Below are 57,671 nucleotides of genomic sequence, written 5' to 3' on the forward strand. Positions count from 1 at the left end.
AAAAACCGCCCCAGAAGGCGGTCGCTGAAGTTAAACCAGCAGTATATAGAAGTGTGGTGGACGGTCACTTCTACATTCTTTTTATGAGGGAGTTTTATTGGTTTTACTAAAATCTTCAGATTTAAAATAATTGATAATCATGTCTGCATGCTCTTCTTTTTGAGGAGCTACAGATACAGGAAATGCATCTTTTGACATCTTAAAACCTGGTGGAAGAAATTGCGAAATTGGTGGCAATTTAGGTTTTCCACCTTCCGTAATTCGTTCAATAAAACCAGCTAACCATAGAAGATACTCTCCTTCATTTGCAAATTTTGGCATGACACTCAAGTCAATTTGAACTTTGCATTCACTTAAAGGTTTGGTTAAGTTCTCTTCAAAATCTATATAGTTGAACTTGAGCTTAAAGTCAGTTCCCTTGATCGCTTTTCGAATCTGACTAATTAAACAGTTAAGATTCTGAGTAATGTCATCAGTGAATAAGCTATCTTTTTTAATATTTTTATAAACCTTTTCGGCTACAGCTAAATACTTTGGCATTAACCTCTCTCCGTACTATTGTTATAAAGTGCTGATCTAAAAATCTTTTATGACTTTGATTATGCTCAAAGAAGTGTAAGCAAAGGTAATCTTATAGGTGTGGTTTGTAAGTAATTAGCATCTTGTGTAAAGATAGCCTAAAAAACACCTAAAAAAATTATGGTTTTGATAACTCATCCACAAAATGAATGGTTGAATAGAGATAATTAGAAACATTTACTTTCATATTATTTTATACCAATTGGTAAAATTAATATATTTTCATCTGTTTATCACGTCGCATCAAACCCAAAACAGATCTACGCACTCTTATTTCTTCCTCAGAAAAAGGCAAGTGTTCTGTGAGTTCGTGAATTGATAGTGAATTATTTTCTATCAAGAAACAGTCTTGCTCTGTTGTCCAGTTAGAAGTGGTTGATTCAATTTGCTTTAGATAACGTTTCATATTTCCTAGCAGACTTGTTTGCAATCTCAATATGCCTGTCTTTAAGACGAGCTTATCCCTTAGATTTTGTGGTGATCTTAAGGCTGAACGCGATTATAGCAGTCTGTAGATTAGATGTTCAGTATAGCCTCTAATAAAAAAAGCCCACACACTGTGGGCTTCCTACTCATTATTTTGCGGCATTCACCCCAACAATAAACTGACTACAATTAGAGCCTTCAGATGCGTTACCTAATTGCTTTTCAGAGAATTTGAATTTGGATGCAACAGACTCATAATCCTTTTTAAGGCTTTGGCCTGTTAGCTCACCTAGCTCTTTCACTTGTTCTGGCTTCAAGATGCCATGTTCAACAGCTTGATTTACCATGACACAGGCTGTAGTCATCGCGTCATAACGTGCAGCAGTTTTAGAGTAACCTAGAGCACCTATTACTCCACCAACAATTAAGCCAATAATTACCGCTAAAGTTACGTGCATTTTATTCATTTTTTAAATACCTAAAAATCTAACCATAAAGAGGAGCACTTCAAAAGGTTGTGCTCAAGTTCAGTTAGGATAAATGTATTTATCTGATATCAAAAGTTAGAATCTATCAGATTTATTGATAGATAAAGAGATTTCTAAATCATCAAGGTAAAAAAGCATTTGTTAGGAATACAAATCCGACAGAGAAAAAAGCATTATCCTGATGAGAGATTTGATTGCCATAACTTGCATCTAACTGAACAAAGTCTTTATAGACCATGTATCGAAAACCTGTTTGGTAAAAGGAGTCGTTTCGGTCATTACCATATACTTCGGCAGTGAGCGTTAATGGATGAGTAAGTTGTGTTTCGGTTCCAATTCCCCACGTGGTCTGGTTTTTATGTGTGGTATTTTCACGTAACCAGCCAAGGTTGGCATGGATTAAAAATTTATCATCGAAAGTAGAAATACTTAATGGAACATTGACCGTCCAATCTTTCTTAGATGAATCTTTAGTATTTATTTGTGTGCCAAAAGAAAAACCAACTCCCCAATCATTGGTTTCTAAAGGCTTTAATAAGGTTTTACCTTGTAAGGTTGTATAGCTGACGTGCTCAGTATCATCGTTTACTCTTCCCAGCCCTACAGCAAATTCAAAATTACCACCAAAATTACAGGCAGGCATTGCCCAATATTCTTTGTTGTCAGGATTATGCTGCATCCATGTTTCGAGTTGACAGGTTTTTGGAGAAACAAGAGCTGCATCGTCAACAACCATAGGTCGTCCACTATGGCTAGCGTTAGATAAAGCCAATAAACAGAAACCTGAAATAAGTGAGCGTTTCTTTAAAGTAAATACCACTGGCATCACTCCCATAAGTTATGGAGCATATGCTAGTACTGCAACCCGTCATGAATAAATCATAGGTTAATAATAGAAATGAAAAGATGGAAATAAAAAACCTCTTCTTGCATCCACAAAAAGAGGTCTGTCAGGACTTCAGTGGATACTTAGACTATTACCGATCGACTACTGTCACTCGAGCAAGTACTCACATTGAAGCTCCTAAAAATTAGTTGGGCGGATTCTAAAATTACCTTTGTTAAATATCAAGTTAAAATTTCGTGACAATCTAAGCTATAGAAAACTGCTTATTTTTGCTCGGTAAGATGCTGAGTTACCGCATTAAAAAATAAACTTTTTTCATTATCAAGTTCAGCAGATGGCATTGCAGTTTCCCATGTACTCCACTGCATCATAACAATCTTGTCTTTAGGGTTAATGGCTAACATCTGTCCAAAAATACCCAGTCCCCAAAAAGTTTCATCAGAATTTTGTGTGCTTAATGGCGAACCTTTTTTAGCATGTGAATTCCACCATTGAAAACCATATATTCCTTTTGGGTAGTTTTCTGAGACAGAGCCTTTCGCTTGATTCCATTTGGTCGCTTGGGCTGTCCAACCATCGGGTAACATCTTGTCGCCATTAGAAACACGTCCTTCATTCAATATAAATTGTCCAAAACGCGCATAATCACGTAACGTTGCATTAAACCCATGTCCACCCATGTCAACTTGATTACGGGTATAAGATTGCCAAACACCTTCTCGCTCCATACCTACCCGTTTCCAGACGTTATTTTCTAGATATTTCGCAATATTCTGATGCGTTGCTGCTTCTAACACTTTACCCACCAGATATGCCCCACCTGTGCTATATGACCATACCGTTCCCGGTTCATATTTCGCTTTCAGGTTTTTCACATTTTTATAGACACAAGCATCTGGATTATTAGCTGCCTCACAATAGGTCATTTTTGCAAAATCTGAATTTGGATCTTTATAGTTTTCATTCCACTCAACACCCGAAGTGTGCTGCAAAAGCTGTTTTAAGGATACTTTTTCCCAAGCAGTTCCTTTCAAATCTGGTAAGTATTGAATGATTGGATCATCTACTGATTTGATTTTACCTTGTTGAATAGCAACTCCAATTAATGTTGCTACAATAGACTTTGCCACTGAACGAGAAGTCCATAAAGTCGTTTCATTGTTCCCTTGTCCGTAATACTCATAAGCAATTTTGCCATCTTTTAATACAATCAGACCTGCAACACTTTGATTTTTTAAGTAGTCATTTAAATTATAATTTTTACCATCTACTGAGTAATGGATATCTTTATTTTTAATACTGTTCTTTAGTTTTGGGAGTGCAAGCACGTTTTTCTTATCAGGATGAAAAACACTGCCATCATAACTACGGAATGTATTTCGAAAGCCCACCACCCTTTGCTGTTGCGTCCATGTCAACATATCATGTGGGTCAGGTAATTTTTTATCCACGGTCGTTGGACAGTCCTTTAGTTCCAATTGCTGACAGCTATATTCAGCACAAGCGACACTACTGACGAATAGACCAGTGAACAGTAGGCTCATTTTTGTAATCTTCATCTTTTTTTCCCTTAGTAGAGCTTAATTTGAGTGACTAAACCAACAATCACATTGCTATTGAAGGCTTTTCCTGTAGAGCGGTAGTAGTTATCTGGATTCCAGATGTATTGTACGAATGGGCTTAGAGTCAGGCGTTTGTAATTAATATCGGTATCTAAAGAAAGAAAAGAGGTTGTTTTATTATTATTGCCATTAATTTTTTCTGTCATTAAAACATAATCATTATTGAGTTGAGACTGACCGAATTTCACGCCTAAATGATTTTTACCTTGATTGATTTTGTAGCTTAATCCAAGCTCCCAATAATTTTTATAAGGCTGGTTTTTCTCATCAATATATGAGTAAGCACCAAATACAGTTGGAATATTCTGATTATTAAAATCATGATTAAATCTAAAATTGAAACCATCTGTACCATCATATTTTTCTTGAGTATATGCATTACGATATTCAGAATTATTATAGAAATATAATAGCTCTGCTTTACTATTTTTATCTTTATATCCCACACCATATACTTGGGTGTAACCTAGTTGATGATGAAAGGAAAAATCTAATCCTTTTTTCTTATAGACATAATCATCTGTGTTGACCTCAAAAACCCCTGCATGCATATAGATATGGTCTGATAAATTATATTTGGCATAACCACCCCAATACGCATAGTTAGTCGGCAATGAACCCATTGCCCCTTTGATCGGGTCAGTACACAACAGGATATTTTGACAATTGTTATAGAGGAAATATCGTCTTAGATTGGTACGCCCAACGGAAGTATAGAGTTTCTTATCATTCCAATACTTATCCCAAGTCAGTAAACTGAGTTGGGATGAAGCTAAATCATTGGCAGCAATTGCTCCACCAACATAACTTCCTACTCCGCCAAACCAATTGTTTGAGGTATTTAGCTGTGCATCATCATTTAAACCATTAAACACATATTGTGCTTTTAAAACCCCAAAATCCTGACTTTCATTCGCTAATTTAATTTCAGTATTTAAAAACAAACCTGCTGAATTAGTAAAATTGTCATCTACATTACTTTCTTGGCTATACATCGCTAAATCAATAAAATTAGCTGTGAACTTAAAATTATCTTTTAGGTTCACTTCTGCATTTGCACTCATAGTATATAAAAGCACGAGTGTACCTATACATCCTTGTTTAGATATATACATAGAATCCTTTCCTTTAAATATAATTAATCACTTTCCAAGTTTTATATTTTTATAATTAAAAACTTGGTATAACGATTATTTCTAGCTCAATATAATATTTATTAACTCTGATAGTTTTTGAATCTCCTTCACCACAAATTAATAAATTATATTTAATAAATATCGATAATTTTGGGCTTGCTGATTTATTTCAGTCCCATTTGATAAATCTGATTTCAACATATTTATATTGGCTCGACTTGTGTGCTAATGACATCAATTTTGTCTAAAAATGACATATAACCCTTAAACACTTAGGCTATTAAATAATCAAAAAAAATTACCCAAACCCCAACAAAAAATACTCAAGTAACCGCTCTCTTTCATCTGGTTTGTTGGGATCTAAAAGCTGAACCATTGCTCCATCAATCACAAACAAAAACATGTGTGCATCTTGCTTTGAAGTATTTTCATTCGTTGTTAAAAGCAGTTTATAGGTTTCATTAATAAACCAGTTTCGATAGTCAACTACAGTCTGATAGGCCTTTGGGTGTGTTTTCGCAATTTCAAAAATAGCTTTAAACGGCAAATGATAAAGCCCTTCTAAGTCGGCATGTAAAAAGTAAAGCTTGCGCAATTTTTCAACTAAGGTTAATTCTTTTTGAACATTAATAATGGAAAGCACCTCGTGTTTAAGGCCATCTGTTTGAAAGGTTAAGCTCATTTGAATTAGCCTTTCTTTTGAGTGAAAGTAATTATAAAAAGTCGCTTTGGGGATTTTCGCCGACTCAATAATTCGGTCTACCCCGACATTGTGAAAGCCGTATTTATTAAAAAGATAGCGGGAAGTGTGCAGTACGCTTAAAGCACGAAATGGGAGATCTGAATGTGGCATATTTTTACCGTTATAAAAAATTATTGTTGTATATAAATGAGATATAAAAACCGCTGCCGTTTTGGGGAGAAAAAAAGGCATAGCAAAGCCGTAAAGACTGTGCTTGGCACATCTCAAGTTTTATTGTTGATTAAGTTTTTGGTCGTGACGAATTAAAGCCTGAAAAGCTTATGGCTATCAAACTGCTTTAAATGTTTAAGTTGTATCGTTATAGCTTTTGGCAAAGGCTGCCAAAAATTTATCAATGTGCATGGGCCAACTCCTTTTTATTGGGAGTTCTGCCAAAACATTAAAATTATGGTGGCAGAACGGAAGTGGGTTGACAGACTGGTAGGACTCCAGCACACCCGAAGGTGTCCCACTCCCGCCCTACCGCTACGGGAGGGAACGAGGTGTGCACATAAGACTATCCCTCAGAAAGGAATAAGTCTGATGCGGTCCTATGTGGTCTGTCAAAACCACCTGGCAATGTAGGCCAGCAGGCAAAGAATAGTGCCCAACCCTTTTGCAGTCAAGCACACGAAATGACAATCGTATTAAAATAGATCATTAAAAAGTAAGGATAAATAATTAAAATTTATTGTTAAATTGGGGTTTATAAAACGTCTATCAATCAAAGTTCTATCGATATTTTAAAAGATCCAACTTGCAAAAAATCATCTATGATAATATTTTAGAGTAATTACTCTAAAATGAGATTTACTAATGAAAACTATAAGAATTGGTTCATATCACTGGATGCAAACTACAAATGGTCAGCTCAATTTCAAAGAGAAAATTAAGTTAATTCAAAAAATTATGCTGCCAAGTATTATGGCCTCTATAAAAATAAATTACTTTCGGTTCAAAACTTCCGATGATTTTGATATCGATCAGATCGTAATACCAGATACTCAAATGGTTAAAGTCGCGCTTGATGAACTAGAAGCTAAAGCAAATATATCTATCTACAATCATTCATGGCGGACCTATTTCTGGGGAGCTGCCTTAGGCAATATACAAAATCAGCAATATGACCATGAATCACTTTTAATAGCCTCACTTTTTCATGATATTGGCTTAACTGAGCAACATATTCATAGTAAAGGTTGTAACTGTTTTACCTATGAGAGTGCTAAACAATTTGAGCTAAAGGCTAAAGAACATAGCTTTGATGAGAAGAAAAGTGAAGTTATTAGAGATGCTATCTGCTTACATATGAACGGCTATATAGATCATTCTGACCCAGCAGAAATTACTCTATTACAGCAAGGCGCATCCTGTGATGTGATTAGTGATGGTCTATATAGACTCCCCCTATCTTTTAGAAATGAAATTTTAGAAAAATATCCTAGAAAACAATTTAATAAAGAATTTATTGAGCTTATTGCTTTAGAGAGAAAAAGTGTTCCAAATTCACGGACAGGTTTATTATCTGAACTTGGTTTACCACTCATGATTAAGTCAAATTTATATGAAGAGTAATTTTCTATTAGAACTATTAATCGTAAAAAAATTTCAAAAAACTTCGCTTGAAATTTCAATTCACTAAACACTCACAACATATTGCTCTAGATTTTTTAATGCAAAATGAATCACCTGAGAAAGCTCTTCTTGAGAATATCCATCTCTTGCCTGAACAGATAAACCATGGAGAACAAGCGCGTAATATTGCCCTAAGGTTTTAGGGTCTGCATCTGCGACCAATTCACCATCTGATTTTGCCTGAACAAATCGTTCGACTAGACTTTGGCCTCGTGCAATACGCTGTGCTTTCATCCATTCCAAAACAGCTTGGTTTTCTTCACCTAGCACACTCGCTGCTGACACCACCATGCACCCATAGGAATGGTTGGTTTGCGTGTAAAGCGCTAGTGCATCTTGAAATAATTGGTTGATTGCATCCTTAATATTTTTTTGCTTTAAAGCATTTAGCGCGAAATTACCTTCGTTCTTTTCATAGTGATTTACAGCCTCTCTAAACAAGGCCTCTTTTGAGCCAAACGCTTTATAAATTCGAGCTGAGGCAATCCCCAAAACTTCAACTAAATCTGACATGGATGTGCCTTCATAGCCGTGAAGCCAGAAGAAATCTCTCGCTTTTACGAGGGCTTCTTCTCGATCAAACTCTCTTGGTCTGCCAGCCATAATGACCCTTTATCAAACTTAGTACGTGTTTTCATTATTATTCGAAAAAAATATTTTCACAAATAAATCAATGAGATTTATTCAAAATAGTCCTGTTTTGTTTTGATTTTCAAATAAAAAGTTGTTTTTCTCAAAAATTAAGCCTATTGTTTGTCGATCGACAACTAATTAGGTTTTATTATGAAAACCATCAAAGGCCCAAGTATTCATCTTGCTCAATTTAGTGATGATGTTTTCCCTTTTAACCGTCTAGAAGATATTGCTGCTTGGGTAGCAAACCAAGGCTTTGAAGCGGTACAACTTCCTGCTTGGGATAAGCGTTTATTTGATGTCAATTTGGCAGCAGAAAGCCAAGATTATTGCGATGAAATATTAGGTACTTTAAGCAATCATGGCTTAAAAATTAGTGAGTTAACGACTCATATTTTTGGGCAGCTAATGGCTGTGCATCCTGCTTATGACTCAATGTGCGATAACTTCGCCCCCTCTCATTTGCATGGCAATTCAGCAGCTAGAACCGAGTGGGCAAAACAACAAATGCTCGCCTCAATTCAGGCAGCTGCCCGCTTAGGTCTTAAAGAGATGGGGACATTTTCAGGCTCGCTAGCATGGCCTTATGTATTTCCATTTCCACAAAGACCATCAGGACTCATCGAAACGGCGTTTGATGAATTAGCGCGTCGATGGCTTCCTATTTTGAATGCTTGTGATGAACAAGACGTCAACCTTTGCTACGAAATTCACCCTGGTGAAGATTTGCATGACGGCATTACATTTGAAATGTTTTTAGAGCGGACTCGCAACCACCCACGTTGCCATATTCTTTTTGACCCAAGCCATTTTGTTTTACAGCAACTGAACTATCTGGAATATCTCAATATCTATAAAGATTTCATTCGCATGTTTCATGTTAAAGATGCCGAATTTAATCCAACAGGCCGCCAAGGAATGTATAGCGGCTATCAAAGCTGGGGAAATCGAGCGGGTCGATTCCGTTCTACGGGTGATGGTCAAGTTGACTTTAAAGCAATTTTTTCAAAGTTAGCGCATTACGACTACGAAGGCTGGGCAACATTAGAGTGGGAATGCTGCCTCAAAAATAAGGATGATGGCGCACGCGAAGGTGCCGAGTTTATTAAGCAAAATATTATTCATGTCACCGATAAAGTGTTTGATGACTTTGCTGCTGCCCCTGTGAATCAGACTCAAATTAATCAGTTATTAGGTATTTAAGGAATCGTAAGAGAACTCAAAATGAAAACTCAATTATTCAATGAAAACTCACATAACGAATTCCATCATCATTACACTCACATCGAAAGTAAAAAATTACACTACGTCACCTTAGGGGAAGGTACAGCTGTATTACTTATTCCGGGTTGGCCACAAACATGGTACGCGTGGCACAAAGTCATGGTTGAACTGGCGAAACAGGGTTATCAAGCAATCGCTGTTGATTTACCCGGAACCGGAAATTCAGCTCCACTGGATGGAAGTTACGATACGGGGCGTATTGCTAAAATTTTATCAATGCTCATGACTGAACTTGAATATCCAACTTATTCGGTTGTTGGTCATGATATTGGGATGTGGGTTGCATATGCGCTTGCATCTGACTTTCCTAAATCAGTCACTCGTCTTGCGGTAACAGAAGCAGTGATTCCCGGTTTAGCGCCCGCACCACCTATTTTTGTTGAGTCGAGTGAAAATATCTTTCTTTGGCATTTCATGTTTAACCAAACCCTAGATTTACCCGAAGCTTTAATCACAGGCCGTGAAGATACTTATTTAAACTATATGTTTGATAAATGGTCGTGGCACAAAGATAAAGTGGCGATTGAAACTTATATTGAAGCCTATAAAATTCCGGGTCGATTAACGGCGGGTTTTAATTATTATCGGTCTATTCCAGAGACCATTCGTCAAAATAAAATTAGAGAAACTAAAAGCTTAGACATGCCAGTTTTAGCAATAGGTGCTGAACATGCCACAGACAATGCACCTTATGAAACCATGAAGAAAGTTTCACCGCATTTAACAAGTGCGATTGTAAAAGACTGCGGTCATTTCATTATGGAAGAACAGTCAGAAACATTTAGTTCTCTCATTTTAGATTTTTTACAGCAGGAAAAAAGCCATGCCTCTACTTGCTGAAATTGAAAACTGGCTTAAGTCCAAACCAAGTACACAAGAAGTAAACTCGTTGCAAGAGCTAAGGGAACAAGTAAATAAAGACATTATTGATCAGCAAGGCATTCATCATGATGCAAGCTATCAGCAAAGTTTTCATGTTGCTGTTTCAGATGATATGGAAATTGAGGTTCGTGTTTATGTTCCCTATTCACTCGAAAACGCTGAGCAACGGCCCGCTTTAGTTTTTGCTCATGGTGGAGGCTGGTGTCTGGGAAGTTTAGACGCATGGGACCGCTCGTGTCGGTTATTAGCAGAATCCACTCAACTGGTTGTGTTTTCTGTGGACTATCGATTGGCTCCAGAGTTTAAGTTTCCCACGCCTTTAAATGATTTTTTTACGGCATTACGCTATATCCATGAAAATGCTTCACTGTTTGGAATTGACCGAAACCGTATTGCTGTAGGTGGAGATAGTGCGGGCGCAAACATAGCTGCCGCCTCATGTCTCATAGCAAGACAACACCCAGAAATTAAGGTGAGCCATCAACTTCTTTTCTACCCTGCTTTAGATGCAACAATGAGTAGCAAGTCTTATAGCCAATACGCCGAAGGTTATGGTTTGGAGTCATCCACAATGGTTTATTGCTGGGATCAATATGTGCCGCATGAAAGTGAAAAACAGAATGAACTTGTAAGCCCGTTACTCGCTCAGTCTTTAGAAGGACTACCGGATGCGACCATTTTTATTTGTGAATATGATCCCGTTCGCGATGATGGTGAAAGATATGCTCAAAAACTGTGGGATGCTGGTATTCAGGTGAACTTTCATTTGTTGGAAGGAATGATTCACGGCGCGATTCACATGCTGACCATTAGCCCAGAGAAAGTAAAATCTATCTATAGCAAAATTCGTATGTAGATAGGTTTATTTCCATCATTTAAGCATTTCGGTTAGTCGGACCACTCTTTAAAATTGTTTAATTAAACATTTGGAGTGGCCCAACTTACTTTTAACTATGGATATGGGTTATCCAAGTTCTGCTTATGACACCGTAAACTTAACGCTATTATTTTGATAAATTGGCGTAATATCTTTGCCATTAAGTGTCACTTTTTTATAGGTGCCTTGGACTTTTTTAGCAGATAACACCGTATAAGTTCCCGCCGCTAAATTGTCTTTTGTGACGAGCTGCAATGTTCCATTTAAAGTAAGCGTATTTGCCACCTGAACTGCTGGAAGTACATTCGATTTAAACGTGATATTGAAGGTGGTTCCTGCAAGCTGAGTTAAATTACCCGCAATAGTAACTGTTTTAGCTGAGTTGGTTTTTAATAGGCTATTTTCATGCATATAAATATCGCCTTGACCTGCACCATGCTCAGACAATATTTCTAAACCACCCTGTTTTAAATCAATTCCGCCAGTAAACGAGTTATTTCCTGTCAGTGCTAAAGTTCCTGTACCTGATTTGGTCAGTTTCCCAGCACCCGTAATATCATTACTCCATTGATCATATTGATTAAAGCCACCTAAACTCGCATCCATGGTCAGATTAACATCACCATCAAAACTGCCATAACCTGCGCCCGCTCTAAATAGGTTTAAACGCCCATAGCCCTCAACGTCATCCATGACTGGATAACCCGAAGCAAGTGCAGTCGATTTCAAAACCACACGCCGCTGATCGGCTGATAAATAAGGAAGTCGGGTTTCCAATAAAACCTCTGCACCTTTAGGCACCGTTGCTATTTTTGTTTTATCGCCAATTTGGTTAAAACCATAGGTCATCCAGTGATTCACCTGCTGTTTTAACTTTTCAAGATCGGCAAAACGGTCATTCGCGTCATAAGGTGTTTTCGCCAAGCTATAAAATGATTCAAACGTTGAGCTATTGGTCTCTTTCATGAGCTGTGTTTGAGCTTGTAAATAAGCTTCTTTTCGTTGCTCTACAGTCATAGCATTTAAGTTGGCAACATCTGCGGCAATCGACTGAAGACGTCCGCCAATCACGTCCATCGCTGAATGCATGCCCGCAATAATACGTGAATTACCAAGGTCCATACCGCGAGCAACGAGTTCCTGATAACGCTGAGGCACTAAATAAGCCATCGCAATTGCATTTCGACCAGCTTCGGCGGTGTGCCCACTTGGGAAACCGCCGTCAGTTGCAGGTGTACTACTTTTAGCAGATTCTAAACTAGGTACAACAATGACTTCAGAACTCCAGCGCCACGGACGAGCATATTTATAAAAACGCTTTGCTGATTCTGTCGATGAGTTATTCCCCATCGCTTGAACAAACTCAACCACTTTTCCAAAGTTGGCATTGCCATCGACCGTGGTTAGTCCACTATTATTGCCTTTGTCATCGTATTTTACTTGTGCAGCATCGGCTGGCACTGAATTAATTGTGGTGGTCTGCCCCGTGAGTTTTCTCCACGGATCGGTTAATGCTCCCATCCCTGTCGTTACGCTATAACTTTTTCCGCGTCTATCATCTAAATAGGCCCGAATAGCTTCTTCGTCTGTACGTTTATGCGTGGTTTGAATTGAATAATTAATGTTGTAGTTCAATACATCTACATTCTTTTTTGTACCGTCCGTACTGTCACCCGGTAGACCTGTCCAGTTTGATGCGACTACCGCAGGAAAGCCGTCTTTTGCCTCAGCAGATTGGCCTGCATCTACAAATAAACTTGAGGGCGTCCATACATCTAAAAAGCCACTCAGCACACGTACCCCAGCATTTGTTTCAACCGTGGCATAACGTGCATCGCCACGTTGATTGGTCGTCCATGAATCTACAATAGTGGTGATATTCAATGGAACTGGAGCAGTATCCTCAAAGCCTACACCCTTTGGCGCTGCGGGTATTTCTTGATTTGCTGTAGAATTATCATCTGAGCTATTACTGTCATTACACCCCGTAAAAAAGACTGAACAAGAGATAAGAGAAAGTAAAAGTGTATTTATTTTAAAGCTAGACATGGTGTGATCCGTTTAATAAATATCCATATCTTTCACCATGAATGTTTAGCTGTTATTACATATTTGAAATTAATTTAAATTTTTCTAAACAATACTAACTCTCTTTTTACTTTCTATACTTAACTGCTGAAATAGTTGTTTTGCCTATTTTTTGAAATGAGCTATCTGTTTTAAGAAGTCATTTAACGGCATCGGGCACCCCCATAAATAACCTTGAAACTCCGTGCAGCCATTGTTTTTAAAAGCGCTAAACTGTTCAGCAGTTTCAATCCCCTCTACTAACACTTGTAGGTTCAAATCTAGTCCAATTTTAATAATACCAGTGACTAATTTATTACTACGTTTATCATCCAAAGCTGCTTGTACAAAGCTACGATCAATCTTGATTTGTCTAATCGGCATCTTTTGTAAATAGCTTAAAGATGAATATCCTGTACCAAAATCATCAAGAGAAAGCTGAATTCCATTTTTAGACAAGAAATGCATTTTTTCAATCATGCTGACACAATTCGTTAAAGCAATATTTTCAGTGATTTCTAATATGAGTCGAGATGGATTTATCTCATACTGCTTAATCAGCCCGATCATACTCTGCTCAAAGTTTGGTTGCATGAAGTGATCAGCACTAATATTGATTGAAAGCGTAAGATCTTTGGTCTCGTCTTTTTTGCTCCAGTCTTGTAAAACTTTGCAGCCTTGATCTAACACCCACTCCCCAATCTCTGGCATTAATCCAAACGTTTCAGCCGCTGGAATGAAATCTTTTGTAGGCACATAACCTAAAGTAGGATGTTGCCATCTTAATAAAGCTTCCGCGCCAATCAGCGTTTCAGATGAATTGATTTGTGGCTGATAAAAAAGCTCAAATTGTTGTTTAGCAAGAGCTAAGCGTAAGTCTTTCACCATGCTGTTTTCTATTTGTATCTCTAATTGCATGGTATAAATTGAAATACAAATCATTAATGTGGCAGCACAAGTTGCAATCCATCCGCCATGATCACGAATATCTTCAGATAGCGGTATAGCACTCTCAAGATTAAAAAAGCTTCCACTAAAAAATATAAAACACCCAATCGACAATAAAATTAAAATGAATTGTAAATAGCTTGGGTCTCTGCGGTAATTCAAATACCCCAATATCGCTCCAGCAGGTAAAAATAAATGAGCTACCTGCGGACGATCAACGGTAGCTATATCAAAAAATAGGCAGAACACCACTGGAAAAACCAGCAGTACGACCTGTGAAAGAAGAATACCCGCTGAAATTCGATTTATATAAATAAGAAAAAGGCTAAATATGGAGATCAATGTAAAAAAGATATCCATGTAAACAATCAACCACATTTGTGCAAATGCAAAATATATGGTCCAGAACAAGCAAAAAATGATGCAAATAAAGATATTTGCTTTGGCTGCAATTGTAAGCTGCTGGTCCTTTACGCTGCGGTAATTTTTCTTGTGTTTCTTAAAAAAGACGAAGCGAACATAAATAAATCAACCATAAAATATTTCTTCATAGACCCCCATCTGGATCATTGATACCCCACTTCAAGATTCACCAATAAAACAAAATGTTTTATTCCTTGTTATTTATACGACTCATCTTGAGAACGTTGTTGTTTTATCGTGGTGGTATAGTTTGGTTGTTTAATTGAACGATGTTGCTTATCAAACACCTTATAATTTTAAAGGATCATCCCCTAACGATACATGTGTCTGCGACTAAGGTACAGGCTCTAAATAGCGAAAAATTAGAACATTATTGTTTCTAGAATATATCGTTCTAATGATTGATATTAATAATAATTATCATTACTATTTAAGAATAATTTAAATGTGTGTTTAATTGCGCTACTCAGTGCCAATTTGTGGACTTCACTGCTATGAACCTCGATGTAGACAAACAGGTATGGTTTAGCCAAATTTACCGTTCTCAGCAAACTACGCTTTTATCATGGTTTAAACACAAACTTCAGCACCATCATCAATCTGAAGACCTAAGCCAGGAAGTATTTTATCGTGCTTTAAAAAGTGAATATTGTTTTCAAAAAATTAAGGAACCACAGGCATGGCTTATGGGCATCGCCAAACATGTCATGATTGACTATTGGCGCCGTCAGCATATTGAAAGCCTCTATCTAGATGCTCTACAGAATCTTCCAGAAGAATATTATCCCTCTGCCGAACATGAAGTTTATATTCAAGAAACTTTATATCAGGTCCATTTAATATTAGAAAAACTGCCTACCCGCACAGCTCAGGTCTTTTTGATGTCTCAACTAGATGGCATGACTTATCGAGAAATTAGTGAAAAAATGAATATTTCTGAAGCCACTGTGAAAAGAGATATGAAACAAGCTTTTTTAGCTTGTATAGACCTCTATAATTAAACCCTTTAAACGTGCTCAAATTTCTATCGTATGTCAGATATTACTAAAATCCCTCATCATGTTTTAGAGGCAGCCGCAGACTGGTTGGTACTCTTACATTCGGGTGAAATGACAGCGTTACAGCAACAACAATTTGAGGAATGGAAAACTGAAAAACAAGAACACCAGCTAGCACTCCAGCAAATGGAAAAATTCAGCCATGGTTTATCAAACCTTGCAGGTAACTTCCCTTCCGAAGCTTTAGTTCAGTCTAATCAAAAATTTAATCTTGCTGCAAAACGCAATATGCTGTTAAGCCTTTCAGGTTTAATGATCGTTGGTTTGTCTGCCTATTTCATACCTTGGGAAAAATGGCAGTCGGACTACCACACCAAAGTGGGTGAAATTAGAAAAGTATCGTTAAAAGATGGCTCACAACTGATTATGGCAAGTGATTGCTATGTCGATGTAAATTTCACGCAAGAGAAACGTCAGATAAAACTGATTGATGGGGAAATTTATGTTGAAACAGCAAAGGATGCTCAACATCGACCATTTATTGTCGAAACCAAGAATGGTTCAGTAGAAGCCTTAGGTACTCAATTTACGGTTCGCCAAGAAAATAGCGAACAGACCAAAGTCAAAGTCTATAAACATGCGGTAGCCATTGAGCCAGAGAATGCTTCTAAACGGCAAATCTTAAAACAAGGCCAGCGTGTTTTTTTTGACGAAAAATATATTTCAAAGTCTCTTCCTCTCGATAATGATCAACCGTATTGGACCCAACAACTTTTGGTTGTAGATCAATGGCCACTTCAAAAAGTGCTAGATGAGCTATTTCGTTATAAAAAAGGAAGCTACCATCTCGGGCCTGAATTAAAAAATATAAAAATTTCTGGCGTATTTTCTCTAAAGAACCCTGAGCAAAGCTTAGAAACTTTAGCCTATAGCCATCAACTTGAACTGAATTATTACGGTCCCTATTTGTTAAATATTAAAAAAAGATAAAAAAATGTGACCCTTTTTTTGATCTGGTTCGACTTATAGAGAAATACACTCCCTGTCGAGAAGACCACATGAAGGATTATCAAGCAAAAAGTAAATTGGCTTTGGCTATACGTGCAGTGCTATGGAGTACGCCATTGGTGGTCACGGCGCTTACCTCAACTTCTATTTACGCTGCGCAAACTTATAGTATTTCAATTCGCCAGAGCACGCTTGATCAGGCCATTAAACAACTGGCTATTCAAACAGGCACAACCATTAGCTACGATAATGCCAGTCTTTCAAAAACAAAAAGCAAAGCGCTTCAAGGCAATTACGCTGTTGAAGATGCTTTAAGTCTGTTATTACAAAACCATCCATTTGAAGCCGTTAAAGTCAACAATAGTGGTTACAGCATCCGAGTGAAGGCTCCACCCGCTCCAATTGAACCCAAAGTTTTCCAGTTAGAAGCCATTAAAACAAAAGCAAATAACAATAATGAATTTGATACGGCAGGCAGTGAAACAGGTACGGCGCATTTAGCAACAATTCATGTTAATGCTGATCATGGTGAAAATTTAACAACCGAAGGTTCAGGTTTATATACGGCGAAGGCGACCACCGCTTCTAATGGCTTAGCTTTAAGTTTGCGAGAAACACCTCAGCTGGTCAGTGTAATCACCAACCAACAAATGAAAGATCAGAACCTCACCCAATTAACCGATGTTGTCAGTCAAGCAGCAGGACTCTCTATTAAACAAGGCGGCAATATTGGTAGTGATAATTCACCTATTTACGCTCGCGGCAAAGAAGTAGATAGTTATTTACTCGATGGCGTGAAGCTCATGAGTTCATATGCAAGTATTTTCCAAAGTCAGGACATGGCATTATTTGACCGAGTCGAAGTCGTGCGCGGTGCAAATGGATTAATGACAGGCGCTGGCAGTGCAAGCGCAAGTATTAATCTGGTCCGAAAAAAACCATTACAAGACTTTAAGGCTTCGGTGAGTGCTGACATTGGTTCTTGGGATTCTTACCGTACCGATATTGATGTTTCTACACCCCTTAATGAGTCTGGAAGTATTCGTGGTCGTACCCTTTTTGCCTACCAAAAATCAGACTCTTATATCGACCGCTACAATGAAGAACGTAAAGTTGCTTATGCAGTCGTAGAAGCTGATTTAACAGACCAAACCAAAGCAAGTTTAGGTGCAAGTTACCAGCAAATTGATTTGACTGGTGTGGCTAGAGGTGGTTTACCAAGCTTTTATACAGATGGCACACTCATTAATTGGTCCCGTTCAGATTCAGCGGCAGCAAGTTGGACGGGTTCAGATCGCTCAACGACATCTTACTTTGCCGACATTGAGCACCAGTTTAATGACCGCTGGAAATTAAAAGGTGTAGTATCTAGAACCATTACCGATTCAGATGAAATTGTAGGCTATACCTACTCAAGTAAAGGGATCGATAAAGCTACTGGTAGCGGGGCGATGTTATATGCAACCCGTTGGGATTATCGTCCTACTCAAGACTTGTTCAATTTAACTTTGAATGGTTCATTTGATTTGTTTAATCAAACTCATGACGTGGTGTTAGGCACGACTTACACAAAAAGTAAAAATAAACGTCCCACCTATTCTGGCTGGAATAATGGGATGACATGGGATGGAACTCTAAAAAATATTTTTGCTTGGGATGGCAGTACACCTAACCGCCCTGAAACAAAAATAGATGGTTGGTACAGTGGAGATGATCGTAGCCAATCTATTTTTGGTGCTGTTCGCCTTAAAGCCACCGACAATCTTGCAGTCATTTTAGGCACTCGAATTGAAGACTGGGAACGCGTAACGGGCGATCATTCAGATGCTAAGAATACGACTACCTACACAACACAAGAAGAAAGTGGCAAGGTAATTCCATATGTGGGCATTACCTATGATTTCACTGACAACTGGACTGCGTATGCAAGCTACACCAATATTTTTTCACCACAAGATAAGAAAGCCGTTACAGGCGAATACATAGACCCATTAATAGGTAATAGTACCGAGCTGGGTATTAAGGGTGAGTTTTTTGATAATCAGTTAAATGTTGGTGCTGCTATTTATCAAACTAAAGAGGACAATACAGCGATTGCATTAGCAGATGTATTTGCCCCAGATGGTTCTCAAGCCTATCGCACAGAATCTGGTACAAAAAACCGCGGGTTTGAAATTGAAGCGACAGGTAAGTTGACTGATTTATGGCAAGTTTCCACAAGCTTTAGCCGCAACCTATCAAAAGATAGTCAAGACAACCGATTAAATACCGGTGTGCCAAATAACACAGCCAAGCTGTTTACCACCTATACCCTGCCTTATCTTGATGAAGCCCTCACCATTGGTGGCGGTGTTCGTTGGCAAAGTGAAATTTATGAAAAAAATGCAGTCTCTGCAACAGGTCGATTCACTCAAGAAAGTTACGCTTTAGTCGACTTAATGGCACGTTATAAGGTCAACAATAATCTTATGCTCAACTTTAATGTTAATAACTTATTTAATGAAAAATACCATTTAGCCACCACAAATAGCTATTACGGCGCTCCGACTAATTTCCGAGTGGGCGTGAAATATGAGTGGTAAATAAATTACTCGACGTTTAAAGATCTTACTTCAGAGGCAAATAATGTTCTTCTGAAGTAAGACTAAACTGGCTTAATCAATTGGAATGGAATATTTTTTGGCTAAGCTCAGGCTATAATATTAGACATGCTCTATTATTTTATTTAATTCTCCTATGAAGAATGCGTTTTCTGACAGCAAACAAATTAGACAAGTGTCTAGTTTCCCTGAACTTGTAAATACAAAGTTCCAAGGAGAGACAAATGCGATTTGCTGGCACAGAAATTTGGTTGGCGACTTTAAAGAGATTGTGAATAAACTTCATTTAAAAGAAAATATTACAGAGGTTTCTGTTGAAGACCTTTTAGCACTACAACTTTCAGAAAAAGGCAATCTGGCAAGAAAAACTATTTTAGAAGATATCGAGCAGTTATCTCATTTCGGCGCATCGCCCGTACTTAATTTGCTTAAACATTATGAACGTGACGAAGAGCTAGATTTCATTTCAACAGATGTATATTCATTTCATGTTGATCGCTCTCCCATTGAAACCGATACATTCTTATGTACCTATCACGGCGCTGCCAGCGATATTGTTCCCAATGATCAGGTTGAACAAAAAGTTTTAATTCCAGAAACTCGAGAAAAGCTCAAAGAATTACATGACGGCCCAGAAGCTGAATTTGAAGCCTTTTTGACAGAGTATTTTTTTGATTTGCATTATCAGCCTAAACCCGCTGCCCAACCTGTAAATTTAGGCACGGGACATATTTGGCGTTTGGCCGTAGATCATCCAACTCAAAAGGTTTTGCCTTGTGTTCATCGAGCACCTATTGAAAAAGATGGCGAGTATCGATTGCTTTTGATTTGTTAGGGGTTGCCGCCTAACCACTTACAGAGTTTTTAAAAGCAGAAAATCATTGCAGTGTTACCAGAGTGGTGCCACCGCCAGTTCAAGTGACTTTACCTTATCCACATCAGCATTTCACTTGGCAAAATAACCATTCTATAGGCTTCCCCCACCATCAACATTTAGAACCTGACCAGTAATAAAGCCTGCATGATCTGAGAGTAAAAAAGATACCGCATCTGCAACATCTTTAGGCGTTCCAATCCTTCCTAATGGAATACTATCCAATATTGCTTTCTCGGCTAAACTACCAATTGGTCTGGTTTTCCTAAAAAGTTCCGTTTCAATTGGTCCTGGTGAAACACAGTTGACTGTTATTCCAAATTCAGCCAACTCAAGTGCCCAAGTTTTTGTACAACCCACCAATGCACTTTTTGCTGCTGAATAAGCTGTTCTATCCTTTGCCCCGTAAATCGCCCTACTACCAATATTAATAATTCGCCCAAAGCGTTGTTCTTTAAGTTGCTCAATAAAGTGTTGTGTCACTTGTATAGCAGCTCTTACATTTAAGTTCCAAACTTCGTCTAAGGCAGGAAATGTAATCTTGCCTAAAGGTTGAGGTAGACTAATTCCTGAGTTATTCACTATTCCGTGTATAACATGAGATTTAGAGATTAAAGCTAAGGTGTCTTCAGTTTGTTCTATATTTGATAGATCACAACTAAAAAGCTCTCCAGAAAAGTTTATATCCTTAATATTTCTCGCAATTCCAATTACATGATGTCCCTGTAAAGACAATTCATCGCTAATTGCTTTTCCAATACCTTTTGTAGCGCCTGTAACTAAATAAGTGTTTTTCATAGCTAATCCTAAATAATAAAATAGTTTATGGTTCGTTCTCCCCGTTTAACTACAAAAATAATAAAACGCTAACTATGATTTTTTATGACGATAAACAGATTTATATAAATTAAAGAAAACTATAATCAATATCCCCAAAATGAACATGACTTAATTTTGATTTACTTATTTCAAATTAAGAAGTAGCTATATTTCTATGAGTTAAAAAATTGTTATAGTCATTCAGCTTTAACTTGCCTTCTAAAAGATTATTTTAAACAGCTAGATGGAATTGTTTTAAGTTTCAGTAAATACATTAAAAAGAGTACCGAATAATGAAAACCTCTGTAGATGAGAAAAGAAAAATTTTCCGTGATCTCCATAAAGACGGATGTTTTATTTTACCCAATCCTTGGGATGCAGGCAGCGCAAAGGTACTCGAACAACTTGGCTATAAAGCACTTGCAACAACAAGCTCGGGCTATGCATGGTCTTGTGGAAAAGCAGATGGTCAACTAGACAGAGATGAAACATTAGCACATTTACGTTACATAGTTCAGTCGACCAATCTTCCTATTAATGCTGATTTTGAAAGTGGGTTTTCAGATACTACTCAAGGCGTTATTGAGAATGTTCTGATGGCAATTGATACAGGTATAGCGGGTATTTCTATTGAAGATTCGACTGGAAATAGTGAAAAGCCGCTTCGTGATATTCCTGATGCTGTTGAAAGAATACGAGCAGCTCGCTTAGCAATCGATCAAAGCGGAACGAATACAATGCTTATCGGCCGTGCTGAAAACTTTTTTGTTGGTGTGCCAGATTTAGAAGATACGATTAACAGATTAAAAGCATATTCAGAAGCTGGTGCTGACTGCCTGTATGCACCCGGTATCAAAACACGTGAACAAATCATTGCTGTCGTTAATGCTGTTGCACCAAAACCCGTGAACGTTTTAATCGGCTGGGATAGTGATTTAACAGCAGCAGAGCTTGCAGATTTGGGTGTAAGACGTATTAGCTTGGGTGGAGCATTAGCTCGTACAGCTTGGGATGGTTTTATTAAAACAGCGAGTGCTATTGCCGAATCAGGTAACTTCCATTCACTCAATACTTCAGTTTCAAGTAGTGATCTAAATAGTCGATTTAAATAAGATTTGGGTAAAACTCTTTTTTGATAACTTTCAGACAGGACATCTGTTATGGCCCCAAACATCATGCTTTCAAGTAAACATATTCGGTTACGCCTTTTAAAGATTGAAGACTCAAGAGATTTAGTCGCCGCTGCATCAGACGGAGAACTATGGAACCTCCCTTTCACTGTCGTACCTTCAGCAGAGACAATAGAGGACTATATTCACCACGCACTAGAAGGTTATCAAGCGGGTACAGTTCTTCCTTTTGTTGTTGAAGATATCGCTACAGGAAAAATTATTGGGTCTACCAGATTTTGGAAAATAGATAGAAAAAATTTAAAGTTAGAAATTGGAAGTACTTGGTACTCAAAATCTTGGCAGCGAACATATGCCAATACAGAGGCAAAATATTTGCTTCTTAAATATGCCTTTGAGGAATTAAATTGTGTGAGGGTTCAGCTTACAACAGATGTACTCAATGAAAAATCACAGAATGCGATTTTAAGACTTGGTGCTCAAAAGGAAGGTGTTGTAAGAAATGAGAGAATTATGCCCGATGGAAGAAAAAGGAATTCTGTCAGATTTAGTATCATTGATGAAGAGTGGCCAAACATAAAAGAGAATCTTATTAAAAAGTTAAATTATTAAAAGTCTTATCGTACAATAGTTTAAAGCATTTATAGGCGTGTAAACTCACCCATTAAACTTTGGTTTACTGGTAGTCGATTTAGTATGTTCAATTTGCTATTCCTAACCCATAAAACTGAGTTTCCCAACAATATTTTTTCTTTTATTAATATATAACGTTCACACGTACCCAATCTTCATATTTGGTCGCTTGAACATTGGTACTTGATGTAATTGCCCCATGAATAGGAATATTTTCTTTCATCCCTGTGGCAACTCCTGAATATATTTTACTTCCCTGGCCTCCCCAAATTTGAGTATGACCAGCATCTTGATAAAGTACATATGCAACAGATGCTGGGCTGGCAGCAGATTTAAGTTCAAAGTTATTGTCTGAAGTTACCGCCAATTGATACGGCGTATTTTGACTACATTGCACAGATACATCCGTTCTTGCAGCAGCAACTGGCTGAGAACGAACGACTGAACCAAAATCTAAATTTCCTTGTGTAGACACTTCACACGTTTCAATAATTGTTAAACTAACTCTTAATGATGTAGATGCATTTCCAGCATCCGCACTATTTATTGTCAGCATACTCATCAGAGAAAATAAACTGTATTTAAGGACTTTCATTTCTTCTCCTTAACTTTTTGTTCTAATGTCTATTCATCTTTATATTGTGTTTTTTCTGTTCTGGTTAAAGAAACAGCTTCAGGATCTTTTAGTTATAAAACTTAATATTGCACACTGTCAATAAATACTAAACGCATGATTTGAATGTTATTTTATAAACCGTGATGTATTACACGCAATCTAACTAATTTAAAAATTAGTTGATGTTTTTAGTCCTCTTCAGCATAAGTTCCATCATTCCTTATCAAACTGTATATCTACTTAATCTATCTCTCATTCTAAAAATTATTAATAATTTATTATCAGCTTTTAAAACCTTATTTAATCATTCTGTCCTTTCTCGCAATTGCATAAATAAATTGATCAAAATAATATCCACACAAATAGATTATAACTTTACATATTGTTTAGCTTAAAGATTCAATACTAAGAAAACTGTGAAGTTAAATTTAAAATGAATAATTCAGACCTTTAAAACCATCCATTTTTAATTTGAGAAATGCTTGATATGAAAAAATATTTACTCTTACTTTTACTTAGCTTTTATTCGATTCATTCATTTGCTTCGGACAAATTACATGGCAGTGTTTGGAAAACAATTGATGATGCAACCAATGAACCCAGAGCACTGGTAAAATTTAGCGAAGATAAAAATGGTAACCTCTCTGCTAACATCGAAAAAATACTCGTTCCAAGTGAAGCTAACAAATGTACGATGTGTGAAGGTACTTACAAAAACAAATCTTTGATTGGCCTAACCATTGTCAAAAATTTAAGAAGTGTCGGTCAAAATAAATATGACAAGGGATCTATCCTCGACCCACAGTCAGATAAGACTTATAAATTTAGTGTAACCGTATCACCAGATGGCGAAAAACTTATCGCTCGTGGATACATTGGTATTTCTGCAATTGGCCGAAACCAAACGTGGTATCGAATTAAATAAGCTCCTAAATCGTTAAAAGCCCTACTTATAAATTGCATGGTTTTTGAAGTGGTCATTCACCTCAGAAGCTATGTAATTTTTGAATATTCTTAAGTTAATTAATAATTTTAATCATGCACTAACCTATAAATAAATAATTTTTTAAAAGCTCTTATTTTTTTCATGCATCGATTTTAACTCAAAATATAACTACCAATTTTAAGTGATAAATAATTCTTTTTTAATGATAAATATAAACTCATCTTTGCATATATCCATTCCACTTTTTCATATTTTTATTAATCATAAATTTTCACTAAGATCGAATAAATTTCGAAAATTACTGGAAATATAATGTTGTTTGCAACACGTTTTCACTTAAAAAACGCTATCTTATCAGTAGGGGTTCTCAGCTTTGCACTTTTAACCGGTTGTGGAAATAATTCACAGCAAAATAATGAAACTAAGGCAGAAGCTTCTCAAACTGCGGCTGCTGCTGAACTACCTAAAGAAGTACGTTTTGCTTGGGGTGGTGGTCCACGAGTTTGGGTTCTTGGTAAAGCTGATGGAGATTTTGAAAAAGCTTTAGGTACAAAAATTAAGTGGGTTGAATTTGCTTCGGGTGCAGATGTAATTAATTACTTCGCCGCAAATGAAATTGATATTGCTCGTTTTGGCTCAAGCCCAGCTGTTGCAGGTATTACTCGCGGGCTACCAATTGAAATCATTGGTTTGGAAGGTCTAATTTCTGGTGCAGAACGTTTAATTGTTCGTCCTGATATTAAAAATCTGCAAGGTCTAGTTGGTAAAAAAGTTGCCTTCCCTGCTAACTCCACCGCGCAATATGCTTTAGAACAAGCGCTTGCATTAAATAAAATTGATAAATCAAAAATCAAATTAATTCCACTTAAGCCTGCTGAAATTGTTTCTGCATGGACACGTGGTGATATTGATGCAGCTTATGTTTGGGGACCATTTACTCAACAGCTAGAGAAAGAAGGCGGTAAAGAAATTTATCGTACAACGACGCTGAATGAAAAAGGTATTTTGGTTTATAACAACTTCGCTGTCCGTAAAGAGTTTGCAGAAAAACACCCTGACCTTGTCATTAAATTCTTGAAGGCTTACCAAGATCAAGTTGATGAATATAAACGTGATCCTAAAGCTGCTTCTGAAAAAATCTCTAAATACTTAAGTCTTCCATATGACCAAGTCGAAACTACACTTGCTGGTATCGAATATATTCCACTGAAAGATCAAGCCTCTGAAAAATATTTGGGTGCAACATCAAACGATGAAAACTCTGGCTTGGCTAAAGCAACTCAAGATATTGCTAAATTTTTAGTCAGTATTGGCGAGTTGAAACAATCTGATGTTCCAAAGAGTTATGCGCCTAATATCGACAGTAAATACCTTATTGAAGCGACAAAATAAGGTTATGAAATGATTCAGTTGAACCCGTTTAAAGTAAAAGTGATTAGTACATTATCGCTAATCACTTTTGTGATTATTTGGCAGCTTGTGTGTACATTTAAACTTGTCTCACCAATTTTGTTGCCCTCTCCTCTACAGATTTTAGATACAGTTTTAGATTTATTTAAAAACGGTTACCGAGATGCTCCTTTTTATCAACACATTTTAGTCAGCACGGCGCGTGCCTTCTTTGCATTCTTCGTTGCAATCATTATTGGTGTGCCTTTGGGATTATTAATGGGCCGTAGTCCTGTACTTAATGCCATTTTAGATCCATTTGTACAATTCTTACGTCCTATTCCCAAAATTGCCCTCATTCCATTGGTCGTTGTGTGGCTAGGAATTGGTGAGGAATCTAAATTTTTCCTTATTTTTATTGCGACTTTACTGAGTGTTATTGTGGGTTCAACCGCAGCAAGCCAAAACGTTCCATATGGTTTGATTCAAGCAGCACAAACGATGGGCTTAGGAAAAACAGCAATCTTATTCCGCGTCATTTTACCCTCTTCGCTTCCTGAAATTTTCACCACCATTCGTTTATCTATTGGTATTGGTTGGACATCATTAATTGCAGCGGAAATGGTTGCAGCAACTTCTGGTTTAGGCTGGATGATTATTAATGCCGGTTCTTATTTGCGTACAGATGTTGTGATTGTCGGGATTATTTTACTTGGAACAATTGGCTTTATTTTAGATTGGCTCATTGTGAAAGCACAGCAAAAATGGGCCCCTTGGACAGGAAAAGCATAATGACTCAACCCTTTATTGAGCTAAATAATGTTCAGAAAATATTTAAACAAAACAAGACGGAAAATACGGTCCTAGAAGATATTAATCTTAAAATTCCTGAAGGTCAGTTTGTTTGCTTACTTGGGCCTTCTGGCTGTGGTAAATCAACTATTTTGAACTTGCTTGCTGGTTTTGAAAAACCAACTTTAGGTGAGATTTATGTAGATGGTCAAACCGTCTCAGCACCGGGCATTGACCGAGCTGTTGTATTTCAACAAGCTCAATTATTTCCTTGGCTCACAGTAAAAGAAAATATTCAATTTCCACTTAAGCAATCAAAAGCTGAAGCTAAATATATTGCTGAGCAAACTGAATATTACTTAGAAAAAACGGGTTTAAAGAAGTTTGAAAATCATCGAATCTGGCAAATCTCAGGCGGTATGAAGCAACGTGTTGCCCTTGCCCGTGCGTGGGTCATGAAGCCAAAGATTTTATTAATGGATGAGCCTTTTGGGGCATTAGATGCTCAAACACGTATTTTAATGCAGGAAACACTGACTCAGCTTTGGCAAGACAATAAAACTACCGTTTTATTTGTTACTCACGATATTGATGAATCTCTACTTTTAGCAGATCGCATTATTTTAATGGCAGGCCATCCCGGACGCATTGCCGAAGATATTCAAGTGAATTTACCTCGTGCGCGTAGCATTGAAAATATTACGCCACGGCAAGAATTTATTGAAACCAAAAAACATATTTTAGAAATTATGCGCAAAGAAGTAAGCCGCATGATTGATTACATACATTAAATTTTAGGACATTATTATGTTATTAAGTCATTTACCGCGCGTTCAACTGGTTCATGCGCCTACTCCTCTAGAGTTTTTACCTAACTTAACTAAAGCGTTAAATGGTCCCCAGATTTACATCAAACGAGACGATGCTACAGGGCTGGCTACAGGTGGCAATAAAACTCGCAAATTAGAATTTTTAATTGGTGATGCACTTACAAAAGGTGCAACCCATGTACTTACTCAAGGTGCAACTCAATCTAACCATGTTCGCCAAACGATTGCAGCAGCAAATAAATTTGGTTTAAAGGCATCAGTTTTACTCGAACAACGCGTTAGTGATGGTACAGATGAATATTACAATAATGGAAACTTATTGCTCGATGAGATTTTAGGTGCAACATCAATTGAGGTAGTTCCGGGTGGCACCGATATGGTGGCAGCTTTAGAAGCCAAAGCAAAAGAATTAGAACTACAAGGGGAACGTCCGTACATTATTCCAGGTGGTGGTTCAAATGCTATTGGTGCTTTAGGTTATGTCTCAACAGCAATTGAATTAATTAACCAACTTAACCAGATTCAACTGGCTCCGACTCATCTTGTACATGCAACAGGTAGCACAGGTACTCAAGCTGGCCTTTTAGCGGGTATTGCGGTAACTCACTCAAACTTACCAGTACTCGGTATCAGTGTTCGTGCTGAAAAATCTAAACAAGAAGAAAATGTTTATAAACTTACTCGTGCAACTTTAGAACATCTGGGTTTAAACGCAGATCTTATTGCTCGTGAAAAAGTGATTGCAAATAGTGACTATGTTGGCGATGGCTACGGTATTCCAACTGATAGCATGGTTGAGGCTGTTGAATTGCTGGCTCGAACTGAAGGTATTTTGCTTGACCCTGTTTACTCAGGTAAAGGTTTTGCAGGCTTAGTCGACCTTATTCGTCAGGGTCATTTCACTAAAGATGATAAAGTGATCTTCCTTCATACAGGCGGTGCCGTAGGCTTATTCGGTTATCGTAAAACCTTCTCGAATAAAGATGCATACCGTTTGTAAGATGACTGAATTTTCACAACTCCCCACCCTTGGAATTTTGGGTGGTATGGGACCGGGCGCTGCTGTTGATTTTCAACAGCGTCTGCTCGATGCAAGCCCTGCCACTAAAGATCAGGAACATATTCCAACAATTGCTTGGAATCACGGCGGTATTCCTGACCGACAACTTGCACTTAAAAACCTAGGTGAAAGTCCTTTAAGTGCCATGTTACATGGACTAAAAATTTTAGAACGTAGCGGTGTCTCTAAAATCGCTATTCCATGTAATACCGCACACTTCTGGCATTCTGACTTACAGCAACACACCCCTATTGAAATCTTAAATATGGTTGAAATTACGGTGCAACAGATTTTAAAGAATTATCAATCTGGTGATAAAGTCGGAATATTGGCAACCAAAGGCGCCCTTTCTACTCAGTTGTATCAACTTGAGTTAAGCAAGCACGACATTCCTTTTGTCATTAATTCGAATCAAGAAATTGAACAGGAATTTATGCCCGCTGTTTATGCTGTAAAACGTAATGAATCGGCACAAGCGGGTATCGTTTTTCAAGAGTTAAGCCAAAGGCTCATAGATAAAGGTGCTGGTTCGATTATTTTAGCTTGTACAGAAATTCCAATTGGGTTACATGCTATTCAATCTCCAATTTTAGATGTGAGCTTTGATACCACACAAATTTTGGCAGATGCTTGTGTAAATTGGTTTTATCGAAATACATAACTCTAAAATAATGTTCCAACAGTGCTTTAGGTTCTAATCTACCTAATGCACTGTCTATATATTCTGAGTGAGTGCTTCAAACTCTAAAGTCGAATAACTCTCTCAATCCACACTCTTCTTTTCATTATCTCTATTTGACTCAGTAGAAGAACCCAAAGCCATACTTGAGAATACGCCATCTCGATAAACCCATGCATGTAATAATGCAGCAGACAGATGACCAATAACGACAGCAAATAACAGCCAAGCCAAAATTCCGTGTAGAGTGCGAAACCAAGCATAGAGCGTAGAGTTGGTTGGAGCGATTGGTGGAAGGTCCCAACCCGGAAATAACGTTACAGGCCAATTACCTGCCGAAAGCGTTGCCCATCCGAGCAATGGCAAACTAAACATCAAAATATAAAGTAACCAATGTGATGCATGGGCAATAAACGCTTGCCAGCGCGGTACAGTCGGCGGCAAAGGTGGAATTGGGAAATAGAGTCGATTTATTAATCTTATGATGACCAGTAATAAGATTGCGATTCCTAAGGGACGGTGAATATCGATTAACCACGGACGCCAAGTGATTGAAGTTGTCATTCCAACACCAATAAATAGCATAGCCAAAATTGCTACCGCCATAGCCCAATGTAGTATTCGAGCAGTCAAATTAAAATGACGTGGAGCATTATTGTTAGATTTATTTTGCATGGCTGATCTCTCCTATTTACCCACGGCATCCGTTGCTTTGCCAAATCCAATTTCACGTAAGCGAGCATTGTAAGACTGTGCATAGATACCCGCTCGTGCGGCGAGTACTGGATCATCTGATAACTCAATTCCGGGTGGAACCAATGTTGGGTCAAAGTTAATATCACGGCAAACGCCATTTACCTGTTCAGTTACATTTTTAACTTCCAATGTTCCTGCTATCACTTCTTTACGTTCTTTTGGCCAAGGTTGAGATGGGTCATTCACTGGGTCTCCTGGCTCGGCAAGTTGCAAAACTAAATCCCAATATAGCGGCCCTTCAGCCAAACGTTTTTTTATGTCTTTAAATAAGAAATCATGGCCAGCTTGATCACGTTGTTCTTTCGTCAGACTAATAAATTTTGAATGAGGACGCATAGACCAACGGACTGGTTGTTGTTGTCCATTGGCAGCCCGCAATATAAAAGCATTTACGACATAAAATTCTGCGCCGCTGAAACTACCGGTTAATGGCATCTTTGCCTTTTGCTCAATAGACTTACGAGCTTCGGGATATTCTTTTAGAAAAGCCTCAACAAGGGCTGGATCAGGTTTGCCAGTAGATGGAACTGGTTTAAATGCTTTTTGCTGCGCTAAAAAACCTTCAGCATTTCGCGTAGGGAAATAAGGAAAGTTGTTTAATTTCATGCGCCATTGTGAATGATCAGCTGCGGAAAGCAATAAAGCCATACTCACTGTTGCTGTCGAATTATCTGCCGCATGCGGGTTACCGCTCCCAATAGAAAATCGGCCAATTGCTGGTATATCAGACTTGGCAAATACAGTGGCTTTAGAGAGTGCAGCCGCCGCACCATTACTGTGGTAAGTACCATCAAAACAAATACCCTTACCGTGGGCACGACGATATCCGGGATCAAATTTACTTAATGAGTCGCCCAAAAATGTTTTGCTTGTTGTTCGATGTCCAAATAGACCAGCGACCCAAGCAAATGCCAATACTAAGGAGCCAGCGATTACAGCAATACCCAAGAATCGCAACCAATACTTCTTTAGAGTTTTAAAATTCAAATTATTCATTCTTAATCCTGTGTAAATTGTATGGCTGCATCCCTAAAGAAGATTTTGATCATGTAAAAAGAGTTTTTCTTAGATTGATGGAACCAAATTCAACCTTAGCTGAGTAAATAAAATCCTGAAATATTCTGGATCCAATAGAGATAAGCCTTAATATAATATTTATTTCCCGATCATATAAGGTACGCACCTCGGGGTTAGTATTAATCTTATTAACATTTGAGTGGAGATAAATAAAGCATGGGAACGAAGAATCTAGAAGCCCCCACTTTGACTGAAAGAGTCCGAAGAGGTGATCTTTTTAAAAGCGAGCTCGTTAACTAGTGATGATTGATCATAGAGATGAGAAAACAATCCAACACCCTTTCTCTCTCATCTGTCTGACCCGAACTTAAAAGCTGAATAATTGCGCCTTCAATCATATATAAAAATAGCTTGGCATCCTGAAAAGTCGTATCCGTTTTGAATACTCTAAGCTGACTATAGATTTCATTGATTAGCCATGTACGGTATTTAATTGCGACTTGATAGGCTTTTGAATAGGTCAGTTTTATCTCAAAAATAGCCTTAAACAATAAATAGTACAGTCCCTCTAAATCGGTATGTAAAAGATAAAGCGCCTTGAGTTTATCTTTCACGTTTGGGCCTTGGTCGTACTCAGCAATTGAAACCACTTTTTCTTTTAAACGTTCTTTCTGCACAATCAAACAGATTTCAACAAATCGTTCTTTAGAGTGAAAGTAGTTATAAAACGTCGCTTTTGGAATCTTTGACTCTTTTACGATTCTGTCGATTCCAACCTTATGAAAGCCATGATGGTGAAATAAATCAATCGACGTATTAATGATATGAATAGCACGTGTAGGGAGAACTAACTTTGGCATTGTTTTACCGTTATAAAAAATTATTGTTGTTTCTAAATGAGATACTTTTTTGGGAGAAAAAAAGGCACAGCAAAGTCTATAAAGACTGTGCTTGGCACATCTCAAGTTTTGTTGTTCAAATAAGTTTTTTGAGCCGGAATGACTTAAAGCCTGAGAACCTTAGGGTGATCAAGCTGCTTTAAATTTTTAAGCTGTGTTGTTATAGCTTTTGGCAAAGGCTGCCAAGAAATAATGGATGTGCAAAGCCAACTCCTTTTTATTGGGAGTTCTGCCGAAACATTAAAATTATGGTGGCAGAACGAAAGAGGGTTGACGGACTGGTCATAGAGCCAGCACACCCGAAGGTGTCCCCCTCCCGTTCCACCGTAGAGGGGGCACGAGGGGCTAGGCACTAAAAGTAAAAACCTTTAATGCTTCTATGATACGGTCCGTCAAAACCGACTGGCGATGTAGGCCAGCAGGCAAAGGATAGTGTCCAACCCTCTTACAGTCAAGCACGCAAAATGACATTTGTTTTAAAATAGATCATTAAAAAGTAAGGATAAATAATTAAAATTTATTGTTAAATTGGGATTTATAAAGAGGCTTTTATCTGCTTAAAGTAGGAGGAAAAATCCATTAACGACTATATAGCGGATCTTCCTCAACAAAAAACACCTCACCCGATGAGGGTAAAACCCATTGATAAGTTCCTTCTATTTTCTGCATCTTTTCTTTAAAAATATCATATATCGCTATAAGGTTATGTTTTTCATCATATTCCCCTACATAGCCAAGTTCCTTTTCTTCATGAAAATCTCTAAACATTTTATGCATTTTTACAGCTCTAAGTTCCATATCTTTTCTCCTTTTTATTATCAATATAATTATTATGATCTCTTTTTATTTTCAATACTAAAAAAAATGTACCAAAATATATCTTATAGAAATATCAATTAAATAGTTATCTTAAATTTAATATTTATCAAACCTAAACTTTTCCATATCGTATGGTATGTCTAATTTCACACTCCATTGGTTTATTTTTTCACTCATTATAACGGCATCAACTTCAAAAGCATCTCGCTCACTAAAACCTTTTGTTTTTAAAAAATTAACAAAACTGGAAGAATTTATTTTATTAAGATATCCAACTCTTAAAGTATCTATATACACTGCAATTTTATTTGTTTCTTTTTCAAGGCATATTACAGCATTTTTAAAGACATTAGTTCTATCACTATTTTGATTACCGACTAAAGTTATCAATTCTTCTTGGTATAAAGTTACAATTATTTCATGTTCGAAAAAGTTCTTATTCTCTGTAAATATTTTTCCAGCTATTTTTAGAGTACTTTCGGGGAGCTCCAGTTTAACTGTAGAAAAAACCTTAAATAAAATATAAGCAAAAACAAACAAAATTAAAATTATTATAATAAAAGACATATTAAAAACATTCCTCTTAATTTTATAAATTGGCAAAAAGAATCATTATTCTTTCTACCAACCCATCATTTAAGAAAAAACAAATTTATTATATTATTATTTTTTCTCAATTTTATCATTTTGATCAACTTTTTCTACAGCATTCTGATCAGGACTTTTAGGCTCAAACTCTTTACCGTCTTGCTGTTGCTGTTGTTGCTCTTTTGATTTGTCTTGATCGTTTTTAACTTGGTTTTGTTGAGACATTAGAGTCTCTCCTATTTAATGTTGTGTAGATGATTATCTAGCACTTAGTTAACATAGTCCTTTTACCTTTATATAGATACAATGCAAGTGTATCTGAATGTGATACCCTTGTTTAACATCATAATTATTAATATTTTAATTAATTTATAAATTATCTAGAAATTAATATACTTTAAAAACAAAAAAAGCACCTAAGGTGCTTTTTTTCTAATTATATTATTGAACAACAATATTAATAGCAGAAGGACCTTTTTGTCCTTGAGCTATATTAAAACTAACACGTTGACCTTCATATAAGGTTTTAAACCCTGAACTACTGATTTCTTTAAAATGTGCAAAAACATCTGGACCTGCATCTTGTTGAATAAAACCAAAACCTTTAGTTTCATTAAACCATTTCACTGTACCAATTGCTGTATTAGACATAATATATCCTTTGATTTTTAATAATATAAAGCCATATTTTATGACTCATTGAACTTTGAAAATAATAACAAATTGAGTTTAAAATCTTAAAAAACGAAGGATTATGAATAAAACTACGATACTAAAAGAGGATTTACTAATAAGTCTATTTTTCTAGTTAAATTGAGTATACGCTAAATAAATATTTATACAACAAATTTAAAAAATATTTATTTTATTTGCTATCACACAACAATTTAAAAATAATAACTTCTAGATACAGAAATACTTTTTATAAAACTTACCAACCAAAGAATAAATTCATATTGATTCTCAAAATTAGGGAGAAGGCTTAAATCAATTTTAACAATACGCTCTTTCATTGGCCTGTTTAAACAGCTTTCAAAATCAATAACAGAATATTTTAATTGTAAATTGTTTGTAGCTGCTTCTTTTTTAATTTCAACTAACAGTCTATTGAGACAATCAACTAAATCTTTAGAAGACTGATTTTTAAAGTGAATATTATTGTAAACACTTTCAGCCACATCAAAATATTTTTTCATTTCAGCATCCATATTTTTCTCATTTTTTAATTAATTTGATTGAGTATGCATGTAAAACTGTATCTTTATGTTGTATAAATATATTTATAGATCGAATCCCCCACTTTAATTAAAAATACCCCCTCCAATTAAGAACTTAAAATAATATATTTAAATAAATTGTAATTATTAAAAAAACATTAAATACAATAGCTATTTAACTATATGTTAACTCTTGTATTTGATTAAAATTTCCTTCCACTTACATATCAACACTCTATTTGACTCAAAGAAATATTATGTCGATAATTGAAAACTTTTAGGCACATATCTCTACATAGAGTTCTCATAATCACCGCAATGTAACTGAATTAAAAGCCTACGATAAAGCTTCCTTACTATTATTAAGAAGTTTAAAATGTCTGATTTCAAAGAATTTTCAAAAAAAACCACACAAAATCAAAATGACTCTAATGCTCAACCTACTGAGGATAAAACTGAAAATCCCGAACAAACCCCTGAAGCAGAAAAAAATCCTACCGAAAATAATAACCAAGAAAAAAAGGAATAAATAACCTATTAACTCAAAAGCTCTATATTAAATAGAGCTTTTGTTTCACATCATACTAATTATAAAATATTTAATTTAAAATTTTTATATTAAATATTATCTAAAATGGTACATATATTTTTTAAACAAGTCCAAATCTTGTACTTAATATTAATTCAACTCTTTTTTGCGCGGCAAAAAAATCAATATCCTCACTTATCCAAAATGTATGAAGCTGCCCATGTAAATGAAAATGCTCTTTATTATATTCAGAACCATGATCAGAATAATGACTATCTACTCTGAAATGATTTTGATCATCCTTTCTTTTCTTCCCATCAAGTATACCGCCAATACAGATATCCATTTTAATACCAATAATTAATCGAAATTGACTATAACACATAGGCCACTGTGGCTTTAAAAAGAGTTGTTACTAATATTTTTTACAGCATAATAAAATATTGCCATTTGGAGTGTATCTACTTAAATTTACAAGGAATAAATATATATTTTGCATATCTAAAATACTTTGATATTTAATATGAATATTGATTTATCTAAAATTTATAACATTTTCAAAATAATTCTTCTTAGCGGAGTTAAATCTCTATATGCTGTATGTACCTCTTAGAGAAATTATTCCAATGTCCCAGCAGCCCCTGCTACAAGAATTAAACTCCAGAATCGACTATTACTCTACAAGAACAGACTACCCACTACGAAGAATTTTGATAGGTTACAGAACATACGCAAAATTGATGCTATGTTCATCTTTCGCAGATGAGGTTATAAATTCTGCAATTGATCCAAACAAACGGAAATATAAAAAGTTAAAAATCAAAGTCACTAAAGATGACAATCAACTTGATCTTGAATAAATTAATTCGTTCATTAGTTTTATAGAAAACTGATTTAATTATATAAAAAATTAAAATCCTTTTTGAAATATCACCGTTTTTAACTCTCAAAATGATTAGAAAATAACAAATGGGCATTTTCTTTTGCTCATTTACAATTTCAATGACCGTAAGATGATAATGACCAATACTGGCAATATTGTCGTAAACATCCAGATAGTGATGCCCTGCTGCTACCGATTTGAACCAAGAAAATAATTTGCTCTTAAACTTATTTTTTCACAGGCAGTAGTAAAACGGGGTCTTCAATGTCATAACCAGTTTCTTCTGGAACCCCCAGATATTTAACGACAACTAGTCTCTTATTGTGTTTAGGCACACTATAATTTTGGGAAATTTTTATTGCTTTGGTGTAATGAACAGCAATGTGCGTCTTACTTTGTAAAGACGGCGATTTTACAACATATTCGGTTTTATATTGCGTGATTTTCCCTGAAGGATCAAACCAAGATGGTATTTGATTCTGATGCGTTTTTAAGGTCTGAATTTTTACAGTTTTACTATTACTTACGATCAAAGGCGTTAAATTCTTTTTAATTTTATTGAGAGCTTTATCAAACGCTCTACTATCTTGATCATAATCAATCTTATGTGTTTTTGGATTGATATAGATAGATTTAACTTCAATAAGTTTGTCAGGCGATTTACTATTTAATAGATAATAATATAGTTGTGGTAAACGTCCTCGACCATCTTCGTAGTGTCTTAATACATAAAGCTTCTTCTCTTTTTGCTGATAACCCAATACTTCAATTTTTTGTCCACCACCCACTGTCGCATAACTATGCGCGGATAACGTAAGAATCGTGCTAAAAGTTAGAAATTTTAGAAATTTCATCAGTTCATATCCTTGTGATCTTGCAATCATATTGTATAAATATCAATCAGATTAAAATGATACTTGAGTAAGTAATACTTACTGTTTTTATATTCTTTTTGTACAGAGGCAGCCTTTTTAAGGGGGCTTATTATTTATCCCCCTTAAAAACGACTCATCCAGCTTTAGATATATGCCATCATAGACAAATGGTCTTATGCGGTATTACGTTTATACGAGAAATAAGAACATCCTGCACACGATGCCATAATAATTGCTATTCCAATGATCTGAAAATGATTTAATCGTTCATCTAAAATCAGCCATCCAGCCAAAGCACTCACCGCTGGTGATGCGCTCACTAATATTCCAAAAACACGTGGATGCAGTTTTTTCATAGCAACCATATCTAATATAAATGGAATTGCACTTGCTAGCATCGCCATGAGTAAACATGTCAAAAGAATCGTATAACTATCAAAAATATGAATAATGTGAGATGCACCTAAAGGCGTTGCAAACAAAGCCGCCAAGAACATTCCTGTTGCAACTGAGCTACCACCACCTTGCGCAACTTTAGAGCCATAAATAACGTATAGCCCCCAACCCACGGCAGCCACAAGCGCATACGCCATACCAATAAAGCTAAAGTTATTATTTGAATTGCCCATAGGTAAAAAAAGCAAACCAATAAGAGATAATGCTCCCCAAAAATAATCTAATTTATTTTTAGACATTAAAATAGCGACCGTAAGCGGTCCCAACACTTCGATGGAAATAGCGATTCCAACAGACATATAAGAAAATGCTTTATAAATTAAAGTATTCATTAATGTGAGGATGGCCCCATAAATAATGAGATTTTTCCAATTAGTCTGTTTATTCCAGCCTCTCCAAGGTTTATAAACAATCCATAAGAAACATGCTGCTAAAGCAAGTCGAGTTAAGGTCACTCCTTCTGCACTCAGAATTGGAAAAAGGGCTTTTCCTATTGATGCTCCTATTTGCACAGAAACTAAAGATAGAAATGCGGCTGCAAATGCCATGCCTTGCTTGGAGTTTGTCTCAATCATCATATTTACCACTCTGGGAATGATTGAAATTTTAATTCTATGTAATCAATATATTTCTTCTATTTCCCTCAATAAAACGATTAAATAACTCTATATTTAACATTTAATGAGAGATTTACTCATGTCAGAAATTTCTTTAGATAATTTTGATTATGCAATCTTAAGAATACTGCAAAAAGACAATAAAACTTCGCATCGAGAAATTTCCGAAAAAATTGGTCTATCTTCCGCTTCAGTTCAAAGACGTATATCTCGTATGGAAGAAAAGGAAATTATTTTAAAAAATTGCGCTATTTTAAATCCGCTTAAATTTGGAGAAAAAATTACTTCTATTATTGAAGTCCGACTTAGCGAAGACCGCTCTGTAGTGATGGATAGAGCGAAGCAATACTTTGCTTCTGTTGAAGAAATTCAACAGTGCTACTTTGTGAATGGAGGAGTCTCTTTTATCATTATTATGCTGAGCAATAACTTATCTCATTTTGAAAGTTTAGTTAGAAAACATTTTGCGGATAATGAAGATGTAAAAACATATCGAACCTTAATTGTTTTAGACCGTGTAAAAGTAAACTTTGAGTTAAATATTTAAACTTTTCTATTTTGGTTTCTAAACTTTTTAGTCGTTTTATAAAACTTAAAAAGAGGCCGAAGCCTCTTTATTTTTACTGCAATGAAAATCAGTCATCAATCATGGCAAACTCTTGTTCAGGCGTGCCTTTCACCAAATGATGACGGCTGTATAACAAGTAATAGAGTATAAATCCGACATAAATCAGCGCAGCCAATAACCAAACTTTTGGATTAACCATTAACCCTGCCACTACAGCAACAGCAGCAAGAATCAAGGCAATGCAAGACGTCCATATTCCTCCAGGCGTTTTATACGGACGTGGTAATTCAGGGCGAGACAAACGTAATTTGATATGTGAGAGCATCATCAACACATAAGAAATTGTTGCGCCGAATACTGCCATTAAAATGAGTAAGTCACCCTCACCTGTTAAAGAGAGTAAGAAGCCAATAATGCCCGGAATGATAATGGCCCAATATGGCGCTTTATTTTCATTGGTGAGCGATAGGTTTTTTGGTAAATATCCCGCACGTGACAATGCAAAAATTTGACGCGAATATGCATAAATAATTGAGAAGAAACTTGCGACAAGACCCGCAAGACCTACAAAGTTTACAAAGCTTGCCAACCATGTGTGCTGACCATATACCGCAATGAGTGCGTCAACCAAAGGTGCCCCTGAATTTTTTAAAGCATTTGAACCCGCAGCGCCTGCTCCCAAAAATAAAATTAAAAGTGCAAACGATGCCAATATCAACATTGAACCAATCAAACCGCGTGGCAATGAACGTACTGGATCTTTTGCTTCTTCGGCTGCAAGTGGCACCCCTTCAACCGCAAGAAAAAACCAGATGGCATAAGGTACTGCGGCCCATATTCCCATATAGCCAAATGGTAAAAAGCTACTCGCTCCTGCATGAGCGCTGACTGGAATATCAAACAAACGGGCACTGTCAAAATGTGGAAGCATCGCAACAATGAATACGACCAGTGCAATACAAGCAACGGCGGTAATTCCAAACATGATTTTAAGCGCTTCACCTGCACCTTTGAGATGAATGCCCATGAAAACTAAATAGCAAATTAAATAAACTGCCCAGCCGCCAATTCCAAAGAGTGATTGGCAATATGAACCGATAAATACGGCAATGGCGGCAGGTGCAATTGCATATTCAATTAAAATCGCAGTCCCTGTGAGGTATCCTCCAAAAGGACCAAATGCAACACGGGCAAAACTATAACCACCACCAGCAGTGGGCAACATCGTTGACATCTCAGACATCACAAAGCTCATGCAGAGATACATAAACGCGACGATGACTGTTGCAATAAAGAGTCCTCCCCAGCCGCCTTGTGCTAGTCCAAAATTCCAACCAGCAAAGTCACCCGAAATGACGTAGGAAACACCCAGCCCCACTAAAAGTAACCAACCTACTGCCCCCTTTTTTAACTGACGTTTTGCAAAATACTCTGCGTCCTGTTGTAAAGCACCAACATCTACGCTTAATTCAGATTCTTTCATTGTCGTATGCCTTATCGACTAAATTTACACCACCAATAGTTGCGCAAAAGATATTCATAAAACTTGACAGCAAAACATCTCCCCGACCACTTGAAGTCAAGTTGATTCATTTTTTCTTTTATAAGATCGACGGCATCTCAACACGAAACGTGTTTAAAAATTAAATTGAGGAGATGGGTTATGTCTGTAGAACAAAATGAATTTTTAAGCCAAGTTCAATTACAAATACTGGCAGAACAAGCAATTAAGCAATATCCATCAGACTATCAAGGACAGGTCAAACTACTGTGTCAGTCTGAAAATGCAACCTATCAAGTTTCGAGTGGGTCTGCCCGATATGCACTTCGAATTCATCGTCCGAACTATCACAGCAAACTCGATATACAAAGTGAGCTTGAATGGTTAGATGCCTTAAATGCGAGTGGTATTCAAGTGCCTGTTGCGATTGCAGATCAATCGGGTGAACGCGTCATTACCTTGAAACTATCGAATGATATTTATCGTTATGCAGTCCTTTTCAACTGGGTTGAGGGCGATATGCCGACTGTTGAAGTTGACCCCACTGCATTTGAGCAATTAGGACAAATTACCGCAAAGTTGCACGTACATAGTAAGACATGGCAAGCGCCTGAAAACTTTCAACGTATTGTGTGGAACCATGAAACTATGGTCGGTGCAGATGGACACTGGGGAAACTGGAAAAATGCACCTCATTTAAGACCACAAGATCACGGCGTGATTGAAGAAGCCATTGCACAGATTTCGAAAGATTTAAATTTCTTTGGCAAAACCCAAGAACGTTATGGCCTGATTCATGCCGATTTGCGTTTAACCAATTTATTACTACAACAAGAACGTATCGGCGTGATCGATTTTGATGACTGCGGCATGAGCTGGTTTATGCATGATCTCGCTGCTGCGATTAGCTTCAATGAACATTATGCAAATGCGCCTCATTGGGTTGATTACTGGTTAAAAGGCTACGAGCGCGTAGGTCATATTCAGTCTGAAGAATACGAAATGATCCCGACTTTTATCATGCAACGCCGCATTCAAATGATGGCTTGGAATGGTTCTCACGCACAAACAGAAATGGCTCAAAGTCTTGGCGATCAATGGTCCAATGAAACTGTGCGTCTCTGCAAAAAATATCTAAACGGACAAATGCCTGTCGGAATTTGAAAAGTGATTTAGATCGCTTTTCCCTCATTTCCAATTTTTAGTTTTTAAATTTTATAGAATTTAAAGGAAGGGTTTATGCAAGCTACCCATCAACTGAGCAAAGTTGCCAAAGCACTATTACTCACCAGTAGTCTGGCAAGTATGATTGCGCTAAGCGCATGTAACTACAACCCTTTGCAAAGTGCATCTCCCGCAGTCACTATTCCCAAAAAGGAATATATACAAAAAGGTCAATGGGACGCTTTTAACTTTGACCAACTCAATCAATTGATTGCTATCTATGGAAAAGACAGCCCAAACTACAATTCTGACAAACGTCCGTATATTGTTACTGACTTTGACAATACTTCAGTATTTTTAGACATCGAAGAAGCAACCTTAATTTATCAACTTGAACACTTAGCGTTTAATGTCACGCCAGAGCAGCTTAATCAAATTATTCGTAAAGGAATTAGCTCACAAAATTTTGACGCGGCCTACAATAACCAGCAAGGCCAAGCCGTTAATATTGATAAAATCGCCCCAGATATTATTGCCAGCTATACATGGCTTTATCACCAATATAGCGGTCTAAAAGGTAAGCAAAGTCTCGATCAAATTAAACAAGATCCGCATTATCTCGATTTCATTACTAAAATGAGATATCTATATGCAGCGATTGGAGACACGTTTGATCATGAAGTTGCATATCCATGGGTCACTTATTTATTTACTGGGCTTACCGAACAAGAAGTCCGTAATTTGGTGAAAGCAACGGTGGCTTGGCAAATACAGCAACCGATTGGACCTGTAACATGGACCTCTCCCGCTGCGCTTTCGGGCCAATCAGGCGTTGTTAAAACCACTTGGGAAAATGGCTTAAGACTATACCGTGAAATGCAAAATCTATTTAAGGTCTTTCAGGACAATGGCATTGATGTCTATGTCTGTTCGGCATCTTTTATTGATGTGATTAAGGAAATTATTTCTAATCCAGAGATCGGCTACAACATTAATGAAAAAAATGCCTACGCGATGGAGTTAGAACGAGATGCACAAAATCGAATTTTACCCGAGTTTCGTCATGGCTATGCGCAAACTCAAGGTAAAGGCAAAACCGCAACCATCCAGCGTTTTTTAGTCTCTAAATATGGTTACGGGCCAATTTTTATCGCAGGTGACAGTGAAGGCGATCAAAATATGATGCAAGATTTTGCGGCGACTCAGAAGGTTCTGATTATCAACCGATTGCGCAGCCCAAGCTCTGATATCGGAAAATTTTCTCAGCAGGCTGTGCAGAGCTATGGTCAAGCCAATCCTAAGTTTTTACTACAGGGCCGCGATGCCAATACAGGTCAATTTAGACCCTCAATGGCTAGTTTAAGTTATGGTGCGCAAACGGCAAAAACTACAAAAAATTAATATTTCACTTATTTTCTCATGCCTACAATACATGTTGTATGCATGAGAAGCCGCTTAATTTCTTGTTTGAGTTCTGCCCTTTTTGCCTATATCTAATGCATTTTCTGCCTTCTTTTAGTTCGCTACCCAACCTTAAATACAACTCTTGATCTCTTCTTAAAGAGTCAAATCTGAAACTTAAAACAGCAACACATAAGTCATTATTTTATAAAAGTTTTTAACAACACAAAATCATGGACGCAAGCAAAAACTGGTATGGCTTTTGCTTAATATAAGAATAGTTAGGAATAAATATCATGAGACTTGACATGTTACATCTCAACCCAGCTCATCTTGTCGATTCAAATATGTGTAATCAAGGTGTATTGTCTGCAGCTGCCTCTGGATTAAGCGAGTTTATTCGTCAAAAAGGTGCAGATGTTGATCGCGTTTTAGGTATTAGTGGTATTAATCCTGAACTTTTAATTAGCCCAACGTTGAGCTTACAACTCCCCAATTATTGCAAGGTGCTAGAACAGGCGGCGCTGGTTTCTGGTTGTGATAATTTTGGCCTGCATTATGGTCAACAGTTTCAACCGAAATCATTAGGGCTCATTGGCTACATTGGTCTTTGTTCAAATACATTAGAGTCTGCACTCATGAACATGACCAATAACTTTTATTTGCATCAGAAAGATACGCTTAATCGAATGGTCGATTTAGGAGATAGCTGGCGCATAGATTATCAGGTTCAACACGGCGCGATTTTAACTCGCCGCCAAGATGCAGAACTGACCATGGGCATGTTTATGAATGTGATTCGTGAAGTGATGGGTCCTCATTATTCACCACGCGCGATTCACTTTGAGCATACTCGCCCTGAATTCTGGCAAGAACACAGCAAACTATTTAACGCGCCTGTTTATTTTGATCAACCTTTTAACTCCATCATCATTTCAAAAAAAGACGTCCAGCATACTATGCCGGGTCGTGATTCTATTTTATTAACAGTGATTTTAGATACGCTGCTGTTACTCAATCGCTCTTCTCAAAGTCAAAGTCTTGCAGATCAGGTTCGCTCTCACATCCAACTTGAACTGAGTGAAGGTGAACCAAACCTTGAAAAAATCGCTCATGATATTGGTTTAACGAGTTGCACCCTTACCCGCCGTTTAAAAAATGAAGGACTCACCTTTACCCATTTAGTCGATCAGGTTCGTTGTGAGTTGGCCGAGCATTATATTAAACAAAAAAATATTCCAATTTCAGAAATGGCATTCCTGCTAGGTTACTCAGAAGTAAGTGCTTTATCACGTGCATTTAAACGCTGGTTTGGTGTTACACCACGTCAATTAAGACACTAAAACATTGCAAATACAGGCCTTGAATAAAGGCCTTTTTATTATTTAAGCAATTCGAGATATCGTCTAAAGACACATAAAATAATTACATAACAAAATACCCCTCAAATTAGATTTAACATCTAACTTGAAGGGTATTTTTTATATATAAAGTGACTTACTTTAATTTTGTTAAGGCTTGATCCAAAGCACCAACTAACCAATCGATATCTTTTATTTGGAAAGCCAAAGGTGGGCGCAGTTTTAATACATTGCCATAAGGACCTGCAACTGAGGTTAAAACTCGATGAGTGTTTCTGAGTTCTTCAATAAGGTTCAAAGCCAATGCTTTATTCGGCTCTTTTGTGGCTCTATCTTTAACCAGTTCAAACCCTATAAACAGACCTGCGCCACGTACGTCACCAACCATCTCATGTTTATCCATAAGTTTAGTGAGTTCTTTGAGAAGTAGCCCTCCCACATATTTACTATGGGTTTGCAATTCTTCTTCCTGAATAACTTTAAGTACAGCCTGTGCCGCTGCCATAGAAACTGGATTACCGCCAAAGGTATTAAAATATGGAATTTTATCGCTAAAAGCAGCAAGGACTTCACTCTTGGCTAAAAGTCCTGACACTGGAACTCCGTTACCCATTGGCTTACCTGTGGTAATGATATCAGGCACAACATTGTGGCGACCAAAGCCCCAGAAAGAATCGCCAGTGCGCGCGAAACCTGGTTGTACTTCATCAGCAATAAAGATACCGCCATTGGCATGCACGACATCAACCGCTTTTTGTAAGAACCCAACAGGATTAGGCATTACACCGTCAGAAGAAAATATTGAGTCCGCTAAAAAACCTGCAAACTTGATCCCTTTTGCATTCATATCATCAATTTGCTGTTGAATTTGCTGTGCGAACCATGTGCCCAAATCATCAGTTTGAATTCGATAATAATCAGGTGCTGGAACTAGACGAGTTGTCGCATCTAAAGGCTGCTCAGTTCCAAGCGCTGGAGAGCATCCTGAGGTTAAGCTACTGGTTCCATGATACGACTCTTGAGACACAATGATTCCTGTACCACCGCTATATTCACGTGCAATACGAATCGCTAAATCATTCGCTTCTGAGCCAGTACACATATACATGGCACGGTCAATTTCATCGGGAGTTGTTTGTAAAAGTTCTTCGGTATAATCCAAAATATTTTCATGTAAATAACGGGTATGCGTATTGAGCATTTTCATTTGCTCATTTACCGCTTCAATCACCGCAGGATGACAATGACCAATGCTGGCAACATTGTTGTAAACATCTAGATATTGATGACCTGCTGCATCCCATAAATATTGTCCCTGTCCTTTTACCAGATGCACGGGATTACGATAAAACAAGCGATAGGATTCACCTAAAATTTTATTTCTTTTATCGGTCAGTTTGCGGGTAGCATGGTCCAGCTCAGCAGCATGTTCTGGACGAAAGCTATTGGTATCCATAATGGTTGAACGCGTACCCATGAATGACTCCTCTATTTATATTCAGCATACTTTTGTGCGAGACGATAACTGACGTAGGCAACTCATACGCTGATTCGAAATATTTCAGTATTTGATTGAAGTTACGCAAACCATATTGCTTAAGTATCTTTAAAAAAACTTGACCTCAGATCACTTAAGCCACGATTTGAAGTCAACTTATTGGTCTGTTAGTGCAATGCTCACCTATTCTTTTTTTAATGGCTATTCTTAAATCTTTTTTTATTTAAAGCTGCCTTAGGTTTTTTGTTAAGACATATTCAAGCGTGGCTAACAACCAGACTTTTGGGCTAACCATTGGACATCCATTTACAGCAGCAAGAATCAAGAGATGCTGGGAACTAACACTTTTTAAAATATTCCCTAGGCGTTACACCAAAAGCTTTTTTGAATGCATGGCTAAAATGTGAAAAATCAGTAAACCCATAATCTAATGCCACTTCTGAAATGCTAGCCACCCGACCACTTTTTAGTGCATCACGACTTGCTATTAAACGTTCACACCAAATGACTGACATTACTGTCTTTTGATGTCTCGCAAATGCCCTACTCAATGTACGCGTTGATACACAATGTGCTTGTGCAATCTTTTCTAAGTTAAGTTCAGGATTTTGTAAATTCCTCAAAATAAAACTCATCGCTTTACTATATAAATCCCGTTCAATATTTACTTTAGCAATATCCTGTACTTCTAAGCTTAATACCAATAACTCTAAAGCTGATTTAGCAAAGCGTTCAGCAAAATCCATGTTAGTAAAATCAAATTTATCGTCTACTGATTGGCGTAGCATTTCACGCAAAGGAATAATTCCCGGCCGCGTTTCATCCAAAACTTGAGCAGTTAAATGTTCAATGTTAGGCACACGATTGATTAATAAATGACGAGGAATTCGGATTAAGTGATTTTTATTTCCTGCTAAATTGAACTGAAAGGTTTGTGCAGCATCGTATAGCATGAGGCTATTATTTTGGTATTGGGTTGCTCTACCACCTTGGGCTATTTGTCCACAGCCATCTTCCATAAAGCCAAGCCATAAGTCGTCATTTGGCCCAAACCGTAGATGCTTTTCGGTGCGTTCCCAAAAGTGCATAGTGGATGAAACAGTGCATATATCTATCAAGCCAAGCTGACGTACACTTAATTCACCATTAAAAATTTTTTCATCTTCAGGCTTACTTTGAGCTGGAATACAGTGCCGAAGAACAACATCATTCCAATATTCAAAACGTTCGGATGCACTTATATCTTGAGTTGAATAATGAATCGGATTTAATGACTGATAATGATTCATGGCAATTTAATCCCTTATACGACTACGCAAGATGTCAAAAAAATATGGCCTTGCTTTCATCAAGCAACTTTCATACCACTACTCTTCTGTTATTTCTGTGCATAGTTGAAGCCTTTTCCATAAGACTCATCTGTTCTATTTATCTACTTATACTTTTACATGCTGATCGAGCAATCCTGCATCATCAACAGCTCACTATAAATTAAACGATATATTTTTTTTGATCAAATTAAAACCTGTCTTTTTTAAACAAGAGATTGTCCATTCTGACCAAGTTTCATTTTATGCCTTGCGTAATATCAATATAACAACGGCGCTCCAGAACATAGAGAACCGTTAAAGCAATACAAATTTTGCGATAGAAACCGCTGCAACAAGAGATGTAGGAGAAAGAAAATGGAATCAGCAATCGACAAACATCTAAAATGCCCTCGCACACTTAGCCGACGAATTTATGATGAATACGAACCACCATTTGCTATGTGGGTAGCACGTGCTGATGAAGATCTCGAGCAAGTTGTGATGGCTTATTTGGGCATACAGTTTAAACCTGATCAAAAAGCTGCTGCTATAAAAGCGATGCAGCATATTGTGAAAAGTTTTGGTTTGGAAAATGGGCCATTAAACCATGATATAACCCATCATACTGATAATCAGAACTATGAAAATTATATTGTGGTTGGTTACTGGCGTGACCCAGCTGCTTACTGTCAATGGGCACGTTTAGCAGAGGTCAATGACTGGTGGAGTTCAGATGATCGACTAAATGATGGTATCGGTTATTTTCGTGAAATTGTTTCACCGCGGGCTGAACAATTTGAAACTTTATATGCATTTAAAGAAGATTTGCCGGGTGTTGGTGCAGTCATGGATCGTATCAGCGATGATATTCAAGAACATGGATATTGGGGATCAGCACGAGAACGCTTTCCGATTTCACAGACAGATCGTATGTTAGCTAATGGCGAATTACAGATACTTTCAGGTGACCCTCAAAAAGGTGGACGTGTGGTCGTACAGGGTCATGACAATATTACGTTAATTCGTTCTGGTCAGGACTGGGTCAATGCAGATGAGCAAGAAAGAGCATTATATTTTAATGAAATGCTGCCTTCATTGCAGGATGGCATGGATTTCCTTCGTGATGAAGGCCAATCTGTAGGATGTTATAGCAACCGTTTTGTTCGAAATGTTGATCTTGACGGGAACTTACTTGATATCGCTTACGATATAGGCTACTGGCGCTCATTAGATAAACTAGAACGTTGGGCAGAATCACATCCTACCCATCTCAGAATTTTTACTACTTTCTTCAAAGTTGTTACCGGCTTACAAAACTTGCGTCTTTATCATGAAGTTTCAGTCAGTGATGCCAAACATCAAATATTTGAATACATCAATTGCCATTCCCAAACAGGCATGATGCGCGACGCACAAACCACCTAAATACCCCCAAATTATTTTATTTCACCAGAACACAAGCACAGTCTAACTGTGCTCATGGCTGGCTATTGCCTAAAGGAAATACAAATGAATTCAAAATATTATAAATATTACATGATGTTAATAGCTCTACTGGCTGCATACGCTGAAACACACGGGGCTGAAGTTATGCCGGGTGACTATGAACAAGCTCCCGGAGGCCTAACTCTCGGTGCAATCTATTATCAGCATGCCACGACCGATGCACTCTATAGCAATGGTTCAACCGCCGCAAAAGATATGAAAGTCGAATCAAACATAGGAATCGCAAGGATGATCCATGTATTCGAACTCAGTGATCGCGTCACAATTGAGCCACAGTTCTTATTACCCTTTGGTCGCGTTGAAGGCAAAGACAATGCCAGCGGACTGGGTAGCACTTCTGGTATAGGAGATCTTATTTTAACTGCGCCTGTCCGCTACCGTCTAAATGATGCCAAAGATGTTCTTGCAGGAACGCTTTATATTAATGCTCCGACCGGAGATTACGACAATGATAAAGCATTAAATTTGGGGAGTAATCGCTGGAAATTTGATTTACAGGGTGCATATGTTAAACATTTCACACCAAACTGGGCATTAGATCTGGTGGGTGATGTGGTGTTTTACACCAATAACGATAATTACGGGACAAATTCTGACACCCTTAAACAAAATACTTCATTTGAAACACAAGTCATGGGACGTTATATGCCAAATGCCACAACTTCGGTGGGATTAGGTATCGGTCATAACTGGGGTGGCGAAACCAAAATTAATAATGTTTCACAGGATAACTCCACCGAAACCACCAACATTCGCTTTGCTATTAGCAAGTTTATGACGCCTAAAGACCAATTCGTCGTGCAGCTGGGACGTGATCTTTCAGTTGAAAATGGTCTCAAAGAAGATTTTCGTCTGAACTTGCGTTATTTACGCATTTTTTAAAAGTTAGCCGATATCAGGATAACTACTCATGTTGTCCTTTTCGAACAAATGTCTGGCGCTTTAAATCAAGTTTTCAAGAAAAGAACAGACTAATTTAAAGAATATCTTCAGTCAGAATAACAAGTGACGGGTAAAAAATTATGGCGATTCAAAGACCAACTATCGACGATTTAAAACAGATTGCAAGCAACCTGCACATGCAGTTGACTGACTTAGAAGCCGAAGAATATCTAAATATTATGCAGGCTAATTTTGATGCTTATGATTTGATTGATGAACAGGCAGATGAAATTCCAGAAGTTCATTACCCACGTACAGAACCTTATCGACCTGACGTAACCGAAAATCAACTAAATGCATGGTATTACAAAACTGAAGTCAAAGGTGCCCCAACTGGAAAACTCTCAGGGAAAACCGTTGCTCTCAAAGATAATGTATCACTTGCTCAAGTTCCAATGATGAATGGCTCATCGACCTTGGAAGGTTTCGTTCCAGATTATGATGCCACTGTCGTTACTCGAATGCTTGATGAAGGCGCTACGATTTTAGGTAAGGCGACCTGTGAACATTTTTGTCTATCAGGTGGTAGCCATACCTCAGACCCTGCCCCAGTACACAACCCCTATCGTCACGGTTATTGTGCAGGTGGTTCATCATCTGGCAGTGCTGCACTTGTTTCAAACGGCGATGTTGATTTAGCAATTGCCTGTGACCAAGGCGGTTCGATCCGTATTCCTGCTGCTTTTTGTGGTGTTTATGGGATGAAACCGACCCATGGATTGGTTCCCTATAGCGGGATTATGCCTATTGAAAATACTATTGATCATGCAGGGCCAATAAGTCGTTCGGTTCAAGATAATGCACTACTGCTTGAAGTCATCGCAGGTAAAGATGGGCTAGACCCACGTCAGTATGGTGTTCATGTTGAAAACTATACAAGTTATTTAAATCGCGGTGTGAAGGGTTTAAAAATCGGTGTTGTTAAGGAAGGCTTTGCTCTACCCAACATGGATCAACGAGTGGCAGAAAAAGTCCGCCAAGCCGCAGCCGAGTTTGAAAAATTAGGTGCCATTGTTGAAGAAATCTCTTTGCCTGAACATCAATTGGCAGGTGCATTATGGACACCGATAGGCTGCGAAGGTCTGACTGCACAAATGATGCACGGGAATGGCATGGGCTTCAATTGGTCAGGCTTATACGATGTCAAACTACTCGATAAACACAAAGACTGGCGTCAAAAAGCCGATCAGCTTTCTCCAACCTTAAAAGTCTGTATGTTTGTGGGCGAATACGGCATTCGAAACTATTCAGGTCGTTACTACGCTAAAGCACAAAATATTGTAAGACGTGCCCGCGCAGGTTATGACCAAAAATTAGCTGAATACGATCTTCTATTAATGCCAACCTTGCCAATTGTTGCCCAACCTCTGCCTGACTCAGACAGTTCATTAACGGAATACATTACCCGTGCCTTTGAAATGATTGGAAATACAGCCCCACAAGATATTACAGGTCATCCAGCGATGAGTGTGCCATGTGGGCTAGTAGATGATTTACCAGTTGGCATGATGCTGATCGGACGTCACTTTGACGAAGGCACGATCTATCAAGCAGCAGCAGCTTTCGAAGCAGCCGTTGACTGGAAAACTTTTTAAGTTAAGCAAAACCCAAAACGTTCAATCAATCAAACCATTTCTTCATGAATATGGTTCGTTGAAACTCATCTCTACCAAGGAGTATCACACGTGAGTACATCTGTTTCTAAAACATCAAACTCCACCCCAGGCGAGAGAGCATGGGCATTACACACCGTCCTTAGCAATAAAGGATTAATACCTGAAGGATTTATCGAAGATTTAACTGACCTGCTTGCCAATAAGTTTGATCCAGCTAACGGCGCTCGTGTTGTTGCTAAAGCTTGGACTGACCCAGCCTATCGTGAGCTGTTGCTAAGTGATGGTACGGCAGCTTGTGAAATGTTTGGTTATACCGGCCCACAGGGTGAATATATTGTTGCCCTTGAAGATACGCCAACAATCAAAAATGTGATTGTTTGCAGCCTTTGTTCTTGCACGAACTGGCCCGTTTTAGGCTTGCCGCCAGAATGGTACAAGAGCTTTGAATTCCGAGCACGATTAGTCCGTGAAGGTCGCACGGTACTAAAAGAACTGGGCACGGAACTCCCTGAAGATATCAAAATTAAAGTATGGGATACCTCTGCCGAAACACGCTATCTGGTATTACCGATGCGCCCAGAAGGAACTGAACATATGACTGAAGAAGAGCTTCAACAGCTCATCACCAAGGACGTACTTATTGGTGTTGCATTGCCAAAATTACCTTAGTTTTTGAGCACACTTTTTAGCAACGATATAGTGGAGTAAACATAATGGATGGTTTTCATGATTTAGGTGGTAAGCAAGGTTTTGGCGCAATTGATCACCAAATTAATAGTAAGAGCTATAAACCTGTATTTAAAAAAGACTGGGAACACCTCGCCTATACATTAATGTTTTTAGGCGTAGGACATCTCAATAAATTTAATATTGATCAGATTCGTCATGCGGTTGAGCGTATTGGATTACGGCAACATGTTGGGACTGAATATTACGAGCGTTATGTGATTGCAACAGCCACTTTGCTTACAGAGACTGGTGTAATTACGCAAGAAGAACTCGATGAAGCTTTAGGATCTCATTTTCAACTCGCGACCCCAAATCATTCAAATGGCCGCGAAGCAATTTCAGGGCGTCCACCATTTGAAGTTGGAGACGTGGTTACAGTCCGTGATGAATCGATTTCCGGTCATATTCGTGTACCCGCCTATGTAAGAGGAAAAACAGGCGTTGTCCTTCACCGCACTACGGAAAAATGGCCATTCCCAGATGCTGCGGGCCATGGACATGCAGATGCATTACCCCAACCCACTTATCATGTTGAATTTTCAACACAGGAATTATGGGGGGATGCAGGTCTTGAAGGTTCGGTAGTCGTTGATTTATTTGAAAGCTATTTAGATAAAGCTCAGACCTCTTAACCTGATTTTCTATATTAACTATCACGAACTATGAGGTCATGCATGACAGCAATATCATTAAAATCAGAATTTGAACTTAATTCGTCTCGTATTCCTGTGACTGTTTTATCTGGCTTTTTAGGTTCAGGTAAAACGACCCTACTCAACTATATTCTGAATCATCAGCAGAATATGAAAGTAGCAGTAATCGTCAATGATATGAGTGAAATTAATATTGATGTTGAAGATGTGCGCCGTCATGTAGATCTCAGTCGTGGTACTGATCAATTAATTGAAATGAGCAACGGATGTATCTGCTGCACCTTAAGGGCCGATTTACTCGAACAAATTAGTACAATTGCGCAGAAGTCAGAGTTTGATTATATTTTAATAGAATCTACAGGTATTTCAGAACCCATGCCTGTTGCTGAAACATTTGCTTTTCTTGATCAAAATGGCTTTAGCTTAAGTGAACTGGCCCGTTTAGATACGTTGGTCACTGTAGTAAATGGCGAAAACTTTGCTCAAATGATTCAATCCAATGACAAAGTAGAGACAGCCCATCAAGATGAACAGTTGTCGACAACACGTCCTCTCTCGGATCTTCTGATTGAACAAGTTGAATACGCTAATGTTATTTTAGTTAGTCGTGTTGATGTGATTGGGCAAGAACAATACTCTCAATTGCAATCACTGCTCAATGAACTGAACCCCGCAGCAGAAATTTTAACCATGGCCTTTGGGGAAATTGATTTGGAAAAAGTTCTAAATACTCACAAATTTAATTTACCTGATTTAGTGAAATCCCCAGGATGGATGAAACAGATGGACCCAAATGAAGAGATCCATTCTGAATCTGAAAATTATGGTATTTCTTCTTGGGTATATAGTGAGCGTCTACCCTTTCACCCTCAGCGTTTTCAGAACTTTTTACAGCAAGCATGGAGTAACGGTGCTTTATTACGCTGTAAAGGATATATCTGGTTTGCCAATCGTTATCAGGATATTGCGATGCTGGTGCAAACAGGAAATCAATTTGCTTGGGAATACGTCGGAAAATGGTGGAATTTCATTCATCAGGCTGACTGGCCTCAAGATGTTTATCGTCGTAATAGTATTTTTGAAAAATGGGATGAACGTACAGGTGACTGTCGACAAGAAATTGTTTTTATCGGACAAGGCGTTAATTGGGAGCAACTCCAGCAGCAACTCAACGATTGTTTATTAACAATGGACGAAATTAAGGATGGGCCTGATGTTTGGTCAGATTATTAATATTTAACCAATCCAAGTAATCACGCCACACTATTATTTTTCCATTTTTAACTTGTAATTTTCTTGCGCGGCTAAGCGCAAGCTTTATCAAGTTTAAATTTTGAGGTCTAAACGCTTTTGCCAAAGGTTTTCTAACCTTTTGGTATCGTGGTCAAAAGGATGAAAATCAGGACGGTAGTAATCTAAAAAATCTTTAACGGTTTGTAGTGTCAGTAATCCTTGATTACCTACGCCTTTTTTAAAAAATTTAGCGATGCCATTTAAAGAAAGCACTCCATCGGCTTTAAGTAATCTTCGTGTGTTATTTGCAATTAAGAAAAGTAAAATGCTTCCTGCAAATGTCATGTAAAAAATACGAGATAAGTATCCACCGCCTGATGCAACATAAGCATCAAAAAATACCGCTTTATGTTCATTTTCTTCAACCGCATGCCATAGCCATAGCTCAGCAACTGGACCGACTAACCGATGATTCCACTCATCATTACGCAAGAGTTCGGCGCCTAAAGTTGCCGTAATATGTTCAATTGCGCAACCAACCGACATGATATGCATAGTTGGTAATATTTTTTGCATTAGGGCATATAAGGCTTTAACTTCATTTTGCAATTCATTGATATTGATTTGCTGTTCATCTGCATAACGGTTAAATGCCAAATGCTCTTTAGCATGCATCGCTTCTTGTCCAATAAAGGCGCTTATCTCTGCTTGAAGTACAGGATCATCAATTTTATCTCGTATATTTCTCAGAGCCTCAATCAACATTAATTCTCCTTGCGGAAAAATAGCTGACATTGCATTCATCAAATGGGTGAAATAAGCGTCATTATCAAACCAATAGCGCTTGGAACTAGTGAAATCGAAACTTAAACGTCTGACTGGAAACGAGGCTATCAAACGATGTGCTGTTGAGGATGACTTTGGTTTAACGACTTCAAGCGTAGACATAATTTTTCCCAATTTACAAAAGTACCAATTAGTTCTTTTGTAAATTGCTTTATATTTGTAGTCAATAGTTATTTTCCATCCAATTGAAATTCATATATTTATTTATAAAAAAGTTTCTGAGAACAAAACAATCTTGAGCAAAAAAGCGGTTAATGATAGTTTTAGTAAGATTTCAAATTTTAGAAGATTTAGTGTGGAAAAACTCTCTGGCGCTTACGATACTCAAGCAGCAGGCTTACCCAGAGGCCGCACCAGCCTGTTAACTGAAGAAACACGTGAAAAGCAACGCCGACGTTTGGTTAAAGCAGCCATTAGTGCATTTGCAGAAAAAGGGTTTGCTGCTACAAGCATTACAGACATTGTTAAAAGAGCACGAGTATCTAAGCAGGCGTTTTATGAAATTTTTGAAAATAAAGAAGATTGTTTTCTGGCAGCAGATGATTTAGGTAGAAAAGCTTTATTTGAGCAAGTTCTCTCTGAAATTAAACTTGAAAATATGAATGCAGATCAATGGATTAGATCTTCAGTTCGTGCCTATTTACAACTATGTAATAGTGAACAAGACTTTACCAAGGCTTGGGCCATCGAGTTCCCCAATGCTGGAAGTCGCTGTCTAGAACAACGTAATTTATTTTTTGCAGAATTAGGACAAAGACTAAAATCTATACATGACATCATTAAAATGAATGACCCAGATCAATGGGTCAGCGTTCCTCATTTATTTTATGATGCAGCAATTGGCGGCGCTTATGAAATTATTTTCCGCTACATTTGCCAAAACAAATTTACTGAATTATTAGATCTCGAAGATGATCTGGTTAATTTCATTCAGTTTTCTATTGGATATAAACAAGTCTAAACCTGTCCAGATACGCTAAAACCCTATGATATAGAGCTTACACAAACAAAAGCTCAAACGTCTAAAGAAAGACATTAGAAATCATATTCCAGTGGCTTTCTCTGTTGTCTACCCCATCTGAGCTTAAATGCTGAATAATTGCACCCTCAATCATATATAAAAATAATTTTGCGTCCTGAAAAGTCGCATCGCTTTTTAGTTTTATAAGCTGGCTATAGATTTCATTCATTAGCCAAGTTCTATATTTAATTGCGACTTGATAGGCTTTTGCATAAGTCAGTTTTATCTCAAAAATGGCTTTAAACAATAAATAGTACTGCCCCTCTAAATCGGTATGTAAAAGATAAAGCGTCTTAAGTTTATCTTTTACGCTTGTACCTTGATCGCACTCAGCAATTGAAACTACTTTTTCTTTTAATCGTTCTTTTTGTATGATCAAACAGATTTCGATAAACCGCTCTTTAGAGTGAAAGTAGTTATAAAAAGTTGCTTTGGGAATTTGGCACTCTTTCACAATTCGGTCGACCCCAACTGTATGAAACCCAAAATGATGAAACAAATTTATTGATGTATTAATGACTTGCATAGCACGGGAGGAAAGCACTAAATTTCGCATGGTTTTACCGTTATAAATTCTTGTTGTTTCTAAATGAGATACTTTTTTGGGAGAAAAAAAGGCATAGCAAAGCCGTAAAGACTGTGCTTGGCACATCTCAAGTTTTGTTGTTGCTAAGTTTTAAATAAAAAAGACTTAAAGCCTGAAAACCTTAGGGCGTTCAAGCTGCTTTAATTTTTAAGCTGTGTCGTTATAGCTTTTGGCATTGAGAGCCAAGAAATAATGGATGTGCAAAGCCAACTCCTTTTTATTGGGAGTTCTGCCAGACACTAAAATTATGGTGGCAGAACGGAAGAAGGTTCGCGGACTGGTACAACAACCAGCACACCCGAAGGTGTCCCTCTCCCGTCCTACCGCTACGGGAGGAGACGAGGAGATGCTCACACAAAATTATCCCTCAGAAAGGAATAATTCTGATGCTGTTGTACTCGGTCCGCGACGACCGGCTGGTAATGTGACCAGCAGGCAAAGAATAGTGCTCAACTCTTTTGCCGTCAAGCACACAAAATGCCATTTGTTTTAAATTAAATCATTAGAAAAGTAAGGCTAAATAATGAGGGAGTTATTGTTAAGTGGAGCGTTATAGAGGGGGGAAATAAAAAACATCCTTGGGAGGCTGTGTGGGATGTACGTGAGTGTTTTATATAAGGTATATTATGTGAATCTTAAAAAATAAATATAGTTTTTGGGAAGTTAAATGAATAAAAAAGAATCATTAACAACTATAACAGATGTTGGAATCGAAGTATTAAGTGATGGAACACCAATTGTTTCTCCAATATATAAGTTATTCAAAGCTGGTCAACATGCTTTTATTCAAAATCGGATCAATAATTTTGTGAAAGCCGCAAATATTGAACTTTCGATTTTAGAAAAAATTATTGATAATGAAGATTATACAAACATCTTGTTCTTATCATTAGATGTTGTATCTAAAACAACTTGTAAGATAGCAATTGCATCATTGGCATTGATATATAAAAATCATAAAGAAAATACTCAATTTATTAAAAGATCATTGCGAGCTTTTAAAGAGATTGATGATTTAACATTATCTGTTTTTGAAAAAATATATGAAGAGTATGCTGATACTAGCGAAGCACTGCACTTTACTGAAGAAAAAGAAGATGGTCTTTATTTTATAAATGAATATGATGAAGTTTTGGATCTTATAAATAGAGGTTTTTTTAGTCAAGTCGCATCTTCTAAGCATATTACAACTAAATTTAGACCACTTTCTGCAATCAAGAACTCCTCAACTGATGTGTTTTATGAAACTATACAAGAAGCTAAAAAATTGATATCAACCTCGTAGTTCCTAAACCAATTTTAAGTTTTTATTTAATCTTTCAATATCTAAAACCACTATTTCAATTTGTCCAGATTTTGCAGCTTGGCTACTTTCAATCAACATTGCCTTTAGCTGATCAGTGGTAGTAGGAATAAGTTTTCCCTTGCCTCGGCTTTTTAACTTCTTATTATCAGTCCTTGGGCCAAACCATAGTACAAGATAGATACCTCTACCCTCGGCACGCCAGTCTTGTGTATATAATTTATTGAGTTGATTATCAGCACCTGTCCACAATTCAGGATGCCATTGCCCTTTCACTTCAATTGGTAAACGTAGTTGCCCTACAGTGCATCCTATATCAGCTTCTTTATCATCAGCTTCATGAACTTCCACCTCATAAACTACTTCGTTACTTCCTTGTCGGAGCAATCCTATCAAATGATCTCGACAGCGCTCTTCTTTGTATGGTTTAGCATTATCATCATAAAAACCACGCCAAGACTCTGCATCATCACTTTTGATTTTGGCTTGAACTACAGCTAGTTCTTCTAGAATAAAAGCTTGTAAATCAGAGATGGACTGAGGGGGCAAATCTGCTGAAATCGCTTTAATTTGTTCAATTGTAGGAGGAGTATACAGACTCTCAACTCGGATTTGCTTTTGTTCATACTGTAAAGTCTTAATTAAATCTGTATAACTATCTTGCTCTGCATTCTTAAGTCGCTCTAATGCTCTAGAAGCTTCATCAGTAGGATTCTTAGCTAACTGGGCAACAATCCCCTTAAGGAAGTCAGCAGCATCCCAAGGTTGCCTATCCCCTGAATACACCCCTCTAGGATGACCTACATCAGGATAT

The 57,671-nt window shown here is 37.4% G+C and carries 57 protein-coding genes and 3 pseudogenes (1 of these 60 cut by a window edge); 31 read left to right on the top strand and 29 right to left on the bottom strand.

All coding sequences use genetic code 11. The features are described from left to right. Positions 1 to 81: 81 nt before the first annotated feature. From AC1PJP_RS18285 to AC1PJP_RS18315, 7 genes are all read right to left on the bottom strand, one after another. Entirely contained in the window at positions 82 to 540 is a 459-nt protein-coding gene (locus AC1PJP_RS18285) for a hypothetical protein (RefSeq protein WP_004642270.1), read from the bottom strand. A 250-nt stretch (positions 541 to 790) separates the two neighbouring features. Next, complete coding sequence (locus AC1PJP_RS18290; protein ID WP_479768017.1) at positions 791 to 985, bottom strand: hypothetical protein; 195 nt, start codon at positions 983 to 985, stop codon at positions 791 to 793. Positions 986 to 1,154: 169 nt separating this feature from the next. Next, positions 1,155 to 1,472, bottom strand: coding sequence for a hypothetical protein (locus AC1PJP_RS18295; RefSeq protein ID WP_005041709.1), 318 nt, complete (start codon positions 1,470 to 1,472; stop codon positions 1,155 to 1,157). A 142-nt stretch (positions 1,473 to 1,614) separates the two neighbouring features. Beyond that, entirely contained in the window at positions 1,615 to 2,319 is a 705-nt protein-coding gene (locus AC1PJP_RS18300; protein WP_479768019.1) for a hypothetical protein, read from the bottom strand. A gap of 284 nt (positions 2,320 to 2,603) precedes the next feature. After that, positions 2,604 to 3,899 (bottom strand): serine hydrolase domain-containing protein, encoded by a 1,296-nt coding sequence (locus AC1PJP_RS18305; protein ID WP_479768021.1) that lies wholly within the window; start codon positions 3,897 to 3,899, stop codon positions 2,604 to 2,606. Between the two features lie 11 nt (positions 3,900 to 3,910). After that, positions 3,911 to 5,077, bottom strand: coding sequence for a carbohydrate porin (locus AC1PJP_RS18310; RefSeq protein WP_479768023.1), 1,167 nt, complete (start codon positions 5,075 to 5,077; stop codon positions 3,911 to 3,913). Between the two features lie 319 nt (positions 5,078 to 5,396). Beyond that, the gene (locus AC1PJP_RS18315; protein ID WP_479768257.1) at positions 5,397 to 5,951 is read right to left on the bottom strand and encodes a TetR/AcrR family transcriptional regulator; all 555 of its coding nucleotides are present in this window, start codon (positions 5,949 to 5,951) and stop codon (positions 5,397 to 5,399) included. A 705-nt stretch (positions 5,952 to 6,656) separates the two neighbouring features. Here AC1PJP_RS18315 and AC1PJP_RS18320 point away from each other — a divergent pair. Further along, the gene (locus tag AC1PJP_RS18320; protein WP_005303870.1) at positions 6,657 to 7,415 is read left to right on the top strand and encodes an HD domain-containing protein; all 759 of its coding nucleotides are present in this window, start codon (positions 6,657 to 6,659) and stop codon (positions 7,413 to 7,415) included. A 63-nt stretch (positions 7,416 to 7,478) separates the two neighbouring features. On the opposite strand, the gene AC1PJP_RS18325 is transcribed toward AC1PJP_RS18320, so the two are convergent. After that, the gene (locus tag AC1PJP_RS18325; protein WP_151822761.1) at positions 7,479 to 8,078 is read right to left on the bottom strand and encodes a TetR/AcrR family transcriptional regulator; all 600 of its coding nucleotides are present in this window, start codon (positions 8,076 to 8,078) and stop codon (positions 7,479 to 7,481) included. A 180-nt stretch (positions 8,079 to 8,258) separates the two neighbouring features. Here AC1PJP_RS18325 and AC1PJP_RS18330 point away from each other — a divergent pair, with 180 nt between their 5' ends. Genes AC1PJP_RS18330 through AC1PJP_RS18340 form a run of 3 tightly spaced genes read left to right on the top strand, consistent with a single transcriptional unit; the run spans position 8,259 to position 11,130 of the window. Next, the gene (locus tag AC1PJP_RS18330; RefSeq protein ID WP_479768026.1) at positions 8,259 to 9,311 is read left to right on the top strand and encodes a sugar phosphate isomerase/epimerase family protein; all 1,053 of its coding nucleotides are present in this window, start codon (positions 8,259 to 8,261) and stop codon (positions 9,309 to 9,311) included. A 21-nt stretch (positions 9,312 to 9,332) separates the two neighbouring features. Next, positions 9,333 to 10,232, top strand: coding sequence for an alpha/beta fold hydrolase (locus AC1PJP_RS18335; RefSeq protein ID WP_479768028.1), 900 nt, complete (start codon positions 9,333 to 9,335; stop codon positions 10,230 to 10,232). Further along, positions 10,216 to 11,130 (top strand): alpha/beta hydrolase, encoded by a 915-nt coding sequence (locus AC1PJP_RS18340; protein WP_479768030.1) that lies wholly within the window; start codon positions 10,216 to 10,218, stop codon positions 11,128 to 11,130. Before AC1PJP_RS18335 ends, AC1PJP_RS18340 begins: the two co-directional genes overlap by 17 nt. Positions 11,131 to 11,253: 123 nt before the next feature. Here the strand turns inward: AC1PJP_RS18340 and AC1PJP_RS18345 are convergent, their stop codons facing one another. Both AC1PJP_RS18345 and AC1PJP_RS18350 read right to left on the bottom strand, forming a co-directional pair. Then, positions 11,254 to 13,200 (bottom strand): acid phosphatase, encoded by a 1,947-nt coding sequence (locus tag AC1PJP_RS18345; RefSeq protein WP_479768032.1) that lies wholly within the window; start codon positions 13,198 to 13,200, stop codon positions 11,254 to 11,256. Positions 13,201 to 13,344: 144 nt separating this feature from the next. Next, positions 13,345 to 14,717: pseudogene (locus AC1PJP_RS18350) on the bottom strand (putative bifunctional diguanylate cyclase/phosphodiesterase). A gap of 366 nt (positions 14,718 to 15,083) precedes the next feature. On the opposite strand from AC1PJP_RS18350, the gene AC1PJP_RS18355 reads away from it, so the two are divergent. From AC1PJP_RS18355 to AC1PJP_RS18370, 4 genes and pseudogenes are all read left to right on the top strand, one after another. Further along, positions 15,084 to 15,590 carry a sigma-70 family RNA polymerase sigma factor gene (locus tag AC1PJP_RS18355; protein ID WP_479753617.1) on the top strand — a complete coding sequence of 169 codons (507 nt, stop codon included), beginning with the start codon at positions 15,084 to 15,086 and terminating at the stop codon, positions 15,588 to 15,590. Between the two features lie 30 nt (positions 15,591 to 15,620). Then, a pseudogene (locus AC1PJP_RS18360) lies at positions 15,621 to 16,587 on the top strand (FecR domain-containing protein). Positions 16,588 to 16,645: 58 nt separating this feature from the next. Beyond that, positions 16,646 to 19,177, top strand: a complete 2,532-nt coding sequence (locus tag AC1PJP_RS18365) for a TonB-dependent siderophore receptor (RefSeq protein WP_479768034.1) — start codon at positions 16,646 to 16,648, stop codon at positions 19,175 to 19,177. 154 nt (positions 19,178 to 19,331) lie between these two features. Continuing rightward, on the top strand, positions 19,332 to 20,030 hold the full coding sequence (locus tag AC1PJP_RS18370; RefSeq protein ID WP_479768035.1) for a DUF1826 domain-containing protein: 699 nt from the start codon (positions 19,332 to 19,334) through the stop codon (positions 20,028 to 20,030). Positions 20,031 to 20,162: 132 nt separating this feature from the next. Here the strand turns inward: AC1PJP_RS18370 and AC1PJP_RS18375 are convergent, their stop codons facing one another. Next, entirely contained in the window at positions 20,163 to 20,867 is a 705-nt protein-coding gene (locus AC1PJP_RS18375) for an SDR family oxidoreductase (RefSeq protein WP_479768037.1), read from the bottom strand. Positions 20,868 to 21,181: 314 nt separating this feature from the next. Here AC1PJP_RS18375 and AC1PJP_RS18380 point away from each other — a divergent pair, with 314 nt between their 5' ends. Both AC1PJP_RS18380 and AC1PJP_RS18385 read left to right on the top strand, forming a co-directional pair. Continuing rightward, positions 21,182 to 22,000 carry an isocitrate lyase/PEP mutase family protein gene (locus tag AC1PJP_RS18380; protein ID WP_282497127.1) on the top strand — a complete coding sequence of 273 codons (819 nt, stop codon included), beginning with the start codon at positions 21,182 to 21,184 and terminating at the stop codon, positions 21,998 to 22,000. A gap of 48 nt (positions 22,001 to 22,048) precedes the next feature. Continuing rightward, positions 22,049 to 22,630: a GNAT family N-acetyltransferase gene (locus AC1PJP_RS18385; RefSeq protein WP_479768039.1), complete on the top strand. Its 582-nt coding sequence runs from the start codon at positions 22,049 to 22,051 to the stop codon at positions 22,628 to 22,630. Between the two features lie 145 nt (positions 22,631 to 22,775). Here AC1PJP_RS18385 and AC1PJP_RS18390 read toward each other — a convergent pair whose 3' ends face one another. Beyond that, positions 22,776 to 23,246, bottom strand: coding sequence for a Csu type fimbrial protein (locus AC1PJP_RS18390; RefSeq protein ID WP_479768041.1), 471 nt, complete (start codon positions 23,244 to 23,246; stop codon positions 22,776 to 22,778). Between the two features lie 508 nt (positions 23,247 to 23,754). Between AC1PJP_RS18390 and AC1PJP_RS18395 the strand changes: the two genes are divergently transcribed. The 6 genes from AC1PJP_RS18395 (at position 23,755) to cuyB (ending at position 28,945) form a co-directional block, all read left to right on the top strand. Next, entirely contained in the window at positions 23,755 to 24,192 is a 438-nt protein-coding gene (locus AC1PJP_RS18395) for a DUF2147 domain-containing protein (protein ID WP_479768042.1), read from the top strand. A gap of 333 nt (positions 24,193 to 24,525) precedes the next feature. After that, entirely contained in the window at positions 24,526 to 25,605 is a 1,080-nt protein-coding gene (locus tag AC1PJP_RS18400) for a taurine ABC transporter substrate-binding protein (protein ID WP_479768044.1), read from the top strand. A gap of 9 nt (positions 25,606 to 25,614) precedes the next feature. Further along, positions 25,615 to 26,394, top strand: coding sequence for an ABC transporter permease (locus AC1PJP_RS18405; protein ID WP_479768046.1), 780 nt, complete (start codon positions 25,615 to 25,617; stop codon positions 26,392 to 26,394). Further along, a complete protein-coding gene (locus AC1PJP_RS18410; RefSeq protein ID WP_479768048.1) occupies positions 26,394 to 27,185 on the top strand; it encodes an ABC transporter ATP-binding protein in 792 nt (263 codons plus the stop codon). Before AC1PJP_RS18405 ends, AC1PJP_RS18410 begins: the two co-directional genes overlap by 1 nt. A gap of 16 nt (positions 27,186 to 27,201) precedes the next feature. Then, positions 27,202 to 28,224, top strand: coding sequence for a D-cysteate sulfo-lyase (gene cuyA, locus AC1PJP_RS18415; RefSeq protein ID WP_479768050.1), 1,023 nt, complete (start codon positions 27,202 to 27,204; stop codon positions 28,222 to 28,224). Position 28,225: 1 nt separating this feature from the next. After that, positions 28,226 to 28,945: a cysteate racemase gene (gene cuyB / locus AC1PJP_RS18420; protein WP_479768052.1), complete on the top strand. Its 720-nt coding sequence runs from the start codon at positions 28,226 to 28,228 to the stop codon at positions 28,943 to 28,945. Positions 28,946 to 29,047: 102 nt separating this feature from the next. On the opposite strand, the gene AC1PJP_RS18425 is transcribed toward cuyB, so the two are convergent. The 8 genes from AC1PJP_RS18425 to AC1PJP_RS18460 form a co-directional block, all read right to left on the bottom strand. Beyond that, positions 29,048 to 29,638: a cytochrome b gene (locus tag AC1PJP_RS18425; RefSeq protein WP_479768054.1), complete on the bottom strand. Its 591-nt coding sequence runs from the start codon at positions 29,636 to 29,638 to the stop codon at positions 29,048 to 29,050. Positions 29,639 to 29,650: 12 nt separating this feature from the next. After that, positions 29,651 to 30,715 (bottom strand): catalase family peroxidase, encoded by a 1,065-nt coding sequence (locus tag AC1PJP_RS18430; RefSeq protein WP_447506496.1) that lies wholly within the window; start codon positions 30,713 to 30,715, stop codon positions 29,651 to 29,653. A 317-nt stretch (positions 30,716 to 31,032) separates the two neighbouring features. Continuing rightward, positions 31,033 to 31,596: a TetR/AcrR family transcriptional regulator gene (locus AC1PJP_RS18435; protein WP_479768056.1), complete on the bottom strand. Its 564-nt coding sequence runs from the start codon at positions 31,594 to 31,596 to the stop codon at positions 31,033 to 31,035. A gap of 618 nt (positions 31,597 to 32,214) precedes the next feature. Continuing rightward, positions 32,215 to 32,403, bottom strand: coding sequence for a hypothetical protein (locus AC1PJP_RS18440; RefSeq protein ID WP_081309099.1), 189 nt, complete (start codon positions 32,401 to 32,403; stop codon positions 32,215 to 32,217). Positions 32,404 to 32,550: 147 nt separating this feature from the next. Further along, a complete protein-coding gene (locus AC1PJP_RS18445; protein ID WP_140947396.1) occupies positions 32,551 to 33,021 on the bottom strand; it encodes a hypothetical protein in 471 nt (156 codons plus the stop codon). A 96-nt stretch (positions 33,022 to 33,117) separates the two neighbouring features. Further along, positions 33,118 to 33,267, bottom strand: a complete 150-nt coding sequence (locus AC1PJP_RS18450; RefSeq protein ID WP_013198381.1) for a hypothetical protein — start codon at positions 33,265 to 33,267, stop codon at positions 33,118 to 33,120. Positions 33,268 to 33,483: 216 nt separating this feature from the next. After that, positions 33,484 to 33,693, bottom strand: coding sequence for a cold-shock protein (locus AC1PJP_RS18455; RefSeq protein WP_013198382.1), 210 nt, complete (start codon positions 33,691 to 33,693; stop codon positions 33,484 to 33,486). A 236-nt stretch (positions 33,694 to 33,929) separates the two neighbouring features. Next, entirely contained in the window at positions 33,930 to 34,250 is a 321-nt protein-coding gene (locus AC1PJP_RS18460) for a hypothetical protein (protein ID WP_013198383.1), read from the bottom strand. A gap of 385 nt (positions 34,251 to 34,635) precedes the next feature. Between AC1PJP_RS18460 and AC1PJP_RS18465 the strand changes: the two genes are divergently transcribed. The 3 genes from AC1PJP_RS18465 (at position 34,636) to AC1PJP_RS18475 (ending at position 35,648) form a co-directional block, all read left to right on the top strand. Next, positions 34,636 to 34,788: a hypothetical protein gene (locus AC1PJP_RS18465; RefSeq protein ID WP_192833658.1), complete on the top strand. Its 153-nt coding sequence runs from the start codon at positions 34,636 to 34,638 to the stop codon at positions 34,786 to 34,788. A 153-nt stretch (positions 34,789 to 34,941) separates the two neighbouring features. Beyond that, entirely contained in the window at positions 34,942 to 35,073 is a 132-nt protein-coding gene (locus AC1PJP_RS18470; protein WP_479768259.1) for a hypothetical protein, read from the top strand. 341 nt (positions 35,074 to 35,414) lie between these two features. After that, a complete protein-coding gene (locus tag AC1PJP_RS18475; RefSeq protein ID WP_140947354.1) occupies positions 35,415 to 35,648 on the top strand; it encodes a hypothetical protein in 234 nt (77 codons plus the stop codon). A 114-nt stretch (positions 35,649 to 35,762) separates the two neighbouring features. Here AC1PJP_RS18475 and AC1PJP_RS18480 read toward each other — a convergent pair. The 3 genes and pseudogenes from AC1PJP_RS18480 to AC1PJP_RS18490 all read right to left on the bottom strand — a co-directional run. Further along, positions 35,763 to 35,861, bottom strand: a pseudogene (locus tag AC1PJP_RS18480) (aminotransferase); the annotation flags it as partial. Positions 35,862 to 35,898: 37 nt separating this feature from the next. Further along, complete coding sequence (locus AC1PJP_RS18485) at positions 35,899 to 36,525, bottom strand: hypothetical protein (RefSeq protein WP_479768060.1); 627 nt, start codon at positions 36,523 to 36,525, stop codon at positions 35,899 to 35,901. 194 nt (positions 36,526 to 36,719) lie between these two features. Further along, positions 36,720 to 37,580: an EamA family transporter gene (locus AC1PJP_RS18490; protein WP_479768062.1), complete on the bottom strand. Its 861-nt coding sequence runs from the start codon at positions 37,578 to 37,580 to the stop codon at positions 36,720 to 36,722. 118 nt (positions 37,581 to 37,698) lie between these two features. On the opposite strand from AC1PJP_RS18490, the gene AC1PJP_RS18495 reads away from it, so the two are divergent. Then, positions 37,699 to 38,166 (top strand): Lrp/AsnC family transcriptional regulator, encoded by a 468-nt coding sequence (locus AC1PJP_RS18495; RefSeq protein WP_282462969.1) that lies wholly within the window; start codon positions 37,699 to 37,701, stop codon positions 38,164 to 38,166. A gap of 88 nt (positions 38,167 to 38,254) precedes the next feature. On the opposite strand, the gene eat is transcribed toward AC1PJP_RS18495, so the two are convergent. Continuing rightward, positions 38,255 to 39,670, bottom strand: a complete 1,416-nt coding sequence (gene eat / locus AC1PJP_RS18500) for an ethanolamine permease (protein ID WP_479760773.1) — start codon at positions 39,668 to 39,670, stop codon at positions 38,255 to 38,257. 180 nt (positions 39,671 to 39,850) lie between these two features. Between eat and AC1PJP_RS18505 the strand changes: the two genes are divergently transcribed. From AC1PJP_RS18505 to qhpR, 3 genes are all read left to right on the top strand, one after another. After that, entirely contained in the window at positions 39,851 to 40,852 is a 1,002-nt protein-coding gene (locus AC1PJP_RS18505) for a phosphotransferase enzyme family protein (RefSeq protein WP_479768064.1), read from the top strand. A gap of 75 nt (positions 40,853 to 40,927) precedes the next feature. Further along, complete coding sequence (locus tag AC1PJP_RS18510) at positions 40,928 to 42,253, top strand: HAD family hydrolase (protein ID WP_479768066.1); 1,326 nt, start codon at positions 40,928 to 40,930, stop codon at positions 42,251 to 42,253. A gap of 308 nt (positions 42,254 to 42,561) precedes the next feature. Then, positions 42,562 to 43,596 carry an AraC-like transcriptional regulator QhpR gene (gene qhpR / locus AC1PJP_RS18515; RefSeq protein WP_002157169.1) on the top strand — a complete coding sequence of 345 codons (1,035 nt, stop codon included), beginning with the start codon at positions 42,562 to 42,564 and terminating at the stop codon, positions 43,594 to 43,596. 154 nt (positions 43,597 to 43,750) lie between these two features. Here the strand turns inward: qhpR and AC1PJP_RS18520 are convergent, their stop codons facing one another. Further along, positions 43,751 to 45,091: an aspartate aminotransferase family protein gene (locus AC1PJP_RS18520; RefSeq protein ID WP_002157177.1), complete on the bottom strand. Its 1,341-nt coding sequence runs from the start codon at positions 45,089 to 45,091 to the stop codon at positions 43,751 to 43,753. A 359-nt stretch (positions 45,092 to 45,450) separates the two neighbouring features. Next, positions 45,451 to 46,401: a helix-turn-helix domain-containing protein gene (locus AC1PJP_RS18525; RefSeq protein WP_479768068.1), complete on the bottom strand. Its 951-nt coding sequence runs from the start codon at positions 46,399 to 46,401 to the stop codon at positions 45,451 to 45,453. Between the two features lie 396 nt (positions 46,402 to 46,797). Between AC1PJP_RS18525 and oxdA the strand changes: the two genes are divergently transcribed. The 6 genes from oxdA to AC1PJP_RS18555 all read left to right on the top strand — a co-directional run bounded on the left by oxdA (position 46,798) and on the right by AC1PJP_RS18555 (position 53,101). Beyond that, entirely contained in the window at positions 46,798 to 47,847 is a 1,050-nt protein-coding gene (gene oxdA, locus AC1PJP_RS18530) for an aliphatic aldoxime dehydratase (protein ID WP_479768070.1), read from the top strand. A 165-nt stretch (positions 47,848 to 48,012) separates the two neighbouring features. Continuing rightward, entirely contained in the window at positions 48,013 to 48,810 is a 798-nt protein-coding gene (locus AC1PJP_RS18535; protein ID WP_479768261.1) for a transporter, read from the top strand. Between the two features lie 140 nt (positions 48,811 to 48,950). After that, complete coding sequence (locus tag AC1PJP_RS18540; RefSeq protein ID WP_479768072.1) at positions 48,951 to 50,465, top strand: amidase; 1,515 nt, start codon at positions 48,951 to 48,953, stop codon at positions 50,463 to 50,465. Positions 50,466 to 50,555: 90 nt separating this feature from the next. Continuing rightward, complete coding sequence (gene nthA / locus AC1PJP_RS18545) at positions 50,556 to 51,155, top strand: nitrile hydratase subunit alpha (RefSeq protein WP_151987493.1); 600 nt, start codon at positions 50,556 to 50,558, stop codon at positions 51,153 to 51,155. 44 nt (positions 51,156 to 51,199) lie between these two features. Continuing rightward, positions 51,200 to 51,847 carry a nitrile hydratase subunit beta gene (nthB, locus tag AC1PJP_RS18550; RefSeq protein ID WP_191000318.1) on the top strand — a complete coding sequence of 216 codons (648 nt, stop codon included), beginning with the start codon at positions 51,200 to 51,202 and terminating at the stop codon, positions 51,845 to 51,847. 42 nt (positions 51,848 to 51,889) lie between these two features. Then, positions 51,890 to 53,101, top strand: a complete 1,212-nt coding sequence (locus AC1PJP_RS18555; protein ID WP_479768074.1) for a GTP-binding protein — start codon at positions 51,890 to 51,892, stop codon at positions 53,099 to 53,101. A 93-nt stretch (positions 53,102 to 53,194) separates the two neighbouring features. Here AC1PJP_RS18555 and AC1PJP_RS18560 read toward each other — a convergent pair whose 3' ends face one another. Then, positions 53,195 to 54,049, bottom strand: coding sequence for a metal-dependent hydrolase (locus AC1PJP_RS18560; RefSeq protein WP_479768076.1), 855 nt, complete (start codon positions 54,047 to 54,049; stop codon positions 53,195 to 53,197). 193 nt (positions 54,050 to 54,242) lie between these two features. Here AC1PJP_RS18560 and AC1PJP_RS18565 point away from each other — a divergent pair, with 193 nt between their 5' ends. Next, positions 54,243 to 54,908, top strand: a complete 666-nt coding sequence (locus AC1PJP_RS18565) for a TetR/AcrR family transcriptional regulator (RefSeq protein WP_151987485.1) — start codon at positions 54,243 to 54,245, stop codon at positions 54,906 to 54,908. Positions 54,909 to 54,969: 61 nt separating this feature from the next. On the opposite strand, the gene AC1PJP_RS18570 is transcribed toward AC1PJP_RS18565, so the two are convergent. Continuing rightward, the gene (locus tag AC1PJP_RS18570) at positions 54,970 to 55,524 is read right to left on the bottom strand and encodes a TetR/AcrR family transcriptional regulator (protein WP_479768077.1); all 555 of its coding nucleotides are present in this window, start codon (positions 55,522 to 55,524) and stop codon (positions 54,970 to 54,972) included. Positions 55,525 to 56,221: 697 nt separating this feature from the next. Here AC1PJP_RS18570 and AC1PJP_RS18575 point away from each other — a divergent pair. Next, positions 56,222 to 56,839 (top strand): hypothetical protein, encoded by a 618-nt coding sequence (locus tag AC1PJP_RS18575; protein WP_479768079.1) that lies wholly within the window; start codon positions 56,222 to 56,224, stop codon positions 56,837 to 56,839. A gap of 3 nt (positions 56,840 to 56,842) precedes the next feature. On the opposite strand, the gene AC1PJP_RS18580 is transcribed toward AC1PJP_RS18575, so the two are convergent. Further along, on the bottom strand, positions 56,843 to 57,671 hold the 3' portion of the coding sequence (locus AC1PJP_RS18580; protein ID WP_479768081.1) for an NACHT domain-containing protein. The gene runs 3,119 nt beyond the window's last position; only the last 829 of its 3,948 coding nucleotides appear in the window; the start codon falls outside the window, past its right edge; its stop codon occupies positions 56,843 to 56,845.

The sequence above is a fragment of the Acinetobacter sp. V116_7 genome, from assembly GCF_056735735.1.

Bases quoted from the DNA above. Each gene is read 5' to 3' on its own strand.
- AC1PJP_RS18285 (WP_004642270.1), bottom strand. From the start codon at position 540: ATGCCAAAGTATTTAGCTGTAGCCGAAAAGGTTTATAAAAATATTAAA.
- AC1PJP_RS18290 (WP_479768017.1), bottom strand. From the start codon at position 985: ATGAAACGTTATCTAAAGCAAATTGAATCAACCACTTCTAACTGGACA.
- AC1PJP_RS18295 (WP_005041709.1), bottom strand. From the start codon at position 1,472: ATGAATAAAATGCACGTAACTTTAGCGGTAATTATTGGCTTAATTGTT.
- AC1PJP_RS18300 (WP_479768019.1), bottom strand. From the start codon at position 2,319: ATGCCAGTGGTATTTACTTTAAAGAAACGCTCACTTATTTCAGGTTTC.
- AC1PJP_RS18305 (WP_479768021.1), bottom strand. From the start codon at position 3,899: ATGAAGATTACAAAAATGAGCCTACTGTTCACTGGTCTATTCGTCAGT.
- AC1PJP_RS18310 (WP_479768023.1), bottom strand. From the start codon at position 5,077: ATGTATATATCTAAACAAGGATGTATAGGTACACTCGTGCTTTTATAT.
- AC1PJP_RS18315 (WP_479768257.1), bottom strand. From the start codon at position 5,951: ATGCCACATTCAGATCTCCCATTTCGTGCTTTAAGCGTACTGCACACT.
- AC1PJP_RS18320 (WP_005303870.1), top strand. From the start codon at position 6,657: ATGAAAACTATAAGAATTGGTTCATATCACTGGATGCAAACTACAAAT.
- AC1PJP_RS18325 (WP_151822761.1), bottom strand. From the start codon at position 8,078: ATGGCTGGCAGACCAAGAGAGTTTGATCGAGAAGAAGCCCTCGTAAAA.
- AC1PJP_RS18330 (WP_479768026.1), top strand. From the start codon at position 8,259: ATGAAAACCATCAAAGGCCCAAGTATTCATCTTGCTCAATTTAGTGAT.
- AC1PJP_RS18335 (WP_479768028.1), top strand. From the start codon at position 9,333: ATGAAAACTCAATTATTCAATGAAAACTCACATAACGAATTCCATCAT.
- AC1PJP_RS18340 (WP_479768030.1), top strand. From the start codon at position 10,216: ATGCCTCTACTTGCTGAAATTGAAAACTGGCTTAAGTCCAAACCAAGT.
- AC1PJP_RS18345 (WP_479768032.1), bottom strand. From the start codon at position 13,200: ATGTCTAGCTTTAAAATAAATACACTTTTACTTTCTCTTATCTCTTGT.
- AC1PJP_RS18355 (WP_479753617.1), top strand. From the start codon at position 15,084: ATGAACCTCGATGTAGACAAACAGGTATGGTTTAGCCAAATTTACCGT.
- AC1PJP_RS18365 (WP_479768034.1), top strand. From the start codon at position 16,646: ATGAAGGATTATCAAGCAAAAAGTAAATTGGCTTTGGCTATACGTGCA.
- AC1PJP_RS18370 (WP_479768035.1), top strand. From the start codon at position 19,332: ATGAAGAATGCGTTTTCTGACAGCAAACAAATTAGACAAGTGTCTAGT.
- AC1PJP_RS18375 (WP_479768037.1), bottom strand. From the start codon at position 20,867: ATGAAAAACACTTATTTAGTTACAGGCGCTACAAAAGGTATTGGAAAA.
- AC1PJP_RS18380 (WP_282497127.1), top strand. From the start codon at position 21,182: ATGAAAACCTCTGTAGATGAGAAAAGAAAAATTTTCCGTGATCTCCAT.
- AC1PJP_RS18385 (WP_479768039.1), top strand. From the start codon at position 22,049: ATGGCCCCAAACATCATGCTTTCAAGTAAACATATTCGGTTACGCCTT.
- AC1PJP_RS18390 (WP_479768041.1), bottom strand. From the start codon at position 23,246: ATGAAAGTCCTTAAATACAGTTTATTTTCTCTGATGAGTATGCTGACA.
- AC1PJP_RS18395 (WP_479768042.1), top strand. From the start codon at position 23,755: ATGAAAAAATATTTACTCTTACTTTTACTTAGCTTTTATTCGATTCAT.
- AC1PJP_RS18400 (WP_479768044.1), top strand. From the start codon at position 24,526: ATGTTGTTTGCAACACGTTTTCACTTAAAAAACGCTATCTTATCAGTA.
- AC1PJP_RS18405 (WP_479768046.1), top strand. From the start codon at position 25,615: ATGATTCAGTTGAACCCGTTTAAAGTAAAAGTGATTAGTACATTATCG.
- AC1PJP_RS18410 (WP_479768048.1), top strand. From the start codon at position 26,394: ATGACTCAACCCTTTATTGAGCTAAATAATGTTCAGAAAATATTTAAA.
- cuyA (WP_479768050.1), top strand. From the start codon at position 27,202: ATGTTATTAAGTCATTTACCGCGCGTTCAACTGGTTCATGCGCCTACT.
- cuyB (WP_479768052.1), top strand. From the start codon at position 28,226: ATGACTGAATTTTCACAACTCCCCACCCTTGGAATTTTGGGTGGTATG.
- AC1PJP_RS18425 (WP_479768054.1), bottom strand. From the start codon at position 29,638: ATGCAAAATAAATCTAACAATAATGCTCCACGTCATTTTAATTTGACT.
- AC1PJP_RS18430 (WP_447506496.1), bottom strand. From the start codon at position 30,715: ATGAATAATTTGAATTTTAAAACTCTAAAGAAGTATTGGTTGCGATTC.
- AC1PJP_RS18435 (WP_479768056.1), bottom strand. From the start codon at position 31,596: ATGCCAAAGTTAGTTCTCCCTACACGTGCTATTCATATCATTAATACG.
- AC1PJP_RS18440 (WP_081309099.1), bottom strand. From the start codon at position 32,403: ATGTTTAGAGATTTTCATGAAGAAAAGGAACTTGGCTATGTAGGGGAA.
- AC1PJP_RS18445 (WP_140947396.1), bottom strand. From the start codon at position 33,021: ATGTCTTTTATTATAATAATTTTAATTTTGTTTGTTTTTGCTTATATT.
- AC1PJP_RS18450 (WP_013198381.1), bottom strand. From the start codon at position 33,267: ATGTCTCAACAAAACCAAGTTAAAAACGATCAAGACAAATCAAAAGAG.
- AC1PJP_RS18455 (WP_013198382.1), bottom strand. From the start codon at position 33,693: ATGTCTAATACAGCAATTGGTACAGTGAAATGGTTTAATGAAACTAAA.
- AC1PJP_RS18460 (WP_013198383.1), bottom strand. From the start codon at position 34,250: ATGGATGCTGAAATGAAAAAATATTTTGATGTGGCTGAAAGTGTTTAC.
- AC1PJP_RS18465 (WP_192833658.1), top strand. From the start codon at position 34,636: ATGTCTGATTTCAAAGAATTTTCAAAAAAAACCACACAAAATCAAAAT.
- AC1PJP_RS18475 (WP_140947354.1), top strand. From the start codon at position 35,415: ATGTCCCAGCAGCCCCTGCTACAAGAATTAAACTCCAGAATCGACTAT.
- AC1PJP_RS18485 (WP_479768060.1), bottom strand. From the start codon at position 36,525: ATGAAATTTCTAAAATTTCTAACTTTTAGCACGATTCTTACGTTATCC.
- AC1PJP_RS18490 (WP_479768062.1), bottom strand. From the start codon at position 37,580: ATGATGATTGAGACAAACTCCAAGCAAGGCATGGCATTTGCAGCCGCA.
- AC1PJP_RS18495 (WP_282462969.1), top strand. From the start codon at position 37,699: ATGTCAGAAATTTCTTTAGATAATTTTGATTATGCAATCTTAAGAATA.
- eat (WP_479760773.1), bottom strand. From the start codon at position 39,670: ATGAAAGAATCTGAATTAAGCGTAGATGTTGGTGCTTTACAACAGGAC.
- AC1PJP_RS18505 (WP_479768064.1), top strand. From the start codon at position 39,851: ATGTCTGTAGAACAAAATGAATTTTTAAGCCAAGTTCAATTACAAATA.
- AC1PJP_RS18510 (WP_479768066.1), top strand. From the start codon at position 40,928: ATGCAAGCTACCCATCAACTGAGCAAAGTTGCCAAAGCACTATTACTC.
- qhpR (WP_002157169.1), top strand. From the start codon at position 42,562: ATGTTACATCTCAACCCAGCTCATCTTGTCGATTCAAATATGTGTAAT.
- AC1PJP_RS18520 (WP_002157177.1), bottom strand. From the start codon at position 45,091: ATGGGTACGCGTTCAACCATTATGGATACCAATAGCTTTCGTCCAGAA.
- AC1PJP_RS18525 (WP_479768068.1), bottom strand. From the start codon at position 46,401: ATGAATCATTATCAGTCATTAAATCCGATTCATTATTCAACTCAAGAT.
- oxdA (WP_479768070.1), top strand. From the start codon at position 46,798: ATGGAATCAGCAATCGACAAACATCTAAAATGCCCTCGCACACTTAGC.
- AC1PJP_RS18535 (WP_479768261.1), top strand. From the start codon at position 48,013: ATGCCGGGTGACTATGAACAAGCTCCCGGAGGCCTAACTCTCGGTGCA.
- AC1PJP_RS18540 (WP_479768072.1), top strand. From the start codon at position 48,951: ATGGCGATTCAAAGACCAACTATCGACGATTTAAAACAGATTGCAAGC.
- nthB (WP_191000318.1), top strand. From the start codon at position 51,200: ATGGATGGTTTTCATGATTTAGGTGGTAAGCAAGGTTTTGGCGCAATT.
- AC1PJP_RS18555 (WP_479768074.1), top strand. From the start codon at position 51,890: ATGACAGCAATATCATTAAAATCAGAATTTGAACTTAATTCGTCTCGT.
- AC1PJP_RS18560 (WP_479768076.1), bottom strand. From the start codon at position 54,049: ATGTCTACGCTTGAAGTCGTTAAACCAAAGTCATCCTCAACAGCACAT.
- AC1PJP_RS18570 (WP_479768077.1), bottom strand. From the start codon at position 55,524: ATGCGAAATTTAGTGCTTTCCTCCCGTGCTATGCAAGTCATTAATACA.
- AC1PJP_RS18575 (WP_479768079.1), top strand. From the start codon at position 56,222: ATGAATAAAAAAGAATCATTAACAACTATAACAGATGTTGGAATCGAA.